Source organism: Actinomycetota bacterium (genome assembly GCA_014360645.1).
GTDB lineage: Bacteria > Actinomycetota > Geothermincolia > Geothermincolales > RBG-13-55-18 > Solincola_B.
In genome coordinates this window covers 1-57,671 of record JACIXD010000005.1, presented here as the reverse complement: position 1 = coordinate 57,671, position 57,671 = coordinate 1, and the positions used below count along the sequence as shown (strand labels likewise).

Annotated in this window: 49 protein-coding genes, 2 tRNA genes, 1 other RNA gene, 2 pseudogenes, 1 CRISPR repeat array and 1 riboswitch; of the genes and pseudogenes, 37 read left to right on the top strand and 17 right to left on the bottom strand. The window is 65.0% G+C overall.

Annotated features, from left to right (window positions below):
- The first annotated feature begins 3 nt into the window (after positions 1–3).
- Positions 4–810, top strand: a complete 807-nt coding sequence (locus tag H5T74_05620; protein MBC7229852.1) for a ParA family protein — start codon at positions 4–6, stop codon at positions 808–810.
- The gene (locus tag H5T74_05615) at positions 803–1,666 is read left to right on the top strand and encodes a ParB/RepB/Spo0J family partition protein (protein MBC7229851.1); all 864 of its coding nucleotides are present in this window, start codon (positions 803–805) and stop codon (positions 1,664–1,666) included. The genes H5T74_05620 and H5T74_05615 overlap by 8 nt, the downstream gene beginning before the upstream one ends.
- Here H5T74_05615 and H5T74_05610 read toward each other — a convergent pair.
- Together H5T74_05610 and H5T74_05605 are read right to left on the bottom strand one after the other, a co-directional pair.
- Positions 1,663–2,607 carry a D-alanine--D-alanine ligase gene (locus H5T74_05610; GenBank protein MBC7229850.1) on the bottom strand — a complete coding sequence of 315 codons (945 nt, stop codon included), beginning with the start codon at positions 2,605–2,607 and terminating at the stop codon, positions 1,663–1,665. The genes H5T74_05615 and H5T74_05610 overlap by 4 nt on opposite strands.
- Positions 2,607–3,896 (bottom strand): PLP-dependent aminotransferase family protein, encoded by a 1,290-nt coding sequence (locus H5T74_05605; GenBank protein MBC7229849.1) that lies wholly within the window; start codon positions 3,894–3,896, stop codon positions 2,607–2,609. Before H5T74_05605 ends, H5T74_05610 begins: the two co-directional genes overlap by 1 nt.
- Before the next feature lie 294 nt (positions 3,897–4,190).
- Between H5T74_05605 and H5T74_05600 the strand changes: the two genes are divergently transcribed.
- The 10 genes and pseudogenes from H5T74_05600 (at position 4,191) to H5T74_05555 (ending at position 13,781) form a co-directional block, all read left to right on the top strand.
- Positions 4,191–5,057 (top strand): protein-glutamate O-methyltransferase CheR, encoded by an 867-nt coding sequence (locus H5T74_05600; GenBank protein ID MBC7229848.1) that lies wholly within the window; start codon positions 4,191–4,193, stop codon positions 5,055–5,057.
- 168 nt (positions 5,058–5,225) lie between these two features.
- Positions 5,226–6,608 (top strand): methyl-accepting chemotaxis protein, encoded by a 1,383-nt coding sequence (locus H5T74_05595; protein MBC7229847.1) that lies wholly within the window; start codon positions 5,226–5,228, stop codon positions 6,606–6,608.
- Positions 6,609–6,621: 13 nt separating this feature from the next.
- A complete protein-coding gene (locus H5T74_05590) occupies positions 6,622–7,914 on the top strand; it encodes a methyl-accepting chemotaxis protein (protein ID MBC7229846.1) in 1,293 nt (430 codons plus the stop codon).
- 104 nt (positions 7,915–8,018) lie between these two features.
- Entirely contained in the window at positions 8,019–8,486 is a 468-nt protein-coding gene (locus H5T74_05585) for a chemotaxis protein CheW (protein ID MBC7229845.1), read from the top strand.
- Positions 8,487–8,536: 50 nt separating this feature from the next.
- The gene (locus H5T74_05580) at positions 8,537–8,902 is read left to right on the top strand and encodes a response regulator (GenBank protein ID MBC7229844.1); all 366 of its coding nucleotides are present in this window, start codon (positions 8,537–8,539) and stop codon (positions 8,900–8,902) included.
- A gap of 120 nt (positions 8,903–9,022) precedes the next feature.
- Positions 9,023–9,978, top strand: a pseudogene (gene cheB, locus H5T74_05575) (chemotaxis-specific protein-glutamate methyltransferase CheB).
- 28 nt (positions 9,979–10,006) lie between these two features.
- A complete protein-coding gene (locus H5T74_05570; protein MBC7229843.1) occupies positions 10,007–12,157 on the top strand; it encodes a chemotaxis protein CheA in 2,151 nt (716 codons plus the stop codon).
- A 37-nt stretch (positions 12,158–12,194) separates the two neighbouring features.
- Entirely contained in the window at positions 12,195–12,806 is a 612-nt protein-coding gene (locus H5T74_05565; GenBank protein ID MBC7229842.1) for a chemotaxis protein CheC, read from the top strand.
- Positions 12,807–12,900: 94 nt separating this feature from the next.
- Positions 12,901–13,437, top strand: coding sequence for a chemotaxis protein CheD (locus H5T74_05560; GenBank protein MBC7229841.1), 537 nt, complete (start codon positions 12,901–12,903; stop codon positions 13,435–13,437).
- Entirely contained in the window at positions 13,434–13,781 is a 348-nt protein-coding gene (locus tag H5T74_05555; protein ID MBC7229840.1) for an Asp23/Gls24 family envelope stress response protein, read from the top strand. The genes H5T74_05560 and H5T74_05555 overlap by 4 nt, the downstream gene beginning before the upstream one ends.
- On the opposite strand, the gene H5T74_05550 is transcribed toward H5T74_05555, so the two are convergent.
- The 6 genes from H5T74_05550 to H5T74_05525 are packed head-to-tail and all read right to left on the bottom strand — an operon-like array spanning position 13,782 to position 18,765.
- Complete coding sequence (locus H5T74_05550; protein ID MBC7229839.1) at positions 13,782–14,771, bottom strand: peptidoglycan-binding protein; 990 nt, start codon at positions 14,769–14,771, stop codon at positions 13,782–13,784.
- 3 nt (positions 14,772–14,774) lie between these two features.
- On the bottom strand, positions 14,775–16,868 hold the full coding sequence (locus tag H5T74_05545) for a PAS domain-containing protein (GenBank protein MBC7229838.1): 2,094 nt from the start codon (positions 16,866–16,868) through the stop codon (positions 14,775–14,777).
- Complete coding sequence (locus H5T74_05540; protein MBC7229837.1) at positions 16,858–17,229, bottom strand: hypothetical protein; 372 nt, start codon at positions 17,227–17,229, stop codon at positions 16,858–16,860. The genes H5T74_05545 and H5T74_05540 overlap by 11 nt, the downstream gene beginning before the upstream one ends.
- On the bottom strand, positions 17,226–17,528 hold the full coding sequence (locus tag H5T74_05535) for a hypothetical protein (GenBank protein MBC7229836.1): 303 nt from the start codon (positions 17,526–17,528) through the stop codon (positions 17,226–17,228). Before H5T74_05535 ends, H5T74_05540 begins: the two co-directional genes overlap by 4 nt.
- 29 nt (positions 17,529–17,557) lie before the next feature.
- Positions 17,558–17,953 carry a response regulator gene (locus H5T74_05530; protein MBC7229835.1) on the bottom strand — a complete coding sequence of 132 codons (396 nt, stop codon included), beginning with the start codon at positions 17,951–17,953 and terminating at the stop codon, positions 17,558–17,560.
- Positions 17,953–18,765, bottom strand: coding sequence for an ATPase (locus tag H5T74_05525; GenBank protein ID MBC7229834.1), 813 nt, complete (start codon positions 18,763–18,765; stop codon positions 17,953–17,955). Before H5T74_05525 ends, H5T74_05530 begins: the two co-directional genes overlap by 1 nt.
- Before the next feature lie 443 nt (positions 18,766–19,208).
- Here H5T74_05525 and ffs point away from each other — a divergent pair.
- The 13 genes and pseudogenes from ffs to H5T74_05460 all read left to right on the top strand — a co-directional run bounded on the left by ffs (position 19,209) and on the right by H5T74_05460 (position 36,441).
- An RNA gene (ffs, locus tag H5T74_05520) (signal recognition particle sRNA large type) lies at positions 19,209–19,474 on the top strand.
- A 63-nt stretch (positions 19,475–19,537) separates the two neighbouring features.
- The gene (dnaX, locus tag H5T74_05515; GenBank protein ID MBC7229833.1) at positions 19,538–21,511 is read left to right on the top strand and encodes a DNA polymerase III subunit gamma/tau; all 1,974 of its coding nucleotides are present in this window, start codon (positions 19,538–19,540) and stop codon (positions 21,509–21,511) included.
- Positions 21,512–21,697: 186 nt separating this feature from the next.
- Positions 21,698–22,012, top strand: coding sequence for a YbaB/EbfC family nucleoid-associated protein (locus tag H5T74_05510; GenBank protein MBC7229832.1), 315 nt, complete (start codon positions 21,698–21,700; stop codon positions 22,010–22,012).
- A gap of 13 nt (positions 22,013–22,025) precedes the next feature.
- Positions 22,026–22,622: a recombination protein RecR gene (recR, locus tag H5T74_05505; protein ID MBC7229831.1), complete on the top strand. Its 597-nt coding sequence runs from the start codon at positions 22,026–22,028 to the stop codon at positions 22,620–22,622.
- A gap of 250 nt (positions 22,623–22,872) precedes the next feature.
- Positions 22,873–23,021: direct repeats of the CRISPR family, unit length 28 nt; unit sequence CCATCCCCTCCGCACGCGAGGGCGTTTT.
- Between the two features lie 288 nt (positions 23,022–23,309).
- Complete coding sequence (locus tag H5T74_05500) at positions 23,310–24,542, top strand: aspartate kinase (GenBank protein MBC7229830.1); 1,233 nt, start codon at positions 23,310–23,312, stop codon at positions 24,540–24,542.
- Positions 24,543–24,843: 301 nt separating this feature from the next.
- A complete protein-coding gene (locus H5T74_05495; GenBank protein ID MBC7229829.1) occupies positions 24,844–25,851 on the top strand; it encodes an aspartate-semialdehyde dehydrogenase in 1,008 nt (335 codons plus the stop codon).
- A 297-nt stretch (positions 25,852–26,148) separates the two neighbouring features.
- Entirely contained in the window at positions 26,149–26,865 is a 717-nt protein-coding gene (locus tag H5T74_05490) for a CPBP family intramembrane metalloprotease (protein MBC7229828.1), read from the top strand.
- Positions 26,866–26,901: 36 nt separating this feature from the next.
- Positions 26,902–26,997: pseudogene (locus tag H5T74_05485) on the top strand (rhomboid family protein).
- 312 nt (positions 26,998–27,309) lie between these two features.
- The gene (locus H5T74_05480) at positions 27,310–28,206 is read left to right on the top strand and encodes a CPBP family intramembrane metalloprotease (GenBank protein MBC7229827.1); all 897 of its coding nucleotides are present in this window, start codon (positions 27,310–27,312) and stop codon (positions 28,204–28,206) included.
- 564 nt (positions 28,207–28,770) lie between these two features.
- Complete coding sequence (locus H5T74_05475) at positions 28,771–29,661, top strand: universal stress protein (protein MBC7229826.1); 891 nt, start codon at positions 28,771–28,773, stop codon at positions 29,659–29,661.
- A gap of 736 nt (positions 29,662–30,397) precedes the next feature.
- Positions 30,398–32,515, top strand: a complete 2,118-nt coding sequence (locus tag H5T74_05470; protein ID MBC7229825.1) for a zinc-ribbon domain-containing protein — start codon at positions 30,398–30,400, stop codon at positions 32,513–32,515.
- A 212-nt stretch (positions 32,516–32,727) separates the two neighbouring features.
- Positions 32,728–34,107, top strand: a complete 1,380-nt coding sequence (locus tag H5T74_05465) for an efflux RND transporter periplasmic adaptor subunit (protein ID MBC7229824.1) — start codon at positions 32,728–32,730, stop codon at positions 34,105–34,107.
- 9 nt (positions 34,108–34,116) lie between these two features.
- The gene (locus tag H5T74_05460) at positions 34,117–36,441 is read left to right on the top strand and encodes a DEAD/DEAH box helicase (protein ID MBC7229823.1); all 2,325 of its coding nucleotides are present in this window, start codon (positions 34,117–34,119) and stop codon (positions 36,439–36,441) included.
- Between the two features lie 756 nt (positions 36,442–37,197).
- Here the strand turns inward: H5T74_05460 and H5T74_05455 are convergent.
- Positions 37,198–37,770, bottom strand: a complete 573-nt coding sequence (locus H5T74_05455) for a hypothetical protein (protein MBC7229822.1) — start codon at positions 37,768–37,770, stop codon at positions 37,198–37,200.
- A gap of 712 nt (positions 37,771–38,482) precedes the next feature.
- Here H5T74_05455 and larA point away from each other — a divergent pair.
- Positions 38,483–39,772 carry a nickel-dependent lactate racemase gene (gene larA, locus H5T74_05450; GenBank protein MBC7229821.1) on the top strand — a complete coding sequence of 430 codons (1,290 nt, stop codon included), beginning with the start codon at positions 38,483–38,485 and terminating at the stop codon, positions 39,770–39,772.
- 238 nt (positions 39,773–40,010) lie between these two features.
- Here the strand turns inward: larA and H5T74_05445 are convergent, their stop codons facing one another.
- The 3 genes from H5T74_05445 to larE form a co-directional block, all read right to left on the bottom strand.
- The gene (locus H5T74_05445) at positions 40,011–40,472 is read right to left on the bottom strand and encodes a TIGR00725 family protein (GenBank protein MBC7229820.1); all 462 of its coding nucleotides are present in this window, start codon (positions 40,470–40,472) and stop codon (positions 40,011–40,013) included.
- 121 nt (positions 40,473–40,593) lie between these two features.
- The gene (gene larC, locus H5T74_05440) at positions 40,594–41,781 is read right to left on the bottom strand and encodes a nickel pincer cofactor biosynthesis protein LarC (protein MBC7229819.1); all 1,188 of its coding nucleotides are present in this window, start codon (positions 41,779–41,781) and stop codon (positions 40,594–40,596) included.
- A 228-nt stretch (positions 41,782–42,009) separates the two neighbouring features.
- Entirely contained in the window at positions 42,010–42,846 is an 837-nt protein-coding gene (gene larE / locus H5T74_05435; protein ID MBC7229818.1) for an ATP-dependent sacrificial sulfur transferase LarE, read from the bottom strand.
- Between the two features lie 510 nt (positions 42,847–43,356).
- On the opposite strand from larE, the gene H5T74_05430 reads away from it, so the two are divergent.
- The 4 genes from H5T74_05430 (at position 43,357) to H5T74_05415 (ending at position 46,511) form a co-directional block, all read left to right on the top strand.
- Positions 43,357–43,953 (top strand): DUF4446 family protein, encoded by a 597-nt coding sequence (locus tag H5T74_05430; protein ID MBC7229817.1) that lies wholly within the window; start codon positions 43,357–43,359, stop codon positions 43,951–43,953.
- Positions 43,950–44,813: a prephenate dehydratase gene (pheA, locus tag H5T74_05425; protein ID MBC7229816.1), complete on the top strand. Its 864-nt coding sequence runs from the start codon at positions 43,950–43,952 to the stop codon at positions 44,811–44,813. Before H5T74_05430 ends, pheA begins: the two co-directional genes overlap by 4 nt.
- Complete coding sequence (serS, locus tag H5T74_05420) at positions 44,806–46,083, top strand: serine--tRNA ligase (GenBank protein MBC7229815.1); 1,278 nt, start codon at positions 44,806–44,808, stop codon at positions 46,081–46,083. The genes pheA and serS overlap by 8 nt, the downstream gene beginning before the upstream one ends.
- Before the next feature lie 340 nt (positions 46,084–46,423).
- Positions 46,424–46,511 (top strand) — tRNA-Ser (locus tag H5T74_05415).
- Positions 46,512–46,746: 235 nt separating this feature from the next.
- Here the strand turns inward: H5T74_05415 and H5T74_05410 are convergent.
- Positions 46,747–47,313, bottom strand: a complete 567-nt coding sequence (locus H5T74_05410) for a transposase (GenBank protein MBC7229814.1) — start codon at positions 47,311–47,313, stop codon at positions 46,747–46,749.
- Positions 47,314–47,571: 258 nt separating this feature from the next.
- The gene (locus tag H5T74_05405; protein MBC7229813.1) at positions 47,572–49,074 is read right to left on the bottom strand and encodes a hypothetical protein; all 1,503 of its coding nucleotides are present in this window, start codon (positions 49,072–49,074) and stop codon (positions 47,572–47,574) included.
- A gap of 369 nt (positions 49,075–49,443) precedes the next feature.
- Positions 49,444–49,526: riboswitch (cyclic di-GMP riboswitch) on the bottom strand.
- Between the two features lie 136 nt (positions 49,527–49,662).
- Between H5T74_05405 and H5T74_05400 the strand changes: the two genes are divergently transcribed.
- The 5 genes from H5T74_05400 (at position 49,663) to H5T74_05380 (ending at position 51,892) form a co-directional block, all read left to right on the top strand.
- The gene (locus H5T74_05400; GenBank protein ID MBC7229812.1) at positions 49,663–50,136 is read left to right on the top strand and encodes a transposase; all 474 of its coding nucleotides are present in this window, start codon (positions 49,663–49,665) and stop codon (positions 50,134–50,136) included.
- 156 nt (positions 50,137–50,292) lie between these two features.
- Positions 50,293–50,886, top strand: coding sequence for a hypothetical protein (locus tag H5T74_05395; GenBank protein ID MBC7229811.1), 594 nt, complete (start codon positions 50,293–50,295; stop codon positions 50,884–50,886).
- Positions 50,870–51,304: an ATP-binding protein gene (locus tag H5T74_05390; GenBank protein ID MBC7229810.1), complete on the top strand. Its 435-nt coding sequence runs from the start codon at positions 50,870–50,872 to the stop codon at positions 51,302–51,304. Before H5T74_05395 ends, H5T74_05390 begins: the two co-directional genes overlap by 17 nt.
- Positions 51,305–51,346: 42 nt before the next feature.
- On the top strand, positions 51,347–51,550 hold the full coding sequence (locus H5T74_05385; protein ID MBC7229809.1) for an ATP-binding protein: 204 nt from the start codon (positions 51,347–51,349) through the stop codon (positions 51,548–51,550).
- 265 nt (positions 51,551–51,815) lie between these two features.
- A tRNA-OTHER gene (locus H5T74_05380) sits at positions 51,816–51,892 on the top strand.
- 140 nt (positions 51,893–52,032) lie between these two features.
- Here H5T74_05380 and H5T74_05375 read toward each other — a convergent pair.
- A complete protein-coding gene (locus tag H5T74_05375) occupies positions 52,033–52,449 on the bottom strand; it encodes a putative toxin-antitoxin system toxin component, PIN family (GenBank protein ID MBC7229808.1) in 417 nt (138 codons plus the stop codon).
- On the bottom strand, positions 52,446–52,664 hold the full coding sequence (locus tag H5T74_05370) for a ribbon-helix-helix protein, CopG family (GenBank protein MBC7229807.1): 219 nt from the start codon (positions 52,662–52,664) through the stop codon (positions 52,446–52,448). Before H5T74_05370 ends, H5T74_05375 begins: the two co-directional genes overlap by 4 nt.
- Before the next feature lie 411 nt (positions 52,665–53,075).
- On the opposite strand from H5T74_05370, the gene H5T74_05365 reads away from it, so the two are divergent.
- Together H5T74_05365 and H5T74_05360 are read left to right on the top strand one after the other, a co-directional pair.
- Positions 53,076–54,245, top strand: a complete 1,170-nt coding sequence (locus tag H5T74_05365; GenBank protein MBC7229806.1) for a Fic family protein — start codon at positions 53,076–53,078, stop codon at positions 54,243–54,245.
- Between the two features lie 444 nt (positions 54,246–54,689).
- On the top strand, positions 54,690–55,766 hold the full coding sequence (locus H5T74_05360; protein ID MBC7229805.1) for an NAD(P)-binding protein: 1,077 nt from the start codon (positions 54,690–54,692) through the stop codon (positions 55,764–55,766).
- Between the two features lie 296 nt (positions 55,767–56,062).
- Here the strand turns inward: H5T74_05360 and H5T74_05355 are convergent, their stop codons facing one another.
- Positions 56,063–57,154 (bottom strand): hypothetical protein, encoded by a 1,092-nt coding sequence (locus tag H5T74_05355; GenBank protein ID MBC7229804.1) that lies wholly within the window; start codon positions 57,152–57,154, stop codon positions 56,063–56,065.
- Between the last annotated feature and the right edge of the window lie 517 nt (positions 57,155–57,671).

The window sequence follows — 57,671 nt, the reverse complement described above, 5'->3', positions numbered from 1 at the left end:
CGGATGGAAGTCGAAGAGGCCACTTCGGTTGGTGCGGAAAATCAGGCCAGAACGAAGGTTCTGGCGATAGCAAACCAGAAAGGGGGCGTGGGGAAGAGCACCACAGCGATCAACCTGGGCGCATATCTGGCCGTTGAGGGCAAAAAAGTTCTCATCATCGACCTCGACCCCCAGAGCAACGCCACCAGCGGGCTTGGCGTTAGCGGGGGGATGACGGGGCAGCAGATATACGATGCCCTGGTCAACGAGGTGCCGCTGGAAGAGGTAATAGTCAAAACCTCAACCGAGGGTTTAGACCTGGCGCCGTCTTCGCTCCGCCTTGCCGGCGCGGAGGTGGAGTTGGTGTCGCTGCTCTCGCGGGAGACCAGGCTCAGGAAGTGCCTGGAGGCCGTGAAGGACCGCTATGACATAGTGCTTATAGACTGCCCCCCCTCGTTGGGCCTGCTTACGGTAAACGCCCTGGCGGCGGCGGACGAGGTCTTGATCCCCATCCAATGTGAATATTACGCCTTGGAAGGACTGGTCCTGCTTCTGCGCACCATAGAAAAGATCCGCGTATACCTTAACCCGGAGCTGCGTATCGGCGGCATACTGCTCACCATGCACGACTCTCGCACCAGCATCTCCAGGCAGGTCATGGAGGAGGTGAGGAGGCAGTATCCCCAGGAGACCTTCGTTACCGTCATTCCCCGGAACGTGCGCCTCAGCGAGGCCCCCAGTTACGGACGACCCATATCCCAGTACGATCCGTATTGCAGGGGGGCGTTGGCCTATCAGAACCTGGCAAAGGAAGTGATCTCCAATGGCTAAAAAAGGACTGGGCAAGGGCCTGGGCGCCTTGATATCCAACGGCGCCTCGGCGGAGCAGCCGCGGCACGAGATGCTGCCCGTGGACAGCATCAAGCCGAGCTCAACGCAGCCCCGGCGAAGATTCAAGGAAGAGAGCCTGGAGGAACTCGCCGCATCGGTAAAGGAGCACGGCGTGGTGCAGCCGGTGATCGTTCGTCCCTCGGGCACCGGGTACGAGCTCCTGGTGGGCGAGCGCAGGTGGAGGGCGGCACAGATGGCGGGACTGAAATCGATTCCGGCGGTGATCCGTGATGCGGAGGCATCGCAGTGTCTGGAAATAGCCCTGGTGGAGAACATCCACCGCGACGACCTCAACGGCATCGAGGAAGCCACTGCGTATCGCCAGCTGATGGAGGACTTCGGGCTCTCCCAGGAGGAGATAGCCAAGAAGGTGGGCAAGAGCAGGTCCGCGGTGGCCAACTCCCTGAGGTTGCTTCAACTTCCGGTTGAGGTTCAGGCAACCATCGTCGCCGAGGAGATAACGCCCGGGCACGCACGCGCGCTGCTAGCTCTACAGGGCGATCCCTATCAGGCGACGCTGCTCCAGCGCATCATCGACGAGGACCTGTCTGTGCGCCAGACGGAGGAGATCGTTCGCAGGCGTCTCGGCGGTGCCGCGGAGAAGAGGGCGAGGGAAAAGCCGGAGTCCCTCGGCGAATACGCGGAACTGCTCTCGGCCTCCCTGCGCGCAAGGGTGAAGGTGGTGCGCGGCAAGCGCAAGGGGAAGATAATCATAGAATTCAAGGGAGAGAAGGACCTCTTACGCCTCCTGGAGGAGTTGGGGGTCGGCCCTGCGGCGGAGGCCCCGCAGGCCTAAGAATATTTTTCCAGAGCCAGGTCCACCAGACGGCCCACCAGCTCCGTGAAGCCCATGCCCGCCACCTCCGCGGCCATGGGGAGAAGGCTGGTCTCGGTCATGCCCGGGCTGATGTTCAGCTCCAGCACCTGTGGGACCCCGTCCTCGTCGATGATCATGTCCACCCGGGATACGTTGGCGCATCCCAGGGCGAGGTGGGTGTCCAGGGCGACCTCGACGGCGCGCCGCGTTACCGCCTCGTCCAGCCTCGCGGGGCAGTAATAATCGGTGAGGCCGGGGGTATAGCGGGACTCGAAGTCGAAGAACTCTCCCCGGGGGACAGCCTCCACCAGCGGCAGCGCCTGGAGATCGAGGTTGCCGATGATGCTGGCCGCCACCTCGGTTCCCTTGACATATTTTTCCAACAACACCCGGTCGTCGTAATGCAGCGCCGTGCGCACCGCCTCCGGCAGTTCCTCCTGCGAGCGCGCCACCTTTATGCCCAGCGCCGATCCCTGGGCGACCGGCTTTACCACCAGGGGAAACCCGAGCTTCTCGCCCGCGGGATGAAGGGCGTGCAGCGCGCCCATCTCCCGGAAGGTGGCCTCGCTGAGCACAAAGTAGGGAGGGGTGGGAATGCCCCGGCTCCGGAAGACCTCCTTGGAGAGGGCCTTGTTGAAACCCAGGGCGCTGGCGAACACGCCGGGGCCGGTGAAGGGGATGTCGAGGATCTCCAGGAGCTCCTGCACCGTGCCGTCCTCGCCGAACTTGCCGTGCAGGGCGATGTACACCAGATCGGGACGCTCCCTCTTGAGTGTGGGGACGAGGCTTTCGTCCACGTCCAGGTCCAGGACCTCGTGTCCCAGCTCGGCCAGGGCGCGGGAGACGCGCCTGCCCGACCGCAACGAGACATCCCTTTCCAGGGACCTGCCGCCCATCAGCACACCTACGCGCATGTCCATCAACCTCCCGTCAAGCCGCCGGCTTCCTCCTCGGGCGGAAGCGCGACCGCGTAGCCCAGGGCGCGGGCCAGGGACAGCTCGTGCTTGATCACCCTGGCGAGCCGCTTGATGCCCTCGTGGATGGTCTCCTCGTCCGCGTAACTGAAGTTCAGCCGCATACAGCTCTCGCCCCCGCGGTAGGGGAAGAACCCGGTCCCGGGCACGAACGCAACCCGAGCGTCTATGGCCGCGGCCAGCATCTCCGAGGCCTTGATGAATTCCGGCAGGGTCACCCACACGAAAAGCCCTCCCTGGGGGTTGGTCCACCGGGCTATCCCCTCGAGGTGTTCGTGCAGGGCCTCCAGCATGGCGTCCCTCCTGCCGCGATATATCTCCCGGAGGCGCTCTACCTGCCCCCGCCAGTCCTCGCTGCTGAGGTAGCGGTGTGCCACCATCTGGACGAAGGTCGAGGAGCAGAGGTCGGCCGACTGCTTGGCCAGCAGCAGCTTGTCCAGAATGGGGTGGGGAGCGGCCACCCAGCCTATGCGCATGCCGGCCGCGAAGATCTTGGACAGGGTGCCGAGATAGACCACCCTTCCCTCGTCGAGGCTGCGAAGCGAGGGCTCCGGCTCGCCCTCGAAGCGCAGGAGGCCGTAGGGATTATCCTCGACCACCAGGCAGTCGTGCTCATGGGCCAGCTCCAGCAGCCGGAAACGCCTCTCCCTGCTCATGGTAATGCCTGCCGGATTCTGGAAATTAGGCACCACGTAGATGAACTTCGCCCGCCGGTCTTGACGGGCGAGCTCGACGAGCTTCTCCTCCAGGAGGTCCGTCCTCAGGCCCTGGCCGTCCAGCGGAATGGAATGGATGCACGGCTGGTAGCTGAGGAAGCTGTTGAGGGCGCCCACGTAGCTGGGGGCTTCGGTGATGATGTTGTCCCCGGGGTTGATGAAGATCTTGGCGATGAGCTCCAGGCCCTGCTGTGCTCCGTTGGTGATCATGATGTCCTCCGGGAAGCAGGGCGTGCCCTCCGCGGCCATGATGGCCATGAGGTCGCGCTTCAAGGGGGCGTAGCCGTCGGTGGGGCCGTACTGCAACGCGGCGGCGCAGTCGTCCTCCAGGACCCCGCGCACGGTCCTGAGGATGGTCTCGGCATCTAAGGCCTGGGTGAAGGGCAGCCCTCCCGCCAGGCTGATGATATCCGGGCGCGCGGTGACCGAGAGCAGGTCCCGGATCTCCGAGGACAGCATGCTCGACGTGCGGTGGGCGTACTTGCCCTCGAAGGGATCGAGGGCGAACCTCGGGGACATACCATCACCTCTCTACCGCTCCCCGTCGCGATCCCGGCTATGTAAATGAAGTATAAATGATAGCGCGGCGCGCATCACGTGGGCAAGGGCCCCACGGGGGAGAGGGCGTCCCCGTGCCCGAGGCCGCGAGCGAGCCGGTTAAGAAAGGCCCCGGCGGGGTCGATAACAGCTATGCAGGAGCCGTATATCATTTGACCGTGCCGTGCCGTCCAGGCCGGTTCCCCCCGCGGGGTCGCGGCGAGAGCCGGGTCACGGAGCGGGAGGGACGACGTAACCGGAGGTGCGGGCAGGGCGATGCCAGCGATGGCGGAGGAGCGCGTGGCAAGGGATCCGGGTGGGGGCGCGAGCGGCGCCGACTTCGGGCTGGAGGTGCTCCTGCGGCAACTCCAGGGCGAGCTGGGCCTGAACTTCAGGCAGTACAAGCCGAATTATCTCAAGCGGCGCATCGGGGTGCGCATGCGCGCCACGGGGTGCTCCGACTACCTTCAGTACAGGCAGTACCTAAGGCAGCATCCCGGTGAGGCGCGCAGGCTGATCAATGACCTCACCATAAACGTGACCGAGTTCTTCCGAGACGGGGACGTCTATGAGGCTATCCGGCGCGCGGTGATCCCGGACATCCTCGACTACAAGCGCCGCGGCGGCATGTGGAGCCTGCGGGCTTGGAGCGCGGGTTGCGCCACCGGCGAGGAGCCCTACTCCCTGGCCATCCTCATCCTGGAAGCGCTCGCGCGGGAAGGAGGCCGCACGAGATGGGCGGCCCGAGTCACCGCCACCGACCTGGACGACAAAGCCCTGGAGCGCGCGAAGGCCGCACGTTACGAGGAGGTGAACCTGCTCCCCGGGCTGGAGCTGGACGATTATTTCATGCCGGTGGAGGGCGGGTATGCGGTGCGCGACGAGGTCAGGCGCCTGGTGAGGTTCCTTCTCCTGGACCTGGCCAAGCCGCCACCACTGCGCCACCTGGACCTCATACTATGCCGTAACGTGCTCATCTACTTCGAGCGCGACAGGCAGTCCGAGATCATGGAGATCTTCCACCGCAGCCTGCGGCCCGGGGGTTTCCTGGTGCTGGGAAAGAGCGAGGCGATCGTGGGCGCGGCACAGAGCGGCTTCGCGCCCTTCCGGCGCAGGGAGAGGATCTACCGCAAACGGGAATAAGGAGACGGGGGCTTCCGAGAGAAGGGAGAAGGGCCGGGCAGGCATAAAACTTATATGACCCGGTGCCGAAATACCTTTTAGCGGCGCCATGCTTGAGTTGACCGGGGGTTCCCGCGGCGGGGCACGGTCCGCGGCCCAGGTCTTCTGGAGATGTCGGAGGTACGCTTGATGAGCATGTTCTCTGGAGAAGGGAAGGGAGAGGCCGGGGGCTGGAGAAACCTGCGCACCCTGGCCCTGGCGGCGGCGGCGCTCTTCCTGGTGCTGGCCTTGGCCGCGGGGATCCTGGGGGTGGCCGTGCTCGCGGCCGGCTCCTCCCGGACCGGGGAGGCGGCAAGGGGCCTGGAGTCCGGGGAGCCCAGGGACAAGGTGGATTCCGCCAAGGACATGATGGATGGGGCGAGGGCGGCCCTCATCGTCCTGCTGGTGGTGGAGGCGGCCGTCGCTGCGCTCGGGGCCTTCCTGTTCTACCGCTGGCTGTCCGGCGGCGTGCGCGAGATCACCTGGCAGGTGCAACAGGTGGCGGCGGGGGACGGCGATCTCACGCGCCACATCGAGGTGGAGGACAGGTCCACGTTCGGGCCGCTGGCCGATTCCATCAACATGATGATCGGCGCCCTGAGGGGCTCGGTGGCGGAGATCGGCAGGATAGCCGGCGAGCTCAGCAACAGCGCCGAACAGATGTCGGCGGTGATCCAGCAGATGAACGCCTCCAGCCAGGACATCTCGAGCACCATCGCGCACATCGCCAAGGGGGGAGAGGAACAGGCGCGCCGCGTCCTCGAGACATCGCACGCCATGGAGATGATGACCGCTTCCATGCAGGAGATGGCGGAGAAGGCGGACATGTCGAACCAGGCGGCCATGGAGGCCATCGAGATAGCCCAGAGAGGGGCGGAGGCGGCGGTGGAGACGGCGAGCGCCATGGAGATCATCCGCGATGCCGCCGAGGCGGTGGTGGACGCCAGCACGGGGCTCGAGGAACGCTTTATGCAGATCGGGATCATCGTCGACGTCATCACCAGCGTGGCGGACCAGACCAACCTCCTGGCCCTCAACGCCGCCATCGAGGCGGCGCGCGCGGGGGAGCAGGGGCGCGGCTTCGCGGTGGTGGCGGAGGAGGTGCGCAGCCTGGCGGAGAACTCCCGCAAGTCGGCGGAGCAGATCTCCAACCTCATACGCGAGATACAGGGAGGCGTCAACCGCATGCGGACCAGCATAGACTCCGCCATCGACCAGGTGAAAGCGGGCACGGAAGTGGTGGAGAAGGCCGGGAGGGCGCTGCAGGAGATCGCGGTATCCATCCAGAGCACCTCCCGCTACGCCAGCGAGATCGCGGAGACCACGCGACGGCAGGTGTTGGGGAACGAGGAAGCGCTGAAGGCCATCACCGAGATCGCCAGCATCGCGGACGAGACGGCCGCCTCCTCTGAGGAGGCCTCGGCCACGGTGGAGGAACAGACCGCCTCTATGCAGGAGATGGCCGCCGCCGCGGCGGAGCTTGCAGCCATGGCGGAAAAGCTGAACCAACTGGTGAGCGGCTTCAAGGTATGAGTGGAGGAAGGGCATGACGGCGGCCGGAAGGGTGGCGGAGAAAAAACAGGACGTGAGGGCATCGGGCCTGCTGCTCAAACTGCTGAGTTCCTTCGTCCTCCTGGGGGTGGGGGGCAGCATAGGGGTGGCTTATGCGGGCAAGGGGCTTTCCTGGAGCCCGGCGCTCTCGGGCCTGCTCTTCGGGGCCCTGCTGGTGGCGGCGATGGCGGCGGGAGCCCTGGCCTTCCTCCTCAGCCAGCTCAAGGCGGTGGGGTTGCTCACCGAGCACCTGGAAAGAATAGCCAGGCGCGACTTCACCTCCCAGGTGGATACCGAAAAGGCGGGCGTCATGGAAGGTTTCGCGCGGGCGCTCAACGACTTCACCTCCTCCATGCGCACGGTGATCAAGGAGCAGCTTGACACCGCCGACCAGCTCACCTCCGCCAGCGAGATGATGTCGGGGGTGTCGAGGGAGACCACGGAGACCGCGCAGGAGACGGCGAACACCGTCTCGCAGCTGGCGCGCGGGTCGGAGGAGCAGGTGCACGCCATCGTGCAGGCCCAGGCCACGGTGGCCGAGATCGTGGAGGAGATAAACCTCGCCGCCGAGAGGAGCCAGGAGGCGAGACAGTACAGCGCCCAGGCGCAGGAGACGGTGGAAAAGGGCGTGACGGCGGTGCGCCGCGCCACCCAGAAGATGGAACAGATAAAAAAGACCGTGGACGCCTCGGCGGGGGCGGTCAGGGAACTGGGGGAGCACTCGGCGCAGATCGGGCTGATCGTGGACGTCATCACCTCCATCGCGGACCAGACCAACCTCCTGGCCCTCAACGCCGCCATCGAGGCGGCACGCGCGGGGGAGCAGGGGCGCGGATTCGCGGTGGTGGCGGGCGAGGTGCGCAATCTCGCGGAGGGCTCCGCAAAGGCCGCCTCGCAGATAGCGAACCTGGTGCGGGAGATCCAGCGCGGTATCGAGCACACCATCGAGGGTATGGAGGGAGGCACGCGCGAGGCCGAGGAGGGAAACCTGGTGGTGGCTGAGGCGCAGTACATGCTGCAGGAGATCGACCAGGCCTCGCGCTCCATCGCGGACCGGGTGACGGCCATCTACGAGGCTACGCAGCAGATCGCGGAGAAGAGCGGCAAGGTGGTGGAGGTGATGACCTCCATAGCGGGGATCTCGGAGGAGGCGGCGGCGGCCACCCAGGAGGTCTCCGCCTCCATCGAGGAGCAGACGGCAGCCATGCAGGAGGTGACCGCCGCCGCGCAGGAGCTGGAGGAGATAGCCGGCCGCCTGCGCGAGATCCAGAGGGAGTTCAAGGTCTGAAGGAGGCCGGGGGCACCCGCCGCTTTCGTTGTGAGCGGGTTCCGGTTGGGATATATTGAGGTTGAAGCCGCGGGACGGCGGGCGCGGCACGGGAGGAGAAGAGTATGGCCAGCGAAACCAGGCCGGCAGACGAGATGCAACTGGTGGTCTTCAGCCTGGGACGGGAGGAATTCGCCGTCGAGGTCACACAGGTGCGCGAGATCATGCGCATGGAGGAGATCACCCGCATGCCCAAGAGCCCACATTTCGTGGAGGGGATCATCAACCTGCGCGGGCAGATAATCGCGGTGATCGACCTCGCCAAGAGGCTGAACCTGGAATCCGCGGAGAGGAGCGGCGAGAGCCGCATCATCGTGGTGGAAGCGGAGGACGTGAAGGTGGGCATGATCGTCGACTCGGTATCGGAGGTGTTGCGCGTGGGCGCGGATGCCGTGGAGCCGAGCCCCACCCTGGCGGCGGACATATCCGCCGCATACCTGCAGGGGGTGGTCAAACAGGAAAACAGGTTGATCATCCTCCTGGACCTGACCAAGGTCCTGTCGCTGGACGAGATGGCGAGCCTGGGATTCTAGGGGAGCGCTTGGACGATAGATTGCGCAGACGGCAAGGAAAGGAGGAAAGGATGGCGCCGACCGTGCTGATCGTCGACGACGCCCTCTTCATGCGCATGATGATCAGGGACATCCTGTCCAAGGACGGCTTCGAGGTGGTGGGAGAGGCCGAGAACGGCGTAGAAGCGGTGGAGCGCTTCAAGGAGACGAGGCCGGATCTGGTGACCATGGACATCGTCATGCCGGAGATGGACGGCATCGAGGCGGTTAAGCAGATCATGAAGATCGACCCCAACGCCAAGATCCTCATGTGCAGCGCCATGGGCCAGCAGCCGCTGGTGGTGGAGGCGTTGGAGGCGGGGGCGAAGGACTTCATCATCAAACCCTTCCAGCCCTCGAAGGTGATCGAGGCGGTGGAAAAGGCCCTCAAGGAATAGGCCGGTCCCGCCGCGGGGCTGGAGGTGAAACGTTTGTCCCGCAAGATCAGGGTCCTGATCGTCGATGACTCCGCCCTGGTGCGAAAGCTGATCCGCGACGTGATCGCCGCAAGCGAGGACATGGAGGTGGCGGGGGCCGCCTCCAACGGCGTTGAGGCGATACGGTGCGTAACCGAGCTGGATCCCGACGTGGTGACCTGGATATCCATATGCCCGAGATGGACGGGCTCACCGCGCTGGAATACATCATGCGCAAACATCCACGTCCCGTGATCATGCTCAGCGCCCTGGCACAGAAAGGCGCCACCGCGACCCTGAGGGCGCTGGAGCTGGGCGCGGTGGACTTCATCGCCAAGCCCTCGCACTATCCCTCCGCGGTCAAGGAGGTACGGGACGAGGTGGTGCTGAAGATAAGGGCGGCTGCCCAGGCCAGCAGGGAGGTCCTCCGGGGCCGCCCTCGCCACGGGAAGCCGGTGGCCGCGGCGGGCAGGGGAGCCCCACGCTCGGGCAACAAGGTGGTGGTGATCGGCGCTTCGGCGGGGGGGCCCAAGGCGCTGACGGAGATCATGCCGCGCTTTCCCGCCGATGCCCCGGCGGCATTCATCATCGTCCAGCACATGCCCGGGGTTTTCACGCGCTCCTTCGCCGGGCGCCTCGACAGCCTCTGCGAGATGAAGGTGAAGGAGGCGGAGGAGAACGAGCCACTGCGCCCCGGGACCGTGCTGGTGGCGCCGGGGGGCAAGGACCTCATCATCGCGCCCGACCTCCAGGGAGAGGGAAGGGTGGGGCTGATGGATTCCCAGAACCGAGCCGGTGCCTCCCCGCGCATCGACACCACCATGATCACGGCGGCGGAGGTCTACGGACCCATGGCCGTCGGCGTGATCATGACCGGAATGGGTTCGGACGGGGCGAGGGGCATGGAGAAGATCAAGAAGAGCAAGGGCGCGACCATAGCCCAGGACGAGGAGAGCAGCCTGGTTTTCGGTATGCCCAAGGTGGCCATAGAGAAGGGTTGTGTTGACTGGGTGGTGTCCCTGGAGATGATACCCGAGAAGGTCATGGAACTGCTCTAGGGCGCCTCGAGTACACCGCGGTCGGGATATGGACATCTCTCAATACAAGGAACTGTTCATCAGCGAAGCACAGGAGCACCTGGAGGCCCTGAACCAGGCCATGGTGGACCTGGAGAGGGACCCCGGCAACCCGGATGTGCTCACGGAGATCTTCCGCTCCGCTCATACCCTGAAGGGCATGTCCGCCACCATGGGGTTCGACCAGCTGACCGAGCTCTCCCATGAGATGGAAAACGTGCTGGACGGACTGCGCAGCGGAGACATCGAGGTCACCACGGACATCGTGGACCTCCTCTTCGGCTGCTTCGACATGCTGGCCTCCATAGTGGCTTCCATCGCCGAAGAGAGCCCCGAGGCGCTCGACACCACTTCCCTCATAGAAGCGCTGCGCGGGGTGTACGCGGGCGGGCGTGGAGGGGTGACGGGAGTGGAGGCGCCCCGCAAGGCGAGAAAGAGCAGGGCGAAGAGGGGAAGCGCGGCGAAGCCCTCTCCCGAGGAGAAGGCGGCGGGCGTGGGCGCCGAAGAGGCCCCGGCCGCCGTGAGCGAGGCGGGCGAGGAGCCGCTGGAGGGGATGAAAGCCGGGGAAGAAGAGGCCGCGCGTGCTACGCGCAAAGAGACCTTGGCCGGAGAGGAGGCTCCCGCGCCACGCGAGGAGGCGGGGGAGGAACGCCTCCTCCGGCTGAGGGTGACCCTGGACAGGGACTGCGTATTGAAGTCGGTGCGGGTGTTCATGATCTTCAAGAAGCTGTCGCAGCTCGGGAGGGTGGTGGACTCCACACCTTCCGTGGAGGACCTGGAGGACGAGAAGTTCGACCATTCCTTCGAGGTGGTGCTTTCCAGCGCCGAGGACGCGGGAGAGGTGCGCAGGGCCTTGATGACTATCGCGGAGGTGCAGGAGGTAGAGACGCTGCCCCTCGAGGGCGGGAAACCGCTGATTGAGAAACCCGTGACGGGAGAAAGGGAGGAACCCCGGGAGGCGCAGGCCCCTGAGATCCCGCGGCGAGAAGCGGAGCCCTCCACCATGGCTCCGGTACGCACCCAGAGCGTGAGGGTGAACATCTCACGCTTGGACAACCTCATGAACCTCATCGGGGAGCTGGTCATCAACCGCACCCGGCTGCAGGAGATCTCCTCTTCCTATAATATCCCGGAGCTGAAGGAGGCCTTGGCGCACACCGCGCGCCTTACCGCGGACCTGCAGGACGAGGTGATGAAGACGCGCATGGTCCCCGTGGAACACATCTTCAACCGCTTCCCGCGCATGGTGCGCGACCTGGCCAAGAGCAGGGGCAAGGAGGTGGATTTCGTCATCGAGGGCAGGGACATCGAGCTGGACCGCACCATCCTGGACGAGATAAGCGACCCCCTCATGCACCTCCTGCGCAACGCCGTGGACCACGGCATAGATAGCCCGGAGGAGAGAGAAGCGCGGGGCAAGCCGAGGCGGGGGAGCATCAAGTTGGCGGCGCGGCGCGACCGCAACTACGTCTCCATCGAGGTCCAGGACGACGGGCAGGGGGTGGACGCCGAGAGGATCTACGCCATAGCCCAGGAGCGGGGCCTGCTGACCGCCGAAGAGGCGAGGTCGCTCAGCGCGGAAGACGCCCTGCGCTTTCTGGCCATGCCGGGCTTCACCACCGCGGAGGAGGTGAGCGGGGTTTCCGGCCGGGGAGTAGGCCTGGATGTGGTCAAAAGCAAGGTGGAGTCGCTGGGAGGCATACTGGTCATGCAGAGCGTGAAGGGCGAAGGCACCACCTTCGCTCTCAAGCTGCCCCTGACCCTGGCCATCATCCAGGCCCTACTGGTGAAGGTGAACCGGGAGATATACGCCATCCCGTTGGGGGTGGTCCTGGAGACGGCGGTGATCTCCTCCTACGAGATCAAGTACGTATCGGGACAGGAGGCCATCTTCCTGCGGGACGAGACCTTGCCCCTGGTGAGGCTGGCGCGCTGTCTGGGCCTCGAAGAGGGGGACGGCCAGGGCACCTTTCCGGTGGTGGTGGTGGAGACGGCGCCCCGCAGCGTGGCCATCGCCGTGGACGAGCTCCTGGGCCAGCAGGAGATCGTCATCACCAGCCTGGACCGCTTTCTCAAGGGCATCCGGGGATTCGGGGGGGCGACCATCCTGGGCACGGGCGAGGTGGCGCTTATCCTTGACATACCGACTCTGATATCCTGAAGGTTGTGGACGAGAGGTTTCCTCGAAAGGAGGAGAGATGGCGGAAAGGAGAGGGCTGACGCCACTTCAGCTGGACGCGCTGAGAGAGGTGGGCAATATCGGTTCCGGGAACGCGGCCGTCGCCCTTTCCACCATGGTGGACAAGAAGGTGCTGCTGAGTGTTCCGCGGGCTACCCTGGTGCCCCTGGTCAGGGTCTCGGACCTGGTCGGAGGGGCGGAGACGCCGGTGGTGGGCATCTACCTTCATATAAGCGGCGAGGCCTCCGGGAGCATGTTGCTGCTGCTGGAGGAGCACAGCGCCAACCAGCTGGCCCACCTCATGGTGAGCGGCAGCGAGGCGGGAGAGCTCTCCACCATGGAGCAGTCCGCGCTGCAGGAGACGGGGAGCATCCTCGCGGGCTCCTACCTCAACGCCCTTTCCCAGATGACCGGCATCCTGCTGCGGCCCTCGGTGCCGGGCTTCGCCATGGACATGGCAGGGGCGATAATCGATTTCATCCTGGTGGAGATAAGCCAGTCCGAGGATTACGTGCTGGTGATCGAGACGGAGTTCGACATACTGGAACATGTGATCAAGGGACACCTCATCCTCTTCCCGGACCTCGGGTCCCTCGACCTCATACTGGGGAGACTGGGGGTGAGCGGTTGAGGGAAGGCGGGAGGCCATGAAGGCGGCCCGGCCCCGCCAGGCGCGCCCCCACCGGGAGACCGGTGCGGATGCCGGCGGGGACGAGGAGGGAGCCATGGGCAGGAGCGACTTGCAGGAGCCGCAGGATACGGTGAACATAGGGGTGGCGGAGTATTACGTCACCCACAACCCGCATACGCTGGCGAGCTACGGGTTGGGCAGCTGCGTGGGCGTGGTCCTGTACGACGAAAAGCGCCGTATAGGAGGCATGGCCCACATCATGCTCCCCGACTCCACCGCCATCAGCAAGAAGGGCAACCCCGGCAAGTTCGCGGACACGGCCATCAAGGCCATGGTGGAGGAGATGGAAAAACTTGGCTCGCGCCGCTCCGACATCAAGGCCAAGATCGCCGGAGGGGCGTGCATGTTCACCATTCCGGGGGCCACCAACCCGCGCAACGTCCCCGGACCCTGCCTGGGGATGCAGATCGGTGAACGCAACGTGGAGGCCGCGAAGGCGGCCCTGCGAGATCACCGCATCAGGCTGGTGGCGGAGGACACGGGAGGGAACTACGGAAGGACCATGCGCTTCGACATCTCCAGCGGCAGGGTGACCATAAGCTCCATCAAGCACGGCAGGAAGGAACTATGAAGGAAGAGACCAGGGGCGAGCGGGTGGAGGTATCTCGCGAGGCCATCGCAGCCCTGGCGGCGCAGGCGGTGGAGGAGATAGAGGGCGCCGAGATATGCCAGCCCGGGGCGGTGGAGAGCATAACCTCCCGCGTCAGGCGCGAGTTCGTGCATAGGGGGATAAAGGTGAGTCGCGAGGATTCCTCCTACCGGTTGGGCGTGCACCTGAAGGTGCGATACGGCACCGACATCCCTTCCCTCGCGCGCGAGGTCGCGGACAAGGTCAAGGAATACGTGGAAGGGCTTACCGACCTCCCGGTCGAGGAGGTCGAGGTGGTGATCGAGGACGTCGAGCCTTCGGCCTGATCAATCCCCGTCGGGTTCGAAGTATGCGGCCACCGCCCTTACCAGGGCGGGACGGAAGGCGGAGACGGGATCCACTTCCACGCCGTATTCGGCGATCACGCAGGGCATGCGCGTTTCCCGCAGCATGGGGTAGCTGCGGGCTTCGGGAGGAAAGAGCGGCGCCACCCCCTTCCGCTCCAGCTCCTCGTGCAGCAGCGAAGCCAGCCGCCTGCCGCGCGGCGAGGAATAATCGCCGCTCCCGAAGTAGAGCACGCGCACCCCGCCCCCCTCCGATGACCGCAGCCCGAGCACGATGTCCGCGCCGCAGTCGTTGGCCCGGCGCGCCCGCTGGCCCTCGGGGACTCCGGATGAGACGCCGCCGGTCAGCACCACCGCCAGGCCCAACGCCCGCAGCTCGCCCGCCGCCAGGCGCACGGCGTCCTCGGCGCGAGGGTCGCCCTCGCCGGCGTCCAGCGCCACCGTGCGTCCCTCCATGCCGCGGGAAGAGAGGTCGATAATGGCTTCGTGGACCTCGGCCACGCTGGTGTCCTTCAGCGCATGGCGCAGCCGCCGGAGACAGGAGAGAGTGGAGGAGCCGGCGATGCCGTCCACGGGGAGGTCCATGTTGTGCTGGAAGGCGCGCAGGGCCCGGTCGGTATCCCGGCCGAAGATGCCATCCTCGCGCCCGGCATTGAAGCCGAGGCGGTTGAGGTAGCGCTGCAGATCGCGCACGTCATCCCCGCGGAAGGGAGGAACGCGGAGATACAGGAAGCGGTCGCCAAGGCGGTAGGAGGCCTCCACCAGCACGTGCCAGGTGTTTTCGTCCACCTTCCCGTCCGCGCGCAGGCCGCGTTTCTCCTGGAACTCGCGCACCGCCCGCGCCGTACTCTCGCCGTAATAGGCCTCGCGCATCTCCGACTCCATCCCCGGGGGGGCGAAGCCGAGCTCAAAGAGCCTCTTCTGCACGTCGCTCACTGCGGGTCCGCGGTCTCCCGGCGAAACAGCCCGCACCCCTCAGCCCTCCCTGTGCACGGGGAGGGTGAACTTGAAGGACGAGCCCCTGCCCGGCTCGCTCTCCACCCATATGCGCCCCCCGTGACCCTCCACGATCCCCTTGGAGATGACCAGGCCCAGGCCCAGGCCTCCCGCGGAACGCGTGGAGTCCGTCTCAATCTGGTAAAACATGGTAAATAACTTACGCTGCTGCTCGAGCGGTATCCCGGGACCGGTGTCGCGCACCTCCATCTCCACCATGTCCGGGTCCTCCGCCAAGCGCGCCGACACCTCGATCTCCCCCCCGGGAGGGGTGAACTTGATGGCGTTGCCGATGAGGTTCTCCAGCACCTGGTGGATACGCCATACGTCCACGCTCACCGCCGGCAGGCCTTCGGCCACGGAGTGGCGCAGCGTGAGCCCCGCCTGCTGCGCCCGCCCCTCGTATTCCGAGGCCGCGTTGAGCACCAGGCCCTCCACCGGCGCGGGCCATCTCTCACCCACCAGCCGCCCCTCCTCCATGCGCGTGATGTCCAGGAGGTCGTTGATGATCTTGGTCATCTGGTCCGCGCGGGCGTTGATGATCCTGATCTTGTCCATCTGGAAGGGCGTGAGCTCTCCCAGCTCGCCGAACTGGAAGGCGTCCGCGTATCCCTTGATGATGGAGAGGGGCGTGCGCAGCTCGTGGGAGGCGATGGCGATGAAATCGGATTTCATCTTGTCCAGCACCGAGAGCTCCTCGTAGGCGATCTCCAGGTACTTGTGGCTCTCCTCCACCATGGCCTGCAGGCGGCGCCGCTCGCTCAGGTCATGGGCTATGCCCACGATGCCGGCGAACTCGCCGGAGCGGAAGAGGGGAGCGGAGCTGATCTGCACCGGCAGAGAGCTCCCGTCGCTGCGCCGCAGCAGGGTCTCGAAGAAGACCTTCTCCCCCCGACGACGCCGCTCCAGCATGCGCTCGATCTTCGGTGCCTCCTCGGGCATCACGATGTCCACGGGCTCTTTCGCGAAGAGGTCCGAGCTGTTCCGCAGGCCTAGCATGTCCAGGAACGCCTGGTTGCAGAAGGAGAACTTTCCCTCCGCGTCCATGGCGTAGAAGCCGTCGTTCAAGCTCTCGATGAGCAGGTTGAGGTAGTCGGTGGTCTCCGCCAAGCGGCGCTCGAGCCGCACGTACTCCGTGACGTCCTCGAAGAGCAGCAGGGCCTCGTGTACGTTCCCGGACTCGTCCATAATGGGGTGCAGGCGCACGCGGTGGAAGAACTCCGCCCCCCCCACTACCTGGTGCACGCGGGGCTGTTCGAAGGAGCGTCCCTCGACCAGCACCCTCCTCAGGATGTGCTTCCAGTCGGGGCGGAACTCCTGCGGCATGATGTCCAGGGCGGGAAGGCCCGGGAGGCGGCTCTCGTCCAAGCCGCAGGAGTCGAGGATCCAGCGCATCATGGACTGGTTGCAACGCACGAGGCGGAAGTTGCGGTCCAGGACGGCGATCTTCACCGGCACGCCCTCGAAGACGCCCGCTTCGCGCTCGGACGCTTCCAGCAAGGCGGCGCGCTCCCAGGCCTCCTGGGTGATGTCCTGGATGATAACCAGCACGCGGTGCGTGCCGCCGTCGCCCGGCAGGGCGGAGAGCCACACCCGGCATATTCCAGAATAATCCTCCAGATAATACTGCTCCTGCCGGATCTCCAGGGGGACCTCGGATTCCAGGGCCCGTTTGAGCGCCGGCGTCCAGGCCCCGAAATAGGGAGGCATGAAGACCTCGTCCAGTTCCCTGCCCGCGAGGGATCTCAACGCTCCGCCCGGCAGAGGGATGAACTCCGCCGCGCGCCGGTTGGCCTCCAGGATGGTCCCTCGGGAGCTCACCAACAGGGCGGGAGAGGGGATCGCCTCCAGCAGCACGGAGCCCTCGCTCTGCCGGGGCGGCGCGGAAGAGGGCTGCCGGACCCTCCGGCGAGCGGCCGCCGTCGAGACGGCGGCGCACAGCGCGGCCGGGATGAGCAGGGCCAGGGTAACGGCCCGCCGTCCCGCCACGGCGGCGGCAAGGGAGGCGATCACCAGCAGGAGGACGGCCGCCATCGCCGCCGCCGCGGCTCTGCTCCTTGCGTCACCCCTCACCCTCGTTCTCCTTCCTGCGACGGGAACGGGCGAGCTCTCCCCAGATCCACCCCCAGTACCTCGCGCTGGCGATGAGCGCGAAGGTGATGGCCAGGCCCATGGGGATGGAGGCCACGGCGATCTTGATGATCAGGCCCGTGAGCGGCTCCGGGTCGGGGAGCCCCCAGGCGCCGGTGAGCAGCAGGATCCAGGCGGCGGGAAGCGGAGCGACAAAAAAGAAAAAAGAGACGTAGTACAGACGGTAGTAGGGGGGGAGCTCCAGGGCCTGCCCCAAGCGCTTCCCCATGGCGGCGAGCAGGAGCAGAAGGACCGCCACCGAGATGGGGCCGACCACGTACAGGGCGGAGGAGAGGTAGCTCATCTTCCCATCATCAGGCGGTAGGCGCGGTATACCACTACGAAGAGGATCAGCCCCGCGGCCGTGGGCCAGAAGGCATACCATATCTTGATGGCCACGATGGAGTCCGACAAGGAATAGACGAGGGTGCTGCCCCCCATGAGCACGAAGAAGATGGGGAGCAGGAAGTAAAACGTCCTTCCCTGGAACTTCTCCTCCGCCATGCGGCAGATCCCGGCGAAATACACCAGGAGCACGGCGGTCGCAGAGGTGTTGTAGAACCAGAGGAAGAGCGACAGCGTCTTCCACCATTCTTTCAACATCAACGCCCCCCTTCCGAGAAACCCGCCCCCTAGGGCGACGGCGGTCCTCCGCCTCGCTCGTCGAGTATGCGCTTGACCTCGCTGAGCAGCTCCTGCTTGCTGAAGGGCTTGGTGATATAGCCGGCCGCCTTCATCACCGAGAGCCCGATCATCTTGTCGATGTTCTGAGTACGGGCGGTGATGAAGGCCACGGGGATGTCGCGGGCTTCGGGGTCGTTCTTGATGCGCCGCAGCACCTCCCAGCCGTCGATGCGCGGCATCATGATGTCCAACAGGATGAGGTCGGGTTTCTCGTGGAAGGTCTTCTCGAGGGCCTCCTCGCCCGAGAAGGCCGAGATGGTGGCGTAACCGGCGTTGCGCAGGAAGAGCTCGATGAGCTCCACCATCTCCCGGTCGTCGTCAACGATCAGGATCTTGTCCGCCATCATCCCACCTCCCCCTTGGAAGATGACTTGCCCTTCCTGCCGAAAACCTCCACGAACGCCTCTACCTCCCGCTTGCGCGGCAACCCCGACAGCACTCCCTCTCGGTCCGTGAAGGGGTCGCCGATGGCGATACCGCCGGTGGAGATGCGGAACTCCCTGATCCTCTTGTCGTGGGAGCTGGCGCGCTGCTTGAGCACCAGGATGGCCCTGCCGATGCTGGAATCGAGCTCCACGTAGCGCAGCACGATCACCGCGTCCACCAGGTAGGATATGCCGTACTGGGCGGCGGCCATGTCCCCGGTGATGTCCGGGTCCTCCTGCGTCACCACCGCGGTGAGCCCGTGGCGGAGGAGGGCGTTGACGAAGGTGAAGGCCACCTCCCTCAGCCTCACCGGGTCACGCGTCAGCCGTTCCAGGTGGGAGATGGAGTCGATGAGCACGCGCCGTGCCCCCAGCTCCTCCACCATGGTGTCCAGCAGGCCTCCGGACGCCTGTGCCTGCTCGAAGAAGATCTCTGGCGAGGTGAAGAGGATGCGCAGCATCCCCCTCCGCTCCATCTCCGGGAGGTCGAAGCCCAGGGAGTAAGCGTCGCGCAGCAGTTTCTTGGGGAAATGCTCGAAGGTCACGATGAGGCCCGGTTCCTCCATTTCCGTGATGCCGCGATAGATGAACTGCAGGCCCAGGCAGGTCTTGCCAGTCCCCGGGGCTCCGGTCACCAAGGTCACCGATCCACGGAGCAGGCCTCCGTCCATCATGGCGTCCAGCTCGGTGTTGCCGGTGGACACCCTTTCCCCGAACTCGCTTTCACCCATCGTTCCTCCCGCCGTACCGCCCTACCGTTCTATTATTATACACTTCGGCCTCCCTCTCCTCGCCGCCCTTGCAGATGCGCAGCCGGCCTTGGCCTCGAACCGTCCCCTCCGCCGACGACGCCCCCCGGCCCGGAGTCGTCGGGAAGCGCCCCCGGAATGCGCCGCCGGCAGCGGGAAGGATCGACGCATGCCCTTCGCCAGGGCGGAACGGCGCCGACCGGCGGGCGGTCCGCCCTGGCGTGTTGGCTTGCCTCCCGTGCCATGGCGTGGGCGTCAAGGGCCGAGCGTCGCGCGGCCGTATCCGGAACGGTCGTCCGGGATCGCGTCGGCTCCACCCGTGCCTTCCGGGCCGGGGATGACCGGGAGCCCGCCATCCCTCCAGGCAAGGCGATCCGCGCTGCTCCGCTACCACGTCGCCGCCCCGTGATATACTAGAGACGTGATCGTGCTAAGCGGGGAGCTAGCGGTGCCCTGAACCCGCAATCCGCTACAGCGGGGCCGAATCCCCAACTGAGGCTCTCCGGTCTTGAGTATTGCGCACAGGCAAGTGGTGTTGAAGGTCGGGTCCTGCGCAACGGGAACTTGCGAACCCCGTCAGGTCCGGAAGGAAGCAGCGGTAAGCAAATCTTCTCGTGTGCCGCAGATCAACCTGTCCGGAGCCAACTACCCGTGTAGCGCTTGGGGCCGGGAGTCGAGGAAGGGTGCACGATCACACCTGTATATTTGAACGACGCCCGGCGGTGGGGGCCGGACGCATCCCGGCGAGCGGGAGATGACCATGGCTTACGTGGCGCTGTACAGGAAATGGCGGCCCCAGAACTTTGAGGAGGTGCTGGGGCAGGAATACGTCACCCGTACCCTGGCGAATTCCCTGCGCAACGGGAACTTCTCCCACGCCTACCTCTTCACCGGGCCGCGGGGGACCGGGAAGACGAGCACCGCGCGCATCCTGGCCAAGGCCCTGAACTGCGAGGAAGGACCCACCCCCAACCCCTGCAACCGCTGTGCGCCTTGCAGGGAGATAACCGAGGGAACCTCGGTGGACGTGGTGGAGGTGGACGCCGCCTCCAATCGCGGCATAGACGACATCCGCGACCTGAGGGAGCGCGTGGTGTTCTCTCCCGCCTCGGCGCGCATCAAGGTGTATATCCTGGACGAGGCGCACATGCTCACCAAGGAGGCCTTCAATGCCTTTCTCAAGACGCTGGAGGAGCCACCCCAGCACGTGGTCTTCGTGCTCGCCACCACCGAGCCGCACAAGATGCCCCAGACCATCCTCTCCCGCTGCCAGCGCTACGATTTTCGCGGCGTCTCCGCGAAAAGGCTCGCGGAACACCTGGCCGTGGTGAGCGAGCGCGAGGGGATCAGGATCACCGAGAAAGCGCTGCGCCTCCTCGCCCGCAGGGCCAAGGGCTCGGCTCGCGACGCCCTGGTGCTGCTGGAGCAGGTAGCCAGCTACGGGGACGGCGAGGTGGACGAGGCCGGGGTGGCGGGGTTTCTGGGCATGGTGGAGGACGAACTGCTGGTGGAGCTGGGCGACCGCCTGGCCGCCGGAGATGCGGCGGGGGCGTTGGCGGTGGTGGAAAGGGCCTACGAGGAGGGAAAGGACCTGGCTCAGTTCGCGCGCGGTGCGCGGGAGCACTTCCGCAAGGTCCTGCTTCTCCAGCAAGCCGGCTTCTCTTCCGAGGAGCTGGAGGTGGACGAGGAGGCCTACGCGAGCATGCGCGAGCAGTCCGAGAGCATCCCCGCCGGGCGTCTCCACCACTTCATCGCCGCCCTCGCGGAGGCGGAGAGGGAGATGCGCTCCGATTCCTCGCCCCGGCTCCTGCTGGAGAGCGCCCTGGTGGGCATGGCGGTGGCGGAGCTCGATCCCGCTCCCGAGGCCATCCTGGCGCGTGTGGAGAGGTTGGAGGGAGAGCTGGAGAGGATGGCGCGCCGGGGCGCCCTCTCGGCGGCGGAAGCGGAAAGGCCGGCCGCGAAGGCTCCCCCAGCCGCGCCGCGTGGGACAGCCGGGGCCGGAAAGAGCGCGGAAAAACCCCCGGACGCGCCGTCGGTGGAGAGGCCGCCGGAACGGCGCGAGGAGGCGGCGGGGCGTCCGTACGCGGAGCAGCCCGCCGGAATGCCGCTGGACGTGGCGACGGTGAAGAGGTCCTGGCCCCAGATCAGGGAGCGCGTGAAGGAGAGGAAGATAACCGTGCACGCCCTCCTGCTGGAAGGCAGGCCGGCGGAGGTGGAGGGAGGGGAGCTGGTGCTCTCCTTCCCGCCGGAACGCTCGTTCCACCGCGGCGAGATGGAAAAAGATGCCAACAAGGAAGTGCTCGAGGCCGCGCTGGAAGAGGTGCTGGGCGTCGGGCTGAAGGTGATAACGAGGCTGGAGGAGGGCTCGAAAGGCGTTCCGCGACCCCCCGCCGGGCGGGAAAAGGAGAAGGCGGCGGAGCGCGTGGAGCGGGAGCGCGAGGTGCCGGCAGGGAAGGCGGCCGCGCCGGCGGAGGAGCCCGGGACGGCGAAGGGAAGCGGGCCGGAAAGAGAGGCCGCGGAGAAGAGGGGACCGGCCGAGACGGAGGAGGAAGAGGAAGAGGCACCCCCGGAGACCGCCCCTGTCAGGGAGCGCGGCGAGCCGGAGAGGACCGGCAGGCGCGGGCCCTACGCCGGCGCCGCGGCCGAGGGGCACGATGCGGGCAGGGTGAAGCTGGTCAAGGACATCTTCGGAGCGGAGGTGATCGAGGAGATCACCCTGGGGGAATAGACGGAGGACGAGCGCGGGAGAGACGCGAGGCGGGAAGCGACGGGACGGAAGGGGCGCCGCGGGAACCGCCGCGGGCAATCCGGGCGCGGCGGCGGAATACCGCGCGGTGCGGAGCCCGGGCCCATGCCCGGCCGGGGAGGCGTCCCGGCCCCGCGAAGGGTGCGGCTCGATGAGGCGGAGGTGACCATGAACGGAAACATCCAGAAGATGATGAAACAGGCGCAGAAGCTGCAGCGCCAGATGCTGGAGGCGCAGGAAGCCCTGGCGGAGGAGCGCGTGGAGGCCACCTCGGGGGGCGGCATGGTGAAGGTTGTGGCCGACGGGCAGCAGAACGTGCTGGAGGTGAAGATCGACCCCCAGGCGGTGGACCCGGAGGATGTGGAGATGCTGGAGGACCTGGTGCTGGCGGCGGTGTCCGAGGCCCTGCGCAGATCCCGTGAACTGGCGGAGGAGCGCATGGGGGCCTTCACCAAGGGGCTCAAGATCCCCGGCCTCACCTGACGGGAGCGCGACGTTGCTGTACGCCCAGCCCATCGCGCGCCTGGTGGAGGAGCTCTCCAAACTCCCCGGCATAGGCCAGAAGACCGCCCAGCGCCTCACCTTTCACCTGCTAAAGGTGCCTCCGGAAGAGGCGCGCGCCCTAGCCGAGGCCATCGTGGAGGCGAGGGAGAAGGTCACCTTCTGCTCGCGGTGCTTCAACTTCGCCCAGGGAGAGCTTTGCGAGTTCTGCGCCAACCCGCGGCGCGACCCATCGCTGGTCTGCGTGGTCGAGCGGCCGCAGGATATCGTGGCGGTGGAGCGCACGGGGGAATTCCGCGGCCTCTATCACGTACTGGGGGGCGCCATCTCTCCCATCGACGGCATCGGGCCGGAGGACCTCAAGGTCAGGGAGCTCCTGGAGAGGGTGCGTAGGGACGGGGTCAGCGAGGTGATCATGGCCACCAACCCCAGGGTGGAGGGGGAGGCCACCGCTTCCTACCTCGCCGGTCTCCTCAAGCCGCTGGGGGTCAAGGTTACGCGCATCGCCAGCGGTCTCCCGGTAGGGGGAGACCTGGAATACGCGGACGAGATCACCCTGGGACGGGCGCTGAAAGGGCGCCTCGAGCTTTGACCTCTCGACCTCCGGGGGGCGGGGTGCCAGATGTCGCTGCGCGAGGAACGCAGCGGCAATGACCGGGAAAGCGCGGCTCAGTCCAGGGCATTCGTTCAAGATACGTCGCATTATCGATGCCGCTGTCGACAGGGCAGCGGGGCTGCGCGGCTCGAGGCCTACGGGTACCTCGTGCACGGGGCAGGCAGCGCTCATTTGACTGCCCGGAGCCGTCTCGCCGCCGACCCTCCGCAGAAGTGATCCCGGGACACCATCCCCTCCGCACGCGAGGGCGTTTTGTGTAGGCACACGATTCGGGGAGGGGACTACACCCATCCCCTCCGCACGCGAGGGCGTTTTGAGAGCCGCGACCGGATACCGCGCCCAACTTCCCATCCCCTCCGCACGCGAGGGCGTTTTCCCGACTCCGCTCTCGACGGATGCCTGTCGCGCACAAGGCTCACGTCCCGGCCGCCGGCCGAGATCGCCGCCATGTGGGTCGCGAGCACCTTGCTCGCGCCGTATAGCGCCCACGAACCTTTTCCTTCATGGGACCGATCCGTGAGGGAGAGGGCCAGGTCGCCTTGACTCCGGTCGCCATCTTCGCCCACACTTCTAAAGAAGGGCCGGCGTCCCGGGATCGGGCTGGAAAAGGGAGGCTGCCCGCCCCGTGCGGGCAAGGCCGCGAGGAGAAGAAGGCGGCGCAGGTTGAAGATCACGGTTCAGAAATACGGCGGCACCTCGGTGGCGGATACCGAGCGCATACGCAACGTGGCGCGCCGCGTCTGCGAAGCCAGGAGAAGCGGGGACCACGTGGTGGTGGTCATCTCCGCCCTGGGAGACACCACCGACCGCCTGGTCAAGCTCGCCTACGAGATAACCCCCTCTCCGCGCGAGCGGGAGATGGACATGCTGCTCGCCACCGGGGAGCAGATCTCCGTTGCCCTGCTCTCCATGGCCATCCACGAGCTGGGGTACGAGGCCATCTCCTTCACGGGCGCCCAGGTGGGCATCGTGACCGACGGCGCCCACACCAAAGCCAAGATCCTGGACGTGAAGGTGGGCCGTATACTGGACGAGTTGGAGAAGGGAAACATCGTCATCGTCGCCGGCTTCCAGGGAGTGACCTTGGACGACCAGATAACCACCCTGGGGCGCGGGGGCTCCGACACCACGGCGGTGGCCCTGGCCGCGGCCCTGGGGGCGGAGGTGTGCGAGATCTATACCGACGTGGACGGGGTATATACCGCGGACCCCAGGCTGGTGCCGGAGGCGCGCAAGCTCTCGCACCTCTCCTACGAGGAGATGCTGGAGATGGCCGCCACCGGCGCGAAAGTGCTGCAGTTGCGCAGCGTCGAGTTCGCGAGGAACTACGGGGTGGTGATTCATGTGAGGTCCAGCTTTTCACGCGAGGAGGGAACGTGGATCTCGGAGGGGGACGAGCGCATGGAGAAGGCGATCATCAGCGGGGTGACGCACGAGACGGAGGAGGCGAAGGTGACCGTCTTCAACGTCCCGGACCGCCCCGGCGTGGCTGCCAGGTTGTTCCAGGCCCTGGCCGCCGAGAACATAAACGTGGACATGATCATCCAGAACGTGAGCGCCGACCAGAGGACGGACATCTCCTTCACCGTGGGCCTGCAGGATCTGGCCAAAGCGGCGGAGATCAGCGAAAGGGTCGCGGTGGAGCTGGGGGCGGCGGGGACGGCGGTGGACGAGGGCATCGCCAAGGTCAGTCTGGTGGGCGCGGGGATGCGCACCCACCCCGGGGTGGCCGCGGACATGTTCAGCGCGCTGGCGGAGAACGGGATCAACATCGAGATGATCAGCACCTCGACCATCAAGATAAGCTGCGTCATCCGCGCCGAGGACGCCCTCAAGGCGGTGAGGGCCATCCATGCCAAGTTCGGCCTGGACAGGGGGGTGGTGATGCGGGCCTGAGCCCCGCGGGCGGGAAGGCGCGCGGCCGGGGCGTTCCGGCCGAGCGGCGTTCAGGGCTTCGGGCTCGTGCGCCGCGAAACGGCACCCCGCGGGCGACGCCCCGGGTGCAGGACGGGAGCGGGGGAACGTGGGGAAGGAAGGCGGAAAAGGGAAGGAAAACCCGGCCCGGCCGGTGAAAGGAAAGGGTGTTGGCATTTTTAACCATGCCGATTCGTTGCGGAGGAGATAAAGACCGGCATGGCCGGCAAGAGGCGGACAGGCATCAGCGGGCGAGGTAGAGCAGGGGAAAGAGAAGGAGAACATGGCCAGGGAGCTCAGGGTAGCCGTGGTCGGGGCCACCGGGATGGTGGGCCAGGCGATGCGGGAGATCCTCGAGGAGAGGGGCTTTCCCGTGGCGGAACTGCGCCTGCTCGCTTCCGAACGCTCGCGGGGGCGGCGGTTTTTCTTCCGCGGCGAGGAGGTGGAGGTCGAGGTGCTGGACGAGGGCTCCTTCCGGGGGATCGACCTCGCCTTGTTTTCCGCCGGCGCGGAGATCTCGCGGCGCTTCGCCCCGCTGGCCGTGGAGGCGGGGGCGGTGGTGGTGGACAACAGCAGCGCCTTCCGCATGCAGGAGGACGTGCCCCTGGTGGTCCCGGAGGTCAACCCCGAAGATGCCCGCCGCCACCGCGGCATCATCGCCAACCCCAACTGCTCCACCATCCAGATGGTGGTGGTGCTCAAGCCCCTGCACGACCGCTCGCCTCTGCGCAGGGTGGTGGTCTCCACCTACCAGTCCGTCTCCGGGACGGGGAAGGACGCGGTGGAGGAGCTGCGGCAGCAAGCCAGGGAGGTGCTGGAGGAGAGGGAGCCGACCGCCCGCGTCTACCCGCACCCCATCGCCTTCAACTGCCTGCCGCACATCGACGTCTTCCTGGACGGCGGCCACACAAAGGAAGAGATGAAGATGGTCAACGAGACCAGGAAGATCATGGGCCTTCCGGATCTGCCGGTGTCCGCGACCACGGTACGGGTGCCCGTCTTCATAGGCCATTCCGAGTCCGTGAACGCGGAGTTCGAGGAGGCGATCTCCCCGGAAGAGGCGAGAGGCATCCTGGCCGGGGCACCGGGAGTGGAGGTGGTGGACGACCCCGCGAACAACCTCTATCCGCTGGCGCTGGACGCCGCCGGGAAGGATCCCTGCTACGTGGGCCGGATCCGCGCCGACACCTCTTGTCCGCGCGCCCTGAACATGTGGATCGTGGCGGACAACCTGCGCAAGGGCGCGGCGCTGAACGCCGTGCAGATAGCGGAGCTCATCCAGGGGTATTAGATGGAGGGGAGCGCGCGCGGAGGCGGGGAAGAGGGTATCCTCCCCCGGCTGCCCCGCTGCGCATGGCATCCCTACGAGCCCGCTTTCGCCGTGTGCGTGCTTTGCGGGAGGCCGGCTTGCGCGCGGTGTGCCCGCTTCATCTCCGGGCGTCATCTCTGCCCCGTATGCGCCGCCGCGCCGGCTCCTCCGCCTCCTGCCGCGTTTCCGGGCTGTGGAGACGTGCCGGCCTGGGGATACGGACCCGGATGGGCGCCGGCCACTCCACCCGCGGCTCCACCCGCCGCGCCGGCTCCTCCCGTGGCCGAGCCGGCCGGCGAGAGCGAACGGAGGTGGTGGAGGGCGGACTGGGGGCTGGCGGAGGTGTTGTTATCCTGGCTGGCGATCTTCGGCATCTACACCGTGCTGGGCGTGGTGCTCCTCGTCTCCACCGACAACCCTGTCATCTATAACTACCTGGCCTACGCGCTCTTTCTCTGCCCCCTCATCGCCCTGTGTGTGGCCGTCATCCCGCGGCGGCACGGCAGAGGGCGCGAGGAGCTGGGCCTGCGCTGGGGAAAACCCTCCCGCACCCTCGCCTTCGGGTGGCTGGGGGCGATGGCGGCGGTGGCCCTGAGCTACGCGGCGTTTTTCCTCGTCTACCTGGCCTTTTATCTCCTGGCCGGCCGCGGCCCGGTGAGCGCGGAGAGCGAACACCTGCGCGACCTGGGGGGAGGCAGCCTGGTGCTGCTGGTGCTGGTGACGGTGGTGCTGGCGCCCGTGTTCGAGGAGCTCTTCTTCCGGGGGCTCTTCTACCCCGCGCTGCGCAGGCGCCTGGGGGTGTGGGGGGCGATAGCGCTCAACGGGGTGATCTTCGGAGCGCTGCACATGCAGCCCCTCTTCATGCTCTCCCTGGTGTTGGTGGGCATGATCCTCGCCTACCTGTACGAGAAGACGGAATCCCTGGTGGCGCCCATGCTGGCGCATTCTATGTATAACCTGGCGGTGGTGCTGATAACCGTTCTCGTCGGCGGATAGCCCGGGGCGGCGCTCTGGGAAAGGCGCGGGAGAGGCATGCAGCGTCCTTATTGCGAGGTGCACGCACGTGAGCCGGCGGTGGCCCGCTGCGCGGGCTGCGGAAGATATCTCTGCCGCGAATGCCTGGTGGAGGCGGCGGCGCGCCCCTGGTGCCGCGAATGCGCCGCCCGGGCGGAGGGCCGACATTTCCGGGCGGCCGGAAACGCGCCTGCTGGAGGGGGCACCGCGGGGGAGATGGAAACCGTTTCCAGGCAGGAGCCGGCGCGGCCCCCGCAGGGAGAACACGCTCGTCCCGTCACCCCCTCGCCTTCCCCCTACCACCCGGCATCAAGCGCGCCTCCCCCCGTCCCGCCTTCATCCTCTCCGCCGGGAGAGGGGGCCGTTCGCGCGGGAGCGGCTCCTCCCGCCGGCCCCGGTGCGGGATCTCCGGAGGGCGGCGCTCCCGTGGCGGCGAAGCTGGTGGCCACCTGCGCCTACCACCCCGGAGTGAGGGCGGTGACGCGTTGTGCGAGGTGCGGAGCTCTCATCTGCGCGGGGTGCAGGAGGGTGGAGGGGAACAGGAGCTGGTGCGAGGCCTGTTTCCGCGACGCCCGCGCCGGAACCCCGGGCGGGAGCGGGGCCCGGTCCCGGGATGCGGGAGCGATGTATGCGGGCGTCCCCTGGAAGCTGTGGCCGGGGCTCGCCTTTCTCCCCGTGCCCTTCCTGCTCAACGGCCTCATGACCTACATGATGCGCCAGGGAGAGGAGGTCTCCGTGGGAGCGGCTCAACTCCTCATCTCCCTGCTCCTTTATTCCTCCACCCTGGCCTTCGCCTTCCTGGTCGTCTACCGCTACGGGAACCCCCTGGAGGAGATGCGCCTGAACGGGCGCAATCTCCCGGCCAGCCTGGGGTTGGGGCTGGTGGGAGGATCGCTCGCCTTCTGGCTGGCCGTGGCCAGCGGCCTCATGTCGGCGGGGATGTTCCGGAGCCTGGAGAACGTCGAGCGCTGGCTGCAGGGGTTTTTCGACGTGAACGTGAAGGAACTCACGGGCGCGGACGTCTTCATCGCCGGGCTGATCATCATCGTTGCCGCTCCCATCTGCGAGGAACTCTTCTTCCGGGGGTACCTGTATCCGGCCATGCGAGACCGCATGGGTCTGTGGGGCGCCGCGTTCCTCAATGGCTTCCTCTTCTCCGCCGTTCACTTCAGCGTCTTCGGGCTTATCGGGCGGACCCTGGCAGGGGTGATCTTCTGCCTTCTCTACGAGTACAACGACAACCTCTGGTCCCCCATCACCGCCCATGCCCTGAACAACTTCGTCGCTTTCTTCCTCCCCCTCGTGGTCATCTGGGGATCTTGACCCCCGCATCTCCCCATCACCGCCCATGCCCTGAACGACTTCGTCGCTTTCTTCCTCCCCCTCGTGGTCATCTGGGGATCCTGACCCCCGCATCTCCCCATCACCGCCCATGCCCTGAACGACTTCGTCGCTTTCTTCCTCCCCCTCGTGGTCATCTGGGGATCTTGACCCCCGCATCTCCCCATCACCGCCCATGCCCTGAACGACTTCGTCGCTTTCTTCCTCCAACGGCCGGCCGTGCGGCTCATCGTGGATGCCGGGTCGTGCCGCCCGCGGGATGCCGCAACCGGTGAGCCGGCAGGCCTTGTCGTGGGGGCGACGAAAAATGACGAGTAAAATCCCCGCAAATGGCAAGAATAGAAGATGGCGGCGATATAAAGAGGTGTACACGGCCGGAGATATTGAAAGGAACGCGCGTGCTGCCTGCGCCGCAAGGCGGCGTATGACGGTTTCGAGCGAGGAGGCGGAGGCGGCCGTCACGGCGGGAAACCTGCGCGGACAGGCTCGGCTTTCTCGCGTCGACGGGCGATCGGACGGGGATAAGGCAAAGAAACGGAGGGGAAAATGCTGAAGAAAGTCTTGTTTGCGGTGGACTTCTCTCCCTTTACGGAAAGGATGCTCGAGTGCGCCGGCGAGCTGGCGGGAGTGGGCATGAACGAGATGGTGCTCCTCCACGTCATCGACGCCAAGATGCACGCGGAGTACGGCGAGCACCTGAGCCCGGCCTACACGGCCATGGAGGAAGAGGCGCGGCGGCAGATGGAGCTGCTGGCGGGGAGGACGGACGGGAGCGGCTACAAGGTCAAGACGGTGATCAAGGCGGGAAGTCCGGCACCGACCATCGTGGAGACCGCCCGGGAGGAGGACGTCGACTTCATCTACCTGGGCGCGCACGGCAAAGGGTTCTTCAACCGCCTCCTGCTGGGCAGCGTGAGCGAAAAGGTGCTGGCGCTCTCCGACCGGCCGGTGATGATCCAGCAATGCAGGGTCAACGAGGGCGAGGGCGGCGGGTTCGCATGCGAGAACGTGTGCAAGCTCCTGTTGGAGAACATCCTCATCGCCAACGACTTCTCGGAATACGCGGAGAAGATCAAGCCTGTTCTGGAAAACTTCACCGCATCCTTCTGCGCTCCGGTGACCCTGCTGCACGTCCAGGAGGGAAAATCCACCTTCGGATGGGACGCCGCCTTCAAGGCCAGGAAGGAGAAGGCCAGGAGCGAGATGGAGGCCCTCCAGGAGTTTGCCGACTCTCTTGCCCCCTCCTGCAGGAGCGTCAGCGTGAAGCTGGTCGAGGGCAACCCCGCGCAGTGGATACTGCAGGTGGCCGAGGACATGAACGCCTCCCTCATCATCATCGGGGCTTTCGGTTATCGCACCACCGGGGGCTTTCTGGGGGGCGTCGCCCAGAGGGTGGTCAGGGAGAGCGAGCGGCCGGTCCTGGTCCTCAAGGCCTAGGCGGGAAGTGAGATGCGGGGATTTGGAGAGCGATAGAGCTGCGCGGCATCGCCACGGGAAGGGATGGACGGGGCGCCCTGCATGCATTCTGGCTCGGCCGCGTTCATGCGGGCTTGATTCGCTCCGTAGCCCCGCGTTCTCATGAACGCCCGCGACCTCGTCGCAAGGCGTTACGGACTGATGAGCGCCGGATTTCCGGCCGCCACCTCCGTATGCGCACCGGCGTCCCCGTAACGGTAAGAGCGACGCAACAGCAAGCCCGGGGACTTCCCCTTGTCCCGCAAGCCGCGGACGCGCGGGATATCCACCCCCTCCCCGGGCGGGACGGCGCACCGCCATCCCCGGCGCACAAGGACATTTGCGCGGGCGCGGATAACTCGACCACCTTCCCCCTACCCCGCAAGCCGCGGACGCGCGGGATATCCACCCCCTCCCCGGGCGGGACGGCGCACCGCCATCCCCGGCGCACAAGGACATTTGCGCGGGCGCGGATAACTCGACCACCTTCCCCCTACCCCGCAAGCCGCGGACGCGCGGGATATCCACCCCCTCCCCGGGCGGGATGGCGCACCGCCATCCCCGGCGCACAAGGACATTTGCGCGGGCGCGGATAACCATTTAGAAAGAGCGGCGGTCGAGCCTCCCGCCATGAGGCCGGCCGCGATGGCGTTAATGGTTTTCGCTGGGAGGGTTAACATATGTTTAAAGGATATGCGTTTCCGGAGGAAAGGTTGGCATGGAAGTGAATTGCCCGAAGTGCGGCCAGAAGAACAAGCCTGACGCCGCTTTCTGCATGTCCTGCGGGACCCCGCTCCCGGACGCGCCTTTCGCTCAACTGGAGAAGAGGCCGCGGCCTGCGGGGGAAGAGGGGGTGCCGGGAGAGGGGATGCCTCACGTTGGAGGCAGCGTTCATGTAGCCGGCACGGTCCCCTCTTCCGGAGGAGCGGGGACTGCGGAGGCGCCGCCCCGGGTTGCCGGGGCGGAGGACCGTACCGTTCCCATGCCCGCGGTGCCCCGGGCCGGGACCGGAAAGGCGGCCGAGAGCGCGGTCACCACACCCGCCCGGGAAGGAGGCCCCGGGACCGGCGGGGCTCCGGGTCATGCGGCTCCCCCGGCAGGGGCGCCGCTTCCGGAGACGCCCGCTCCCTCTACCGCTCCGGGACCGCCCTCGGTCACGGAAAGACAGGCCCCACCGCCCGGTCAGGCCGCGACGCCGGTCACGGAAAGACAGGCCCCACCGCCCGCCCCCGACATACGGCCGCCGCAGCCCCCTCCCGCCCCCGTGCCCGGTGCCGGCGCCTTTCGCGACGCCCACGGCGTGGAGGCGGGAAGGTCGGTGGTGGAGGAGATACGCATTATCGAGGAGGCGGCCGAGAGCGCGGTCACCACACCCGCCCGGGAAGGAGGCCCCGGGACCGGCGGGGCTCCGGGTCATGCGGCTCCCCCGGCAGGGGCGCCGCTTCCGGAGACGCCCGCTCCCTCTACCGCTCCGGGACCGCCCTCGGTCACGGAAAGACAGGCCCCAACGCCCGCCCCCGACATACGGCCGCCGCAGCCCCCTCCCGCCCCCGTGCCCGGTGCCGGCGCCTTTCGCGACGCCCACGGCGTGGAGGCGGGGGTGACTTCCGGCGGCGAAGCGGTCCCGGGGCGCCCGCCGCTGCTGGAGGAGACCATACCGCCGCAGCCCCCTCGAGGGCCCGGAGAGCTGCCGGTATCCCCGTCTCCGCCGCGCGAACGCCCCGACTACTACCTGCCGCCGGAGGCGGATTACGTCATCGCCGGGGAGGCAAGGGGCGCGGCGCCCCTTCCGGAGCCGCCGCCCCGGGGAACGGAGACGCCTGCGCGGGAGACGCCGGCCATGGACCCGGAGAGGACCCAGGTGGTGCCCGGCGGCGCCCCGCCCCCACCGCCGCCCCGCACCGTGAGGCGAGCCACCGTCACCTGTCCGGAATGCTATGCACCCAACCCGGAGGGCAACAGCTTCTGCCAGGAATGCGGCAGCCCCCTGTCCCCGGTGAGGGCCAGGACGCCGGTGTCCGGGCGCGCGGCGCCGCGCGAGGGCAGGGAGCAAACGGCGCTGCTCACGCCCGGAGCCCTGGCAGAGGTGGAGCCGGGAGACATGCGCGCCGCCAAAAGGGACCGCGCCGCAAGGGGCGAAAAGTCCTTCGGCGCCACGGACGTCCTTGCGCTGCTGGCGGTCGGGGCGGCGGGCGCGGCGCTGGCTCTCTCCAGCTTCATGGAATCTTTTTCCTGGAAGAAAGGCATGGATATCGGCATGTTCACCCACCAGGGCGCCTTTACGCAGGGACGCCCAGATCTCCTGGGCGGTCCGGGCATGCTGCCCTACCAGGGCACGGAATTCCTGACCGTGGGCCTGGTGGTCGCGGTGGGCATCGTTATCACCCTCGTCTTCCTCGCGGTAAGGGTCGGCAGGGGTCCGATGTTCATCCTGACCGGATGCCTGCTCCTGCTCCCCCTTGCCTACCTGCTCTTCCAGGCCGTGCTTCCCCTGCGCCAGACCGGGGTGGAGATCCAGCCCTCGCCGGGCATCGGGAGCCTCTTCTCCGGCGGTGCGGGCGTTCCGGGCATGGGGACGCCCCTGTGGATGGTCAGCGCCGCCGGCGCGCTGCTCATCGTGGCCGGTTTCGTGGCGCCGCCACGCGGCTGGGGTAGGCTGTTCACCTTCCTCGCCTTCTTCCCGGTCATGGTGGGATTGGCCTTCCTGTGCGCCGCCTGTTACAACTGGAACCTCTTCATCACCGCCGCCGGGATGGCGGGCATGCATGCGGGCCGGGCCGCGCCGCCCCAGGCCGCGTCGTCCGTACTGGCCGGCGTGCTCCCGTTGCTGCCGTGAGAGAACGGCCCCCGCGCGCGTGGGACGCATTTTGTGGGTCGCCCCGCCCCCCGGAGGTATTGGGAACGGCGCCCGCGCGCGTGGGACGCATAGGCGCGGTGCCCATGCCCGCGGTCTCATTGACTGCCTAAACACCCGCGGATATAGTATGATGCACGAGGCCCACGTCTCGCAGGGGGGTTGGGGGTTTATGGCCTGGAGGATTTGATGCGTTGAAGGTCATCGCAAGGATTGCAGCCGCCGTCCTGCTGCCGGGTCTGCTCTGCCTCTGCGCGGGGTGCTTCGGCTCCTCTATCGAGGGAGTCAGGGTCGCCGAGGTGACCAGAGGGGACGTGAGCAGGAAGGTATCCGCCGTCGGCACCCTCGATGCCGCCCAGCCGGTGGACGTAAAGCCCCTCGTGGGCGGGACCATCACCGCGCTGCACGTAAAGGAGGGCGATTACGTCACCGCCGGTCAGGCCATCGCTACCCTTGATGCGGCCGAGCTCGCGGCCCAGGCGGCCAAGGCAAAGGCCGACTACCTCACCAGCGCCTCCATAGGGGACATCCTGCGGGGCCAGTGGAACAACTCCCTGGCCATGTACAAGAGCGTGGAATACGCCTACCAGGCGTTCACGCAGATACAGGGCCAGATCGACCAGGCGGTGCTGGATTTTCTGGACATGATGCCGGTCATCGTGCCCTTTCTCCCCCCCGACCAGCAGGAGTTCCTCAAGTCCCTGCTGGCGGAGGAAAGACAGAACTACCTGGAGGCGGTGGCGAACCGTACCGGCCCTCCCCCCATAGCCTACTCCGGCTATCCCTCCAGCGCGGCCGCGGCCGACGCAGCGCGGGTGGAGGCGGCGCGCTACGATTACCAGCGCGTCATGGAGGGCACCAAGAGTCCCGATATCGTCGCGCCCGTGTCGGGTTATGTGGTCTTCGCCGCGCCCTCGGGGGGACTGCCCACGGACATGCTCACCGAGATGCTCGGCGGGCTGGGTTCGCTGGTCTCCGGATTCGGCGACCTCAGCGCTTTTCTCGGGGGGGACCTGGGCGGGCTCCTGGGTGGAGGCGGCGAGGGAGCGGAGCTCAAGGTGGGCTCCAAGCTCAGCGCCGGCCAGACCGCCTTCCAGATCGTGGATCTTCAGAACATGCGGGTGCTCGCGGAGGTGGAGGAGGCGGATATACCCAAGGTGCAGGAAGGCCAGGAGGTGGAGGTGTTCCTGGACGCCTACCCCGAGCTCATCTTCACCGGGAGGGTGGCGCAGGTGGGCGTGAAGTCGAAGACGGGCTCATCCGGATCCACCGTCTTCCCGGTGGTGGTGGAGATGGACCGCACCGATATTCCCCTGCGCCTGGGATACAACGCCACCGTGGACATCAAGGTGTTGAGCAAAAAGGACATCATCTCCGTCCCCGTGACCGCGGTGATGGATGAAGACGGCGCCCGCTACGTCTACGTGGTGGTGGACGGAAAGGCCGCCCGCAGGGAGATAGAGGTGGGGGTGCGGTCCGAGGAGTGGGTAGAGGTCCTCTCCGGCCTCGACCCCGGCGAGCGCGTGGTGGTGGAAGGGGTCGGCAAGGTCAAGGAAGGCCAGAGGGTAGAGTAGCGTGAAGCCGTGAGCGGCCGCCGCGGACGCATGCAGGGAGGGTTCGAGGAGCTCCTCGCCGAAATCTCCGCGAGAAAGGGCGACGAACACCGCATGACCCACGTGGAGATCATCCCCGCTCGCCCCGCCACCTGGGTGGACCTCCCCCGCGACATGCACCCTGGGCTGAAGGAGGCCCTCGCGCGCCTGGGAGTGCGCAGCCTGTATCCCCACCAGGCACGCGCCATGGACCTGATCCGTCAGGGACGGCACGTGATCATGTCCACCGGCACCGCCAGCGGCAAGAGCCTATGTTACCACCTGCCCGTCTACGAAGAGATCCTGGAACGACCGGCCTCACGCGCCCTCTACCTCTTTCCCACCAAGGCCCTGGCCCAGGACCAGCTGCGCAGCCTCAAGGAACTGCACGGGCACGGGGTGCGTTCCGCCACCTATGACGGGGACACGCCGCGGGAGCTGAGGTCGTGGATCCGGCGCGAGGCCCAGGTGGTGCTCTCCAACCCGGACATGCTGCACTTCGGCATCCTTCCCAACCACCGGCTATGGGGAGGCTTTTTCTCCAACCTGCGCTACGTGGTCCTGGACGAGGCCCACGTGGCGCGCGGTGTCTTCGGATCCCACGTCGCCCAGGTGCTGAGGAGGCTGCGGCGAGTGGCGGCCCTCTACGGGTCGCGTCCCCGCTTCTTCTTCGCCAGCGCCACCATCGCCAACCCCGGCGAGCATGCGCGCAACCTCTCGGGGCTGGAGGTGGAGGTGGTGGAGGACGACTGGTCGCCCCGCGGGCGCAAGGTGTTCGCCCTCTGGAACCCCCCGGACATCCTGGAAACGGGAGGCGGGGAGATCCACCGCTCCTCCAACCTGGAGACGGCCGAGCTCCTGGTGCGCCTCATGCGCCTGGGGGTGCGCACCATAGCCTTTTCCCGCTCCCGCAAGGCCGCGGAGCTGGTTTACGGATACGTGCGCCGCTTCCTGGCCAAGGGCGAGCGCGAGCTGGGGGAGCGGCTCGCGGCCTACCGTGGCGGGTATCTTCCCCAGCAGCGCAGGGAGATAGAGCGGCGCCTCTTCTCCGGCGAGCTGCTGGCGGTGAGCACCACCAACGCCCTGGAGCTGGGGGTGGACATCGGCGAGCTAGAGGCCTGCCTCATGAACGGCTATCCGGGCACCATCGCCAGCACCTGGCAGCAGGCGGGACGGGCGGGGAGGCGGCAGGACGAGTCCCTGGCGGTGCTCGTCGCCGCCGACGACCCCCTGGACCAGTACCTGGTGCGGCATCCCGAGTTCCTCTTCGGTTCCCCCTGCGAGGAGGCGGTCATCGACCGCGAGAACCCGCGCATCCTGGCGGCTCACCTGGCGTGCGCCGCCTACGAGCTGCCGCTGCGGGAGGAGGACGAGGAATATTTCGGCCCCGCCATGCGCCCTGCACTTGAGGCCCTGGAAGGTGAGGGTGCCCTCAGGCGCAAGGGCCGCATCTTCTATTACGCGCGCCGCGAGGCGCCCGCCCAGGACATCAACCTGCGTTCCGCCTCCGGCTCCCTCATCAGCATCGTGGAGAGCGATACCGGCAGCCTGCTGGGCACGGTGGAAGAGGCCACCAGTTTTTTCCATGTGCATCCGGGGGCGATCTATCTCCACCAGGGCGAGTCCTACCTGGTGGAGGAGCTGGACCTGGAACGCATGGTGGCCTTGGTGCGCGGGGTGCAGCTCGACTACTACACCAACCCCATGGACAACACCGACGTGTCGGTGCTCTCCGAGGAAAAGGGACGGGCGGCGGCTACGGGGGCCTGCGCCCTGCACTACGGGGAGGTGGAGGTGTCCACCAGGGTCTATGCCTACCAGCGGCGCCGCATGGTCACCCACGAGGTCCTGGAGACCCTGGCGCTGGACCTCCCCACCCAGGTGCTGGCCACGCGTGCCGTGTGGTACACCCTGCCCCCGCATCGCCTGGCCGCGCTGGGCTTGGATGAGTACTCCCTGGCCGGAGGGCTGCACGCCCTGGAACACGCCGCCATCGCCATGCTCCCCCTCTTCGCCATGTGCGACCGCTGGGACATCGGCGGCATGTCCACCTCGGGCCATCCCGATACCGGGCAGGCCACCGTGTTCATCTACGATGCCTATCCGGGCGGAGTGGGCATATCCGCCCGCGGCTTCGAGATGGCCTCCGCCCACCTGCGGGCCACCCGCGAGATGGTGCGCAGCTGCCGCTGCAAGGAGGGCTGCCCTTCCTGCATCCATTCTCCCAAGTGCGGCAGCGGCAACGAGCCCCTGAACAAGCAGGCCGCGTTGGCCTTGCTGGAGCTCCTGGAGACGGACCTGGGGGCCCGAATATAGGGCGCGGGTTCAGGGAGGGACCATGCCCTCGATCCTCGGTCACCACCAGACAAGTGCCCCCTCTGGCTTAGCGACGTAACCGGAAAAGGGGGTCTTCGCTTTCGCGCACAAAGGATTGACGCGTCTTGCCCCGGTCAAGTCGCCCTCTTTTCTCGCTCGTGGCTTTCCGGTATTTATGCCCTTACGGCGGGCTGCCACTTTGTGTTCGCTGCGGCACGTCCCGCTTCACGCGCCCCGGCGTTCTCGGCTGCGGTTTCAAGGCGCGCATGCCTGTCCGGCAGCATAACCATAATATGGCATATGCTTTACGGCGCCCATTTCCGCGCTCGCGCAGGAAAGAGAGCGCAGGAGGCCCGGGCGGCGAAGCGCAACCGCCACGGCCGCCGCGCCATGCCCGCAGGCGATATTGGTGTTGCCGAAAAAACCCTGGCGAAAGCCCTAATCCCGCCGGGCTCGGAGGCCGATAAGATAATTGGAGAGGGAGACCGAGGCGATGGTTAACCTTCCAAAAGAGGTGCGGATAAGAGTGTTACACCACGACTCTCCCTCTCCCTTTCTTATGGGGTCAGCCCCGGACATGGGACACTTTTCCTCGCCCGGCATTGCGCTCCGACTGCGACGAGCAGACTGCCGGGCTGGATCGACGCCGCCTCACATTCTCGCTAAGACCAAACTCTTCCTCTCCCCCTCGTTGCCCGAAAACCCCAGGCACGACAGCCGCACGGGAGAGAGGTGCGCAAAGGGGACAGTTTGCGCCTACCAGATCTCTTTCCAGACACCCCTTATGGCGCCAACGATAGCGGTGTCGATGTGCTGCGGTATATTTGCCAGGTATTGCCTGGCATGGTCCTTGAACTCGGGGCGCAGGTTCTTCAGGTAGGCGATGACGTTCTCGGCGCTGAGATCGCGCCGCGCCTTCCTCTCGAAGTTGGGCTTGAGGTCGCTCCAGATCACCACCTCTATGCGTTCCCCGGCGGCGTTCTTCCCCTCCGCCCACGCGCGGATGTCGGGAAGGTGCTCGTCCACGGTGCGGCACCAGTGCTCGCCCGTCTTGAGGTCGAGAAAACCCACGTTCTCGGGCTTGGAGCCCTCGGCCTGGGAGAGGCTCCAGACCGCCTCGCCCACGGTTTCCGTTCCCATGTAGGCCCACAGGACCCTCACCAGGCCGGCGCCGCGGCACAATACCGGGACCAGGGCCCGACGCGGGTTCACGTAAGCGAGCTCCACGGGAAGCTCGGGCCCGTCCTCGTGCCATACGCCGTCCCTGAGGTCGAGACCGTCGGGATCGCTCACCAGCGCGTCCCACCCCAGGACCGCTATCGCCGTCATACCGCCATACCTCCGCGGAAAGAGGTCCGTGACGTAATCCTATTTCGGCAGGACTCCCGTTCAACCTTACAGGACCGGCGTATCGCGGCGGAAGGTCCTTTCCGTTCCGGGCGGATAGAACGCGCACAACCCTCTTGTTGTTGCCGGGTTTATGGGGTCAGCCTGGAGTTCTACTACGAAAATTCGGGTCAAGGGAGGTGAACACGGGCCGGGGCTCGGTCTTGTCCCGGAGGAGATGAGCGATCCAGCGCGAGGACTCCGCCTGCCCACCCTGCTCTCGCGAGCGGCGTGCCCCGATGTGCAGTATAGATGGGGTACTCGACCAGGAACAGGGGCGCCCGTTCCCGCCTTGCCCCCACGCGCCAACCAGAAGTCGAAGACGATATCTCCCCGCTTTCGTCGCTGGAAGCATCGCTGCATCCCCGCACCCGTCCCGCGTATCGCGTGAGGTATGTAGAGCCGCCTCGGCAGCCGCCTTCCGGGTTTAGACAGATCGAGAGGCCATCCCATCATCCTCGCAAACCGGGCAGATTCGGTAAAAAAAGAAAGGGACGATCTCCCGAATGTTCGATCCGGTGAACATGACATTACGTCTGGTCTCCGAAGCGAAGGGGAGGGGGGAGACGGGGAAGAGGGGAGAGAGGGGAGAAGGCGGCCGGGCGCGCGAGAAGCGTCGTTCCTTCCCCGCGTTCTTTCTGTTAGAGTTTCTCTCATGAGATTCAGGTGGGGTTTCGGGAGAGGAACGCAGGAGTTCGAGGTCCCCGACCACCACCTTTTAGGGGTGGTGGAGGGGGTCTCCGTGGATCCCCTTCCCGACCTCGAGAAGGCCCTCACGGAGGCGCTTTCGGCCCCTGTCGGATCTCGGCCCCTGGCGGAGCTGGTGCGCCCCGGGGACAAGGTGGCCATCGCCTGCCCGGATTTCCACCGCCTGTGGGTGCGGTCGCGGGTATGGCTGCCCATGCTGGTCGGCGCCCTCAACCGCGCGGGGATACGGGAGCGCGACATCACGGTGATCATCGCCAACGGCACCCATGGCGCGCCCGGCTACGAGGGGATCAAACAGATCGTGGGAGAACGCCTCCCCCGCGGCGTGCGGGTGGTCAACCACGAAGCGCGCGACCCCTCCCAGTTGCGCTATCTGGGAAAAACTCCCATGGGCACGCCGGTTTTGGTCAACCGCCACGCCCTGGATGCCGACCACCTCATCCTCACTGGTGCCGTGGTGCCCCATGCCTTCGCCGGATACGGAGGGGGACGCAAGGCGGTGCTGCCGGGCCTATCCGGCATGGCCACCATCCTGGCCAACCACGGCCGTGCCCTGAGCGATGTCCCGGGAGGGGGCACGCATCCCATGGCCAGGCCCGGCGTGCTGGCCGGCAACCCCGTGCACGAGGACATGCTGGAGGCGGCGCGCATGGCGGGACCGCGCTTCATCGTGAACTTCGCCCTGAGCGAGGACGGCGCATTCCTCGGGGTCTTCGCGGGCGACCTGGTCCAGGCGCACGAAAAGGGATGCGATTTCGTCTCCCGGGCCTTCAGGGTGGAGATACCCTCCCGCGGCGACATCGTGGTCGCCTCGCGCGGGGGGTATCCCATGGACCTCACCTTCTACCAGGCCTTCCAGTCCAACGCCAACGCCAGGGCCGCCCTGCGGGAGGACGGAGAGGGCGTGTTGATCATGGTGGGGGAATGCAGCGAGGGCCTCGGCCCCTACGAGTTCCAGCGCTGGTTCGACCTCGGGGGGGAGGACGCCATCGAGGCGGAGCTGAGGAGGAGCTTCACCGTGGCCGGTTTCGTGGTCTTCCGCGCCGCCCTGCTCCACCGCCAGGCCAAGAAGGTCATGCTGGTATCCCGGCTGGACCCGGAAGTGGTGAGGCGCATCGGCATCATCCCCCACGCGAGCATCGAGGACGCGCTGCGCGAGGCCATGGAGACGGTGCCGGCCGGCAAGGTCCTGCTCATGCCCCACGCCTCCCAGACCATCCCCTCCCCGGCCTGCTGACGGCCGGGTGCGTATCCCGGCTGGACCCGGAAGTGGTGAGGCGCATCGGCATCATCCCCCACGCGAGCATCGAGGACGCGCTGCGCGAGGCCATGGAGACGGTGCCGGCCGGCAAGGTCCTGCTCATGCCTCACGCCTCCCAGACCATCCCCTCCCCGGCCTGCTGACGATCCACGCCGGTCGCGGTACGCCCCGCCTTCGAGAGGCGCCGCCGGGGGCGCGGGCGAGCTCCGGCCCGCTATTCCCCTCCCAGGAGGACCTCCACCGCTTCCGCCGGTCCGGAGGCGCGGATGATCTTATCGTCCGGCACCCCCTTGTTCGCTATCTCCCAACTGGAGATGGCCACCACCTTCTTGCCCATCTTGAGGGCCATGGCGATCTCGGAGAGGGTGCCGTATTCGCCGCCCACCGCCACCACCGCGTCGGCGGTGCGCACGATGACGGCGTTGCGTGCCTGTCCCATGTCGGTGGCTATGGCGTGGTCCACGTAAGGATTGGCGTCGCTGCGGAAGGGTCCGGGAAGGATGCCGATGGTGGTGCCGCCCGCCTCGCGGGCGCCCTTGCAGGCGGCCTCCATCACGCCGCCCAGGCCGCCGCAGACGACCACCGCGCCCCTTTCAGCAAGCATCCGTCCCAGCTCAAAGGCGGTTCGGGATTCCTCCTCGCTGCAGAACTGCCCCCCTATCACGCCGACATACATGGATGTAAGACCTCCTTCTCCTCGGGCCCGGCAGCCCGCTGTTGTTTGGCTGCGTTTAGCTCGATCTCCCGTATCCTTCTCATCAGGCCCGGCGGCCCGTTACCTGACCCCCGTTCTCGCGTCACGCTTCCTCCAGGAACAGGGCCCTGGCCGCCTCCTCCGCCGCGGCGTAGACCTCCTTGAGGGGGACGCCGCATCTCGCGGCCGCTTCGCGGCAGTCCTCGTATTCCGGCGCCACGTTCACCGGTCTCCCCTCCTGGCGGGCAAGCTTCACCCGCAGCTTCCCGTAAGGCGTCGCCACGGTGACGACCTCGCGGTCGAGGAACTCCTTTTCCACCTGGGTGATGCGCACGCCAAGGGTCTTGGTCTCGGCGAAGACGACCTCCTTTATCTCTTCCTCCCTCTCCGGCGGAGCCAGCACGTTCAGGGTCACAGCGGGGCGGGATTTCTTCATCTGGATGGGATGGAGCCAGACGTCGTCTGCCCCCGCTTCGAAGAGCCTCTCCAGCACGTAGGGATAGATCTCCGGGTTCATGTCGTCGATGTTGGTAGAGATTACCAGACTGTGCTCCCGCGATCTCCCGCGCCCGGCCGCCTCACGCTCCCCCAGGCAGGCCCGCAGGAGGTTGGGTATCTCCAGGTCGCGGTCGCCCGCGCCGTATCCCACGCCGTGGATGCGCATGGGGGGGAGGAGGCAGAATTCGGCGACCAGGGCTTTGGCCAGCGCGGCGCCCGTCGGGGTCACCAGCTCGGTGGGTATGCCGCTGGAATACACCGGCACATCCTTGAGGATCTCCACCACCGCCGGAGCCGGCACCGGGAGCACCCCGTGGTGGGTCTTGACCATGCCCGTGCCCATGGGAAGTGGCGAGCAGAGCACCTCCTCTACCCCCAGGTAGTGCAGCCCCGCCACCGTCCCCGCCACGTCCACCATGGTGTCGGCGCTCCCCAGCTCGTGGAAATGGACCTGGTCGATGTTGCGGGAATGGATGCGGCTTTCGGCCTCGGCGATGAGAGAGAAGACGCGCAGCGAGTCTTCCTTGACCTTTGCCGGCAGGGCGCTGGCGTCGATAAGGGCCCGGATGTTGGCGTAGGTTCTCACCACGCCGCGTTCCTGCACCCTCACGCTTATCTTCACCGCGCCGATGCTCTTGCGCTCGATGCGCGAGGCGCTGATCTCCACCTCGCTCAATCCCAGGTCCGAGGCGACGGCGCGGTACACGTCCAGGGGGACACCCAGGTCGGCGAGGGCGCCCAGGGCCATGTCCCCGCTGATCCCCGCGAAGGCGTCCAGGTAAAGGGTCCTCATGGAGCCTCCTCGTAAGCCCCTGTCGCCGTGAAAAGACCGTTCATTTCGGCCGTGAGGGCTGCATATACAGCAGCAGGGGTTCGCTCTACCGACGGGAAGTCTGGGTAAGAACCGTCGCTTCTATCCGCCCTGACCATGCGGCCCATTCTCCCGGTCCCCATGCCCGCCTCGCCCGGCACTCTCACCACCGCCCGCGCCCTTCGTCCCTGCCTTTTCGTGAAGGCCCGCTCATCCTTCAATATACAGGTCCTCGCATTTCCTGTCGCGGTCGGCCTCGTCCATGCTACCGCTGCGGAAGCCCTCCAGGTCGAGGCGAATGCGCCTGAACCCGAGGCCCTTGAACTTCTTCACCAGCCTTTCACGCACTTCCTCCCCGCGCAACCGGCCAACTTCGCCTTTTTCCACCTCTATCCTGACCTCGCCCGGCCCTTCGACCCGTACCCGCAGCTCGCGCAGCCCCAGTTTCTCCAGCCACTCCTCCGCCGCGTCGACCCTGGCCAACGCGGCGCGGTCCAGGGTCATGCCATAAGGAAATCGTGTGGCCAGACACGGCCGCGCCGGTGCGTCCCAGTTGGGAAGGCCGAGCTCCCTTGCTGCGGCCCGCACCTCCTGCTTGGTCATCCCGGCCTCCTCGAGGGGGCTCAGGGCGCCCAGCTCCAGGCCCGCTTTCCTGCCCGGACGGTGCAGCGAGGCGTCGTCGAGGTTGGACCCCTCGAGCAGGGCGGAATAGCCACGCTCTCGACCATTCTTTCCCAGCAGATCGAGCCGGAAACGCTTGCACAGGTAGCAGCGTTCCGGGGGGTTGTCCTCGAAGCCCGGCAGCGAGATCTCGTCGGCCTCCACCATCTCGAAGGGAAGTTCCAACTTTTTGGCCACCGCGATGGCGCGGGCCAGGTCGCGCGACGGCACGAGGGGGGAGGACACCGTGACCGCCAGCACGCGGTCGCCCAGCACCTCGTGGGCCAGGAAGGCGACCAGGGTGGAGTCCACGCCGCCCGAGTACGCGACCACGGCGGACGTGAGTCCCGCGATCATCTCTCGTGCCGCGTCGAGCTTGTTTTCCAACGTCCCTTCCACCTTCATCGTTTCCCGTTCCATGAAAAGTATAAAACCAGGAATGCCGCAGGTCATCCTTATTGTCAGCGGGTCAAAAGGGCCGTTGAGTCACCCGCTGCCCCCGCCACCCGTCCTCGGGGCCGGCCAGAGGAGCTTCGGTCCCCGATCGAGCAACCGTCACCCTCCTCCTCACCCAGTCCCCTCCACCAAACCTCCCCGCCCCCGCCGCCCCCGCCACCCGTCCTCGGGGCCGTCCAGAGGAGCTTCGGTCCCCGATCGAGCAACCGTTACCCTCCTCCTCACCCAGTACCCTCCACCAAACCTCCCCGCCTCCGCTGCCCCCGCCACCCGTCCTCGGGGCCGTCCAGAGGAGCTTCGGTCCCCGATCGAGCAACCGTCACCCTCCTCCTCACCCAGTCCCCTCCACCAAACCTCCCCGCCTCCGCCGCCCCCGCCACCCATCCTCGGGGCCGGCCAGGAATGTGGTATCCTCTTGAGTGAAAGGAGGTAGGCCAAGGAGTGGACGCGCTAAAGAACAACGCCGGCGTTTTCATCACCCTGCTCTTCCTGCTGGACCTGGTGCTGCTGGTGGCGGTTTTCATGCTCTTCCGCCAGCTTTCCCTGCTGCGCCGCAACATCACCATCCTCAAGCGGGGTGTCGACGGTTCGAGCCTGGTGGAGAAAGTGGCCTCCCAAGCCCTGCAGATAGAGGAGATCTTCCACCTCCTCGATGAGCACTCGGCCCAGAAGGAATACCTCACCGACGTGCTGGCTGGCGCGCTGCAGCGCGTGGCGGTGGTGCGCTTCGACGCCTTCGAGGACATGGGCGGCAAGCTGAGCTATTCCGTAGCCATGCTGGACGAGAACGGTGACGGGGTCATCTTCACCTCCATCTACGGGCGCAACGAGAACCGCACATATGCCAAGGCGGTGCGCGCCGGCAGGGCTTCCCACGTGCTCTCACAGGAGGAGGAAGAGGCGCTGCGCCGTGCCCTGGGCGTGAAACCTCCCCTCATCCGGGCACGGAAGGGGAGTGTGCAAGCCCCCTTCGACGTCCTGGCCGCCGACGAAGGCGGCGTCTCCACCAGGGAGGAGGACGGCTCTTGGGTGATGTGACCTCCGCCGTCACCTGCCGCAACGTCGCCTACCTCGGACCCCCCGGCACCTTCACCGAGGAAGCGCTGCGGGGCTGGCGCGGCCTTTCCTTTGAGGCGGCACTGCCTTTCCCCACCGTGGAGGAGACCATCCTGGCGGTGCAGGACGGCCTGGCGGACAAGGCGGTGGTCCCCATCGAGAACTCTATCGAGGGCGCGGTGAATGCCACCCTGGACAGCCTGGCCTTCGAGGCCGACGTGCTCATCCAGGGAGAGAAGGTGTGCCAGGTGCGCCACCACCTTCTCGCCCGTCCGGGCCTTCGCATGGAAGATATAACCAGGGTTATCTCCCATCCCCAGGCGGCGGCGCAATGCCGTCGCCATCTCGTGGAGGCGCTTCCCGGGGTGGAGGTGGAGGCCGCCAACAGCACCTCCGAGGCGGCGCGCAGGGCGGCGGAGTCGCCTGAGCCCGCGGCCGCGCTCGGCAGCAGCCTGGCGGCGGAGCTCTACGGCCTGGAGGTGCTGCGCGAGGGCATGGAGGACCACCCGGACAACCGCACCCGCTTCGTGCTGTTGGGCAGGGAAAAGATGCCACCCACGGGACGCGACAAGACCTCCATGGTCTGTTTCATCCACCAGGACCGCCCGGGATCGCTCCTGCAGATATTGCAGGAGTTCGCCTTCCGCTACATCAACCTCTCCAAGATCGAGTCGCGGCCCACCAAGAAGGTGCTGGGGGACTACTGTTTCTTCATCGACTGCGAGGGTCACGAGGAGGACGAGGTGCTGGCCTCGGCCTTGAAGTGCCTGCTCTGCAAGCTGCCCCGCGTGAAGCTCCTGGGGTCCTATCCGGCTTACCGCGAGGAGGACGAACATGCTTGACCTCAAGTTCATACGCGAGAACACGGAGGCGGTGCGCAGGGCGGTGTCGGACCGCGGCCTCGAGGTCCCCCTGGAACGGCTCCTGGAGCTGGACGCCCGCCGCAGGAAAATACTGGTTGAGCTGGAAGAGAAGCGCGCACGCCACAAGCGCGGCAACAAGGAGATAGGGGAGCTCATGCGGCGGGGCGGGGATGCCGCCAGCCTGCGCGAGGAGATGGGGCGCTTGAGCGACGAGATCAGGGCGCTGGAGGCCGAGGAGGGCGAGATCGGCGGCGAGATACGAGAGATCCTCATCCGCATCCCCAACCTACCCCACGAGACGGTCCCCGTGGGCCTGGACGAGACCTTCAACCAGGAGGTGCGGCGCTGGGGGGAGCCGCGGGAGTTCTCCTTCCGGCCCCTTTCTCACTGGGAGCTGGGCGAGGGACTGGACATCCTCGACTTCCAGCGTGGGGTGAAGATCGCCGAGTCGCGCTTTACCCTGCTCAAGGGCAAGGGGGCCCTGCTGGAGCGCGCGCTCATCAACTTCATGCTCGACCTGCACACGCGCGAGCACGGCTACACCGAGGTCTTCCCGCCCATCCTGGTCAACGAGGAGAGCATGTTCTCCACTGGCCAGCTCCCCAAGCTCAGGGACGAGATGTACCGCTGCCGGGACGACGAGCTCTACCTCATCCCCACCGCCGAGGTTCCGGTGACCAACATCCACCGCGGCGAGACCCTGCGAGAGGAGGACCTACCGCTGTATTATTGCGCCTACACCCCCTGTTTCCGGCGCGAGGCGGGTTCCTACGGGAGGGACATAAGGGGCCTCATCCGCCAGCACCAGTTCAACAAGGTGGAGCTGGTGAAGTTCGTCCGTCCCGACACCTCCTATGACGAGCTAGAAAGACTTACCAGAGATGCCGAGGAGGTCCTCCAGCGCCTGGGCCTGCCCTACCGGGTGGAGGTGCTCTCCACCGGCGACCTCTCCTTCTCCGCCGCCAAGTGTTACGACCTCGAGGTGTGGCTCCCCTCCTACGGCGAGTACAAGGAGATATCCTCCTGCTCCAACTTCACCGACTTCCAGGCCCGCCGCGGGGAGATCAGGTTCAAACCCGCGGGAAAGGGCAAGTCGCAGTACGTGCACACCCTCAACGGCTCCGGGGTGGCCATCGGTCGCACCGTGGCCGCCATCCTCGAGAACTACCAGCGCGAGGACGGGAGCGTGGAGGTGCCCGAGGCCCTGCGCCCCTACATGCACGGCCTGGAGCTGATCACCGCCGGTTGAGCTCTGCCGCTGGGCTACCCGAGCCCTCATACAGGCTTGACAGCGCTGCAAGCGGGTGCAAGGTATAGATGTGGGAGGTTGAATCCGGCGCGCCCGCGAGGCGCGGTCGTGGTCAGAGATGCGAGCCGAGGATCTGCTGGTCATAATGCGCCGCATCGTGCGCGATTTCTCCCCCCTGCTCCCGGGGATGCGCCTGGAGGTGGTCTCCGCCGAGGCCTTCCGGGCCCGCCTGCAGGGCAGGCCCCTCCTCCCCGGCGAGGTCCTGAGCGGCACCCGCCGCTACGCGCCCCCGGAAGGTGGCGCATTTACTACCCCGCCGTCCACCCCTACAATTGACCTTGGAGGGGTGGCAGAGCGGACGATTGCGGTGGTCTTGAAAACCATTGGCCGGCAACGGCTCGCGGGTTCGAATCCCGCCCCCTCCGCCACCTAATATGTGCTTTGAACTGGTTTTTTTATCGAAGAATTGTGAAACGCTGCGGTTCTCTTTAAAATCGCATTTCCATAGAATATGCACGTTTTGTGCCCTTTTATAAATCTGACCCCCCATAAGCTACTGGATACTGACACACAGATTATGTCAGTGGCAGAAAGGCTTTCTAACGCCCGATAGCGTCAAGAAAATCGTGTCCGTATATCTTTCCTTCCTCTCCCCGCACCGAATTATGTATCCGCAAAGGCGGACAGAGCTCGCTCCGCCTCCTCTTGATCTTGGGCCCGGTATATGGCCTTGAGGCCTTGAAGCACCGCAGCGCAGTCGGAACGCCTTACCCTGGTCCTGGCGCCCCTCACCGCGTGCACCACGCATAAATGGTGATCCGCCCCCGGAAAGACCGACCTCGAAGCCTCCAAGATACAGGAGAGATCGCAGGAGACCACGATGTCTATGCGCTCCACTCCTCTTTCCTTGAGCTCTCTGAATATCTCCCGCCAGGCGTGTGCGCTCGCTCCGGATCCCCCCATGATCCAGAAACCCAAGATCTCTCGCCCTCCCTCGTGGTCTGTCCCCTGGGCGAGGCATACCGGCACCCGTAAGTCCTCTATGTGCCCGCCTGAGGTGAGTAGGGTACGCCCTTGGAAACCGTTCCCCCTGTCCTCGGGGTTCTTATCCAGAAAGAGCTCCCTCTCTTCAGCCATGAGGCGCTGCATGATGGCCTTCTCTCTCCGCTTGACCTCTTCCCTTACCTGTGTGACCGTTTCTCTTGTGGCATTATCATCACCTTTAGCCATCAGGGAATCCTTAAAGCGACTTGAGGCCATGGGCGGGAAGTCAGGCTGCGGCGAGGCGGAAATCGATGAGGAAAAACGTTGCGAGCAAAATAACCCGACAAGGGATCTAACGGCTTACTCAGTGACTAAGGGAGGCATAAGCAATGGGGTAGATGAGAATATCAATCAGTCAAACATGCGGGCCAAGAAAGGAAACCCCCGGGAGAGGGGCTCCCCCGGGGGTTTTGCCTGGCTCAGTTTTCGCGCCGTTCGGTCACCTCAGGGGCCAAAATTCGGGTCGGGGATACCGACCACCGCGTGGGCTATGACGTAGACCTGGCTGCCGTTGAACGGGCTGTCATTGTAGTACTGCCCCGGTGCGACGGTGTACACCCAACGCTTGCCCGACAACACCTTGGGGAATATGTCATAACCCGCGTACACGTGGGTTTCCTTGAGGATGTTGGGTGTTGATACGTTGTAATCAACGGTTACGCAGCCATCGGAGGGGTATGTCACCGTAACCGAGCCGACCAGCGTGCCCTTGCTGGTGTCGCACTTCGCGGCGCCGGCCCAGAGGTCCCAGGTGTAAGTCCCGCTACAGATGGGATTGGTCCATCCCCAGTTGGCGAAGGTGGGGATGAAGGGTATTGCGGATGAGCCCTTGGCGTAGGCCGTCTCGTAGATGAATCCCTGGACGTTTACCTTAAGGGTCGCACTCGCGGACTGCCCCGTCTCGACGATGATGGCGGTGTTGTCGTAGGTGTAGTCACCAGCCCTATTTTCGCCGTAATCCGCCCATGCGAAGTCCTTTGTGTAGGTGAAAGTGTCGCCGCTCGGAGCCGTGACCTTTCCCAGCTCCCTCTCGCCGAAGAGGTCGCTCACGTCCTCGACGGTGACGGTCTTGCCGAACTCGGTGGTGGGGTCACCCCAAACGATGTCCTTTTTCTCCTCATAACTGCCTCTCTTGGTGGTGACCGTCACGACGTTGGACCCCTCGACCTTACCTTCTACGTCCACGCTGTAGGTGCAAGTTAGGGTCTCGCCTACCGCGAGGGTGAAAGGTAGTTCTTCCGGACAGTGGATGTCAATCTCTTGGCCAGCCAATTCGTCAGCAATGCCCACAATCTCAGCGTCGAGAGTCCCGGTGTTCTTGATGGTGATCTCCCCGGATACGTTGAAGCCGCTGTCCTCGTAGCCCTCGTAAGACACGTCCACCGTCCATGTGGCGGTCTCGTCTCCCCTGCCGTCCACGTAGAGCCAGATCTTGGGGTAACCTTCGTGCGTGTAACCGTTTTCGGTGGAGACGGACTTGTCTATGTCCCAAAAGTGAGTGCGTATGTAGGAGGTGACCACGGTCTTGGTGACAGTCAGCCTTTCCGATTCAATCGGATCGCACCAGTCGGAGATTATGAACTGCGGGTTATCTCCCAGGTAGCCGTTGTACCACACGGTTGCCGTAAGCGCTCCCAAGTCGAAATATGGCGTGAAGAACTGAAGCGTTTTACCATGTTTTGCGTGCACATAATAGGTGCCGGACCCGGAGCCGCCGAGCTCCAGTTGAGCCGAAGTCACACCCCCAGCCTGGGTGACGTTCCAGTGTATCCAGCCGGCCTCCGTGCGCGGCCCTTCACCGACCAAATCACTTCTCGGGCTTGAATCCATGCCTTGACCTGACCAACTAATCGACCCGTCCCAACCATCTGCCGCCGTCGTCATCGCCGGTACAATCATGGTGAGGGCGAGTGCGGTCAGCAGGACAGCTATTATCGCCTTTCTCATATCACCCTCCTTTCGCGGATCTCACGTTTGCACTTACTCCCTGCCTCATGCCGTCAATAGGCAGAGATCTCGCATACCGACTTTCCTCTTGTCTTCGCAGCCCAGGACCACCTCCTTGCCCGTTCTGCTCATCCGCAAGCAGCCGGTGTCCATCCTCCACCTGTCCTCATACCGGGGCGTAGGGACGGAAGCCGGAAAATACAAGGCCGGGTCTGAGGGAAGCGATGAACACGTGGATGTCGCCGCCATCTACGCCGAGTGGGCTGCGACCTTCAGGCTGTCGTATACTCGCGTACCAGCTGCTCGTTATCCCTCAAGCCCTATTCTGTTTTCCGTCCCAACGCCCTATGAAAAGGCCCGACCTTCCGAGAGGGTCGGGCCGGTTTCACCACTAGCTCCCCGCGGACCAGGTGACCAGGTCTCGCCCGCGGCTCACAGCTTCCCGAAAACTATTATATTATAACCTGGCGTTTGTCTTACAACCAATATTCCCCGAACGCCCTAGTTTAAACCTCATTTTCATTTCACGTCGAAACGAGATGAATAGCGTCAACTTTATTTTATCCAAGGCTCAGCCTTCCTTTCAGGGTGGAGGAGTATGGGTTCGCCGGCAGCCATGACGCGGTCAGGCGCCGGGGCAAAAAGATCAAGAAAAAGCACCCCGAACTGGTTGACGTGCTGCACTCAGCCCCTGGAGAAGAGGCCCAGGTGGACTTCTTCTCGGGCCCTCCGACCTTAAACGAGGCCACCGGGAAACGGTATCGCCCCCGGATCATTGTGATGACGCTGTCTCACTCCCGCCACCCCTACCAGGAGGCGGCCTCTTCGCAGACGGCACTCGCCTTCATCCGAGCACAAGAGAACGCCTTCCGCTTCTTCGGCGGAGTGCCCCGGGCGATCAAGCTCGACAACCTCAAAGCGGGCGTGGCCAAGGCCTGCCTCTACGATCCGGAGATGAACGCCGTCTATGCCGCTTTCGCGAATCACAGGGGCTTCTGCCCGGTGCCCTGCCTCCCCGGCAAGGCCGAGGAGAAGGGCAAGGCGGAGCGCAACGGCGGCTAGGTCAAGGACCACGTCCTAAAGGGCAGGCGGTTCAACTCGCTAGCCGGCGCCAACGGCTTCCTGGCCCACTGGAACCGCACCGTCGCCTCACTCCGCATCCACGGCACCACCCGCCGCCAGGTCATCACCCATTCCCTGGAGGCCGAGAAGGGCGCCTTGGGGCCCCTGGCCCTCTGCGCCTTCGAATACTTCCAGTGCGCTTTCCGCAAGGTGCACCCCGACGGACACATCCAGCTCAACAACGCCTACTACTCGGTGCCCGCCCGCCTGCTGGCCGAAACGGTGGAGGTAAGCTACACAGAGCGCCTGCTCAAGGCCTACTTCGGCCAGAACCTGGAGGCGGTCCACCAGATCAGGGGGCCGGGGTGGTGGCCGACGACCCCCGAGCATCGCCCTGCCCACAAGCCGGCCCGGGCGGAGGCCTATGAGCGAAGCCTGCTGGCCAGAGCCGAGCGGATCGGCCCGGAGGCAGCCGCCCGGGCCAGGAGCGTCATCGAGACGCGCGGCCCCCGCTCCTACCGGCTCATCCAGGGGATGCTCTCGCTCACCCGTCACCACCGCAAGGAGTCGGCGAAATGGGCCTGCAAGCTGGCCGTGAACAAAGGCGTCTACCACTGCAAGAGCCTGAAGAAGCTGGCTGAGCAGGCCAGCGACCGTGAGCAGCGCCCGGAGCTCATCCAGTCCCACGAGATCATCCGGCCGCTTGCCGACATAGGGAAGGAGACGGATGTGATTGAGCGCCGGACTTGAAAAGAGGCCGCGGGCGCTGAGGCTCTCGGGGATGGCCTCCACCCTTCCGGCTCGCCTGCTCCAGGCGGATCAGGGAGACTTGAGCGCACGCGAGTTCCTGGAGTTGCTGGTAGAAGACGAGCCGGCGGTGCGCAAGGGCCGCCGGCTCGCCCGCCGGCTGAAGAAGGCCAAGCTGCCCTGCGTCAAGTACCTGTCCGACTTCGATTTCGCCTTCAACCCCAAGATACCCAAACGCCTGGCGCTCAAGCTGAACACGGCCAGGTTCGTTAGAGAGAAGCGGGGGGTGCTCCTGATCGGGCCGGGGGGCGCGGGCAAGAGCCGCATCGCCATCTCGCCGGCGGTATCGGCCATTGCCGCGGGACACACCGTGCTGCACGAATCCACCTTCGACCCGGTGGCCCAGAGGGCCGAAGCCTAGGCCACCGGAGGGCGGGGCGAACTCGTCTCCGAACTAACCTCTGTGGACCGGCTGCTCCTGGAGGAATCAGGACTCAAGACCATCCCTGCCGGCGGAGCGGAATATCTGCTGGAAGGCTTCCTCCGCCGCTACGAGAAAGCCTCCACCATCGTGACTACCAACCGGCCCATCGAGGACTGGGGCAAGGCGCTGAACAACACCGTGGCAGCAGGCGCCCCTGCCTGGCCGTTTTTTGCACTATGCTGACGTCATCGCCGTCACCGGGCCATCATACAGTTTGCATGAGCGCAAGCGCCGAGGCCTTGATGTTGGAGGCGACAAGAAGGGAACAAAGGAGTAGATAGTTGTTGAATCTCAAGTGGCCGGTTTTCAAGTGCCGATTGCCGGCCGGTTTTGATTGCCGAGTGACGCCTTCGATATAAATACCAGAAAAGCAAAAAATGATAAAAAAACTAGTTAAAGAAGGCTATCTAATACATAGATATGAACCAGGTAATCCTTATAGCAAGCTGGCGGGATAGGTGTAGGTGGTCTTGAAAACCATTGGCCGGCAACGGCTCGCGGGCTCGCATCCCGCCTCCTCCGCCACCTCTATATTGTCCTTGAGATGAGCTTTTGAAAAAGATTCTAGAATCGAAAACGATCCGCCCCGTGTTTACCGAAGGTTCGGTTGTAAGATCGCCCCCGCCATCTTGATTCTTTAGGAAGCACAAAGGCAAGCTGAGTTTCTATTCAAGGGCAGAGCCGAAGACCTTTTCGAAGCGCCAGAAATCAATCGGTCTAATGATGCGGATACCCTTGTATTCCTTGATTACAAGGAGGTCTTCATCGCCGGTTATCAGGCAGTCGGCGGCGGCTGCAAGGGCTCCTGCAAGCACGAAGTCATCATCGTGGTCCCTGCATACCTTCTCTTCCAAACTGCCGGCTTCGACCAACTCCAGGTTATTCATCAGGAACTCGGAGATCTCCTTTATCCTGGAGACTGATAGGTGGAGTTTGGATGAGAGCACGTCCTTCAACTCGTCCAGTATGAACGGAGAGGTATAGACCTGGCAGGACGACAGGCAATGCTCGAACACCTCGCTCGATGTGCCGTGGGCGATGAACGCGGAGATGAGGACGTTGGTATCGAAAAAGACCCTCAAGATATTTCCTTGAACACATCCTCGTCGGTAAAGATGCCCCTTGCCTCGGCCTCGGCGACCGCCTTATTGCGTATGGTCCTGAAGTCCTGGAGAGCGAAGTATTGGCGCAGGGCATCCCGTACTATATCGCTCCGGTTGACATGCCCGCGTTTGGTCGCTTGATCGAGCTTCTTCTTCAGATCAGCCGGAAGGCTTATGGTAACCGACTCTCTCATGCAAATCACCTCAATGCAATTGTATTACAATCTAGTACAATTGACAAGCAGTAGATGACAAAGACGACTGCGGGTGCCTAGAAAACCATCGGCCGGCAACGGCTCGCGGGTCCGCATCCCGCCCGCCGCCGTTATCTGGATTTATGTCTTTCTTCAGCGACTTCGATTGCGCAATGCAAACCGGCTGCGAGAAGGTATGCAGTGAAGAGGCATTGACGTACAGCCGCGAGATCGTCCCCGGGGAGAAATGAGCGGATCGTTTCGTGGCCGGGCATCCGGGCCGCAGATTCGGTCTAGGGATGGATCGCGAGGATTGACCCGGTAGAGGCAGGCAATTATTATTTAAACATAGGGCGCAAACCTTAAACAAAATAATAGTTATTAAAATTTCTTCAGCAGGAGAGAACGAAAATGGAAAGAGGGCTGACGGGGCGTTATGAGGTTCAGACTATAGGCGGTGAGCGAATCCGCAGCTTCGTGCCGCACCCGCTGCCACCGAGCCCGGCGCTGGATCTCAGCGGTAAACGTCAGCTTCTTCTGGAGAAGGCCTTGCTGTCTCTGGGACGGTTGGACAGCATCTCGACCCTGCTCCCGGACCCTCACCTGTTCTTGTACTCCTACGTGCGGCGGGAGGCGGTCTTGTCTTCGCAGATAGAGGGCACCCAATCTTCCCTCGCCGACCTCCTGCTTTTCGAAATGGAAGAAGTGCCTGGCGTGCCGCTGGACGATGTAGTAGAGGTTTCCAATTATGTCGCGGCCCTTGAGCACGGCGTCGCGCGCTTGCGTGACGGCTTCCCCCTCTCGAACCGCCTTGTGCGGGAGGTCCATGCCATATTGCTTTCGCGCGGGAGAGGGAGCGATAGATCGCCGGGGGAATTCCGCCGCTCACAAAACTGGATAGGGGGGACAAGACCAGGAAACGCCGTCTTCGTGCCGCCGCCTCATCAGCAAGTAGAGGACTGCATGGCAGAGCTGGAGCGATTCATCCATGACAGGAAGTCAGCGCTTCCGGCTCTGATCAAGGCCGCGCTCGCGCACGTACAGTTCGAGACCATTCACCCCTTCCTGGACGGCAACGGCCGTGTTGGCCGCCTGCTCATCGTGCTGATGCTGCACGATGTCGGGATATTGAGCCAGCCATTGCTTTATCTGAGCCTGTACTTCAAACAGAATCGCACGAGCTACTATCGCCTGTTGAACAGGGTCCGCAAGCACGGAGATTGGGAATCATGGGTGGATTTTTTCCTGAAGGGAGTCGAGTCGGTCTCGACAGACGCAGTGGAAACCGCTCGCAGCCTGGTAAATCTTTTTGACGATGATTCCGAACGCATCAAAGGCATGGGAAGGTCCTCCGGATCCGCGCTGCTGGTTTTCGAGGCCTTCCGCCGGCAACCCTTGATCAGCCTCAACGATCTATGTAAAAGCACTGGGTTGACCTTTCCCACTGCCGCCAAGGCTGTGGCCGGATTGACCGGACTTGGTATCGTGCGGGAGTTGACGGGCAGAAAGCGCAACAGGATATTCGCCTACGATCGTTACCTGTCTATCCTGAGCGAGGGGACAGAGCCTTTGCAGCGATGATCTTGGCACACTATGAGGCCGGGGCAGTTGTAAGAAGATTGCGTTACATGGCGCAGGTGCCGTAAAACCGCTGGCCGTCAACGGCTCGCGGGTCCGCATCCCCGGTCCACCGCATCCGTGCGATGTTGCGGGACACGGCGCGGATAACGCTATAATGGTATGGCTCGGCGGGGTACCGGCGCATCGCCCCGCCGGGCTGGACGGCGCAAGGCGATCGCCCGGATCTTGCGGCCTCGGGTGAGGAGGCCTGCGCGGGGAAAGCCTGATCCATGCCGCGCCTAACGGCGCTACCGGAAAAAGATGGTATGGATTGGCATCCCCGCGCAACGGGCTCGGGCGGCTTGACCGTTTCGCACGGCATAAGGGGTCTGGTCAGCGCGACCGCCGCGCCTGGCGGATACGGAGCGAGGGAGCAGTCTTCGGAGCACACGGGAGGTGAGGGTGATGGCCCCCAGGGAGGTCCTGATCTACGGGGCCGGCATGTCCGGCATGGTGGCGGCCTACAACCTGGCGGTGGAGGGGCATAAGGTGCTGGTGCGCGAGCAGGAGCCCTCCTACGGCGGCTCGCGCGTCTTCAATCCATCCCTGCACACCACACCCCTGGACGTGGCGGCGACCTCGGAGTACGTGGGTATAGACCTCACGCCGGTGTTCGTCCCCGTGAGCTCCCTCTCCATCTACCTGCACGACCTGGAGATACCCGCCCCGGCGGCCATGTCCTACCACGTGGAGCGCAGCTCCCGCCCCCAGAGCCTGGACACCCTGCTCTACAACAAGTGCCTGGAGGCGGGGGTGGAGTTCGAGTTCAACTCCCCGCTGCGCGCCGAGGACGTGCCGGGCCTCGAGCCGGGGACCATCGTCGCCTGCGGCCTCAACCAGCCCGCCTACGACCACCTCAAGATCCCCTACGTGCACTGGTACGCCTGGATGGCCTCGGGCGAGGCGGAATCGGACCCCTATGCCTGGATCTGGCTGGACGAGTGCATCAACGAGTACGGCTACATCTCCTTTGCCAACGGCATCTACTACAACCTTCTCTTCTCCTACGGACAGGAGATCCCCCGCGAGGGACTGGAGAGGTACCGCTCCTTTATGCGGAGGGTGCGGGGCATGGAGGAGGACAACTGGGAGTACGTGCACGGCGTGGCCCCCGCCTCCTCGCCGGACAGCCCTCACCTCTTCCACGACGGGCTGATCCTGTGCGGGACCATGAGCGGCTCCATCGACCCCTTCATGGGCTTCGGCATCTCCGGCGCCCTGGTGTCGGGGAAGGTGGCCGCCATCGCCGTCACCGACCGCGAGAAGGCCCTCGAGGAGTTCCAGCGCTTCAACCGCAATTTTGCCAGGGTCTTCCAGTTCAAGCACAACGTCTGGTACCCCTTGAGGGCCAGGGTGGACCTGCTCGAGGGACTGGCGCGCGTCCTGGGCACCGAGAACACCCTCAAGCTCATCATCGAGGGGCTGCGCAGGGGGCGCAAGAACTCCGCCATCCCCGGCTTCAGCCCCGTCAGCTGCCACTAACGAGGCGGGGTCACATCTTCGATCTTCGATGAAGGCGACTTACACCAACTCAGCGGGGTCAGATCTTCGATCTTCAATCCCTGCAATTGCTTGACGTCCCATTTCTGCTCGTGTCAGCTCTGACCGTGAGACCGAGGCTCGAATGCGCGGGCTTCATGTTCAAGCCCAGGCACACTCGCATCGAAGATCGAAGATGTGACCCCACAGCGAGCCCGCATATCATCATGTGCATTTGATCCATAAACAGCAATTACCACCATGTCCGTTTTAGTCTAGGATATTGCACAGGGTAATTCCTATGCGTTATCAGACAGCTGTTTCGCTGCTTCCTTCAGTACCCTCCGCATCTCTGTGAAAAGGGACGTAATATTACCTAAATCTTCCACTTTTCCCACCGCCATCATAGATTCCTGGTGTTGGATGATCAGGTATCCTCCCATGCGATAAAAGGACATGTCATAAGCGCTCTCTATTGCAAGAACATCAAAGGGTTCCAATGGGAGATTTCGCATGTCCAAGAAGAAACGGTTTATTTCGGTATGTTCGAACGTCTTGGCTGTAGCTCTCTCCATTGCAATTGCACCACCAACGATTAAGCGTGGGTCCTCCTCGTCCAGCCGGACCTTGATAAAGTACAGAGCATCTTCCGGATCGGTCTCTCCCAGGGTCTTTCTGTAAGCCCTGGCAAAGTAGGTGGGTATCCAAGTCTGGGGCTCATTCAGGTTTCTATATGCACCGTCCCTTATCACGGTGTTGGCGAAAGGTTTTAAGCAGGAAAACCCGATGTTTTCTAGCAAGGGGTCAAGCTCTCTGAACATGGACGATATGTTCCTGCTTATTTCGTCCAACAAGCTGATTGCCTCTTTGCACTTCATAATCTTTCCCTCCAAGCTGCCGAATCCACGGAAGCCCCTTAGACCACGCTTCTCCATAACCTTAAGCAGATCGACCAGCATCTTGCCATGCGGGGAATCCGCAACGATGGCCGTTTCCACCACTTCAAAAGCCTTACGCCACGAAGTCCATAGACATCTGTATCCCAATTCACCTGGCGGATGAGCCGCCTTAAACTCCCCCAATACATCCGGTTCCTTGTAGTCGTTTGTCAAGGCGATGAAGGAAAAGCGGAGTCCCTCGGTCTTTGCCAGAGCAAGACCTCCAAGCACTTCTCTCTCCAACTGGCTCTTGTCAGTGCCCAGGGTAGAGAGATGTTTCACCTCGATCATTATAAGGTCGTGCTCTGTCCTGATTATCAGGTCCGGTTCCGTGGCGTCGGGAAGGGCCTCCCAGAAGGAAAAAGCCACTGAGGAATGCGCATCCCAATCGGCTTGAAACCCAGCGGCCTCCAACCAGGGGAGCAGGAGTAAGTCTTCAGGGAGATTCTTCATCACCCCAAAAAATAGGATGTGAGGATGTCCTCCATCCTTTGTATATCACCGGGCAGTTTTTCATAGAGCTCGGCCACAAACATCCGATCACCCCACCAACATTATATAAAGAGAAACTCTCGTCTGTACGGAAATCTAGATATGCCGCTTGCCGGTCTCGTGGCAAGAAAGCAAGAAAGCAAGAAAGCAAGAAAGCAAGAGACATCGTTCCCCTCTCTCTCGGTTCGGACAAGGGAACCGGTAAAACGATTGAAGTAACCCGGGGTCGTATCTTCGATCTTCGATCCCGGTAACTTACCAACTCTACCTTAACCTACCGGGCAATAACCGCACCCTTCGACTGAAGACCGCCCCATGACCCGAGACCGGACTGTCACCAACCAAGAGTCAAGGCCTATTCGCTGAGCATAATCGCTTACTTCAGCCTCGTTCCGCACAGACGGCATTTTACATTTGCACTGGCCCTGTAGCAGTCCTTGCAGACGAAGTGGCCGTTGTCGCAGGTCTTACCTCCGAA

Bases quoted from the DNA above. Each gene is read 5' to 3' on its own strand.
- H5T74_05620 (MBC7229852.1), top strand. From the start codon at position 4: ATGGAAGTCGAAGAGGCCACTTCGGTTGGTGCGGAAAATCAGGCCAGA.
- H5T74_05615 (MBC7229851.1), top strand. From the start codon at position 803: ATGGCTAAAAAAGGACTGGGCAAGGGCCTGGGCGCCTTGATATCCAAC.
- H5T74_05610 (MBC7229850.1), bottom strand. From the start codon at position 2,607: ATGGACATGCGCGTAGGTGTGCTGATGGGCGGCAGGTCCCTGGAAAGG.
- H5T74_05605 (MBC7229849.1), bottom strand. From the start codon at position 3,896: ATGTCCCCGAGGTTCGCCCTCGATCCCTTCGAGGGCAAGTACGCCCAC.
- H5T74_05600 (MBC7229848.1), top strand. From the start codon at position 4,191: ATGCCAGCGATGGCGGAGGAGCGCGTGGCAAGGGATCCGGGTGGGGGC.
- H5T74_05595 (MBC7229847.1), top strand. From the start codon at position 5,226: ATGAGCATGTTCTCTGGAGAAGGGAAGGGAGAGGCCGGGGGCTGGAGA.
- H5T74_05590 (MBC7229846.1), top strand. From the start codon at position 6,622: ATGACGGCGGCCGGAAGGGTGGCGGAGAAAAAACAGGACGTGAGGGCA.
- H5T74_05585 (MBC7229845.1), top strand. From the start codon at position 8,019: ATGGCCAGCGAAACCAGGCCGGCAGACGAGATGCAACTGGTGGTCTTC.
- H5T74_05580 (MBC7229844.1), top strand. From the start codon at position 8,537: ATGGCGCCGACCGTGCTGATCGTCGACGACGCCCTCTTCATGCGCATG.
- H5T74_05570 (MBC7229843.1), top strand. From the start codon at position 10,007: ATGGACATCTCTCAATACAAGGAACTGTTCATCAGCGAAGCACAGGAG.
- H5T74_05565 (MBC7229842.1), top strand. From the start codon at position 12,195: ATGGCGGAAAGGAGAGGGCTGACGCCACTTCAGCTGGACGCGCTGAGA.
- H5T74_05560 (MBC7229841.1), top strand. From the start codon at position 12,901: ATGGGCAGGAGCGACTTGCAGGAGCCGCAGGATACGGTGAACATAGGG.
- H5T74_05555 (MBC7229840.1), top strand. From the start codon at position 13,434: ATGAAGGAAGAGACCAGGGGCGAGCGGGTGGAGGTATCTCGCGAGGCC.
- H5T74_05540 (MBC7229837.1), bottom strand. From the start codon at position 17,229: ATGAGCTACCTCTCCTCCGCCCTGTACGTGGTCGGCCCCATCTCGGTG.
- H5T74_05535 (MBC7229836.1), bottom strand. From the start codon at position 17,528: ATGTTGAAAGAATGGTGGAAGACGCTGTCGCTCTTCCTCTGGTTCTAC.
- H5T74_05530 (MBC7229835.1), bottom strand. From the start codon at position 17,953: ATGGCGGACAAGATCCTGATCGTTGACGACGACCGGGAGATGGTGGAG.
- H5T74_05525 (MBC7229834.1), bottom strand. From the start codon at position 18,765: ATGGGTGAAAGCGAGTTCGGGGAAAGGGTGTCCACCGGCAACACCGAG.
- dnaX (MBC7229833.1), top strand. From the start codon at position 19,538: ATGACCATGGCTTACGTGGCGCTGTACAGGAAATGGCGGCCCCAGAAC.
- H5T74_05510 (MBC7229832.1), top strand. From the start codon at position 21,698: ATGAACGGAAACATCCAGAAGATGATGAAACAGGCGCAGAAGCTGCAG.
- H5T74_05495 (MBC7229829.1), top strand. From the start codon at position 24,844: ATGGCCAGGGAGCTCAGGGTAGCCGTGGTCGGGGCCACCGGGATGGTG.
- H5T74_05475 (MBC7229826.1), top strand. From the start codon at position 28,771: ATGCTGAAGAAAGTCTTGTTTGCGGTGGACTTCTCTCCCTTTACGGAA.
- H5T74_05470 (MBC7229825.1), top strand. From the start codon at position 30,398: ATGGAAGTGAATTGCCCGAAGTGCGGCCAGAAGAACAAGCCTGACGCC.
- H5T74_05455 (MBC7229822.1), bottom strand. From the start codon at position 37,770: ATGACGGCGATAGCGGTCCTGGGGTGGGACGCGCTGGTGAGCGATCCC.
- larA (MBC7229821.1), top strand. From the start codon at position 38,483: ATGAGATTCAGGTGGGGTTTCGGGAGAGGAACGCAGGAGTTCGAGGTC.
- H5T74_05445 (MBC7229820.1), bottom strand. From the start codon at position 40,472: ATGTATGTCGGCGTGATAGGGGGGCAGTTCTGCAGCGAGGAGGAATCC.
- larC (MBC7229819.1), bottom strand. From the start codon at position 41,781: ATGAGGACCCTTTACCTGGACGCCTTCGCGGGGATCAGCGGGGACATG.
- serS (MBC7229815.1), top strand. From the start codon at position 44,806: ATGCTTGACCTCAAGTTCATACGCGAGAACACGGAGGCGGTGCGCAGG.
- H5T74_05410 (MBC7229814.1), bottom strand. From the start codon at position 47,313: ATGGCTAAAGGTGATGATAATGCCACAAGAGAAACGGTCACACAGGTA.
- H5T74_05405 (MBC7229813.1), bottom strand. From the start codon at position 49,074: ATGAGAAAGGCGATAATAGCTGTCCTGCTGACCGCACTCGCCCTCACC.
- H5T74_05370 (MBC7229807.1), bottom strand. From the start codon at position 52,664: ATGAGAGAGTCGGTTACCATAAGCCTTCCGGCTGATCTGAAGAAGAAG.
- H5T74_05365 (MBC7229806.1), top strand. From the start codon at position 53,076: ATGGAAAGAGGGCTGACGGGGCGTTATGAGGTTCAGACTATAGGCGGT.
- H5T74_05360 (MBC7229805.1), top strand. From the start codon at position 54,690: ATGGCCCCCAGGGAGGTCCTGATCTACGGGGCCGGCATGTCCGGCATG.
- H5T74_05355 (MBC7229804.1), bottom strand. From the start codon at position 57,154: ATGAAGAATCTCCCTGAAGACTTACTCCTGCTCCCCTGGTTGGAGGCC.